Below are 57671 nucleotides of genomic sequence, written 5' to 3' on the forward strand. Positions count from 1 at the left end.
TCTTACCGATCGCGCGACAACTGCTGGGCGGTGACGTCTACATCCACCAGGCCAGGATCAACCTGATGCCCGGGTTCACCGGGACCGGGTTTTATTGGCATTCGGACTTCGAGACCTGGCATGCCGAGGACGGGATGCCAGGGATCCGCGCGGTCTCGTGCTCGATAGCGCTGACCGACAACTACCCGTACAACGGGTCGCTGATGGTGATCCCCGGATCGCACCAGACGTTCTATCCGTGCGTCGGTGCGACACCCGAGGACAACCACGGCACCTCACTGGTGGCCCAGAACATCGGCGTGCCCGATCAGACGACGTTGACCAAAGCCGTCGACGAGCACGACATCCACCAGTTCACCGGTCCGTCCGGTACCGCCCTGTGGTTCGACGCGAACCTGTTGCACGGTTCGGGGTCCAACATCACACCGCTGCCGAGGTCGAATGTCTTCCTCGTGTTCAACTCGGTGGACAACGCGCTGACGGACCCTTTCGCGGCCAAGCGGCCACGGCCCGAATACCTGGCGGCTCGGGGCGCACACGTCGTCACCTAGGCTGGCCCCATGCAACGGATCATCGGAACAGAGGTCGAATACGGCATCTCCTCGCCGTCCGATCCGACCGCCAATCCGATCCTGACGTCGACGCAGGCGGTGCTGGCGTACGCAGCAGCCGCCGGGATCCAGCGCGGCAAGCGCACCCGGTGGGACTACGAGGTCGAATCCCCGTTGCGCGACGCTCGCGGATTCGACCTGTCCCGGGCCTCCGGGCCGGCTCCGATCGTCGATGCCGACGAAGTCGGCGCCGCCAACATGATCCTCACCAACGGGGCCCGGCTGTATGTGGACCACGCCCACCCGGAGTACTCGGCGCCCGAGTGCACCGATCCGATGGATGCGGTGATCTGGGACAAGGCCGGTGAACGCGTGATGGAGGCCGCCGCCCGCCACGTCGCCAGCGTGCCCGGGGCGGTCAAGCTGCAGCTCTACAAGAACAACGTGGACGGCAAGGGCGCCTCGTACGGGTCGCACGAGAACTACCTGATGAGCCGCCAGACCCCGTTTTCCGCGGTGATCGCCGGCTTCACCCCGTTCCTGGTGTCACGGCAGGTGGTGACCGGCTCGGGCCGCGTCGGTATCGGGCCGTCCGGCGATGATCCCGGTTTCCAGCTGTCCCAGCGGGCCGATTACATCGAGGTCGAGGTCGGCCTGGAAACCACGCTCAAGCGCGGCATCATCAACACCCGCGACGAGCCGCACGCCGACGCAGACAAGTACCGCCGGCTGCACGTCATCATCGGTGACGCCAACCTCGCCGAGACGTCGACCTACCTCAAGGTCGGCACCAGCTCCCTGGTGCTGGACCTGATCGAGGAGGGTCCGCAGTTCGGGCTCGACCTGTCCGATCTCGCACTGGCCCGGCCGGTGCATGCGGTGCATGTGATCAGTCGGGATCCGTCGCTGCGGGCCACGGTCGCGCTGGCCGACGGTCGTGAGATGACGGCTCTGGCAATGCAACGGCTCTATCTGGAGCGGGTGGCCAAGCTGGTCGAGATTCGTGATCCGGATCCGCGGGCCTCCCATGTCGTCGAAACCTGGGCCCATGTCCTGGACCTGCTCGAACGTGACCCGATGGACTGCGCCGAAATCCTGGACTGGCCGGCCAAACTGCGGTTGCTGGAGGGGTTCCGTCAGCGCGAGAACCTCGGCTGGCAGGCGCCGCGGCTTCACCTGGTCGATCTGCAGTATTCCGACGTCAGGCTCGACAAGGGCCTGTACAACCGGTTGGTGGCGCGCGGTTCGATGAAGCGCCTGGTCACCGAACAGCAGGTGATCGACGCGGTCGACAACCCGCCGACCGACACTCGGGCTTACTTCCGCGGCGAATGCCTGCGCCGTTTCGGCGCCGACATCGCCGCGGCCAGCTGGGACTCGGTGATCTTCGACCTCGGCGGCGATTCGCTCGTCCGGATTCCCACGCTCGAGCCGCTGCGTGGAAGCAAGGCGCATGTCGGCGCCCTGCTGGACTCCGTGGACAGCGCCGCGGAACTCGTCGAGCAACTCACGAACTGACGATCTCGACCGGTGAGCTATCCCGGGCATTCCGGGTGCCGACCGGTAGTGTGGAAGAACCGGTTGGGCGGTTAGCCCGACCGATCACAATTGCAGGAGGCAGCGATGGCTCAAGAGCAGACCAAGCGTGGCGGTGGCAGCGGCGAGGATGACGACCTCCCGGGTGCATCGGCCGCCGGCCAGGAGCGTCGCGAAAAGCTGGCCGAAGAGACCGACGACCTGCTCGACGAGATCGACGACGTGCTTGAAGAGAACGCAGAAGACTTCGTCCGCGCGTACGTCCAAAAGGGCGGCCAGTGACCTGGCACGAAAATCTGCCTCTGTCCCAACCAACACTCTCCGGTACCCCCTCTGTAGCCATGGATCTGTCGTCTTTCTCTGAGCTGTTGCGTCGGCAGGCCCCCGAGCTGTTGCCCGTCAACCGGATCGCCGACAGCGCGATCAACGCGACCAACGCGGTGCCGCACGGAACGACCATCGTGGCGATCAAGTACCCCGGCGGGGTGCTGATCGCCGGCGATCGTCGCTCCACGCAGGGCAACATGATCGCCGGGCGCGATGTGCAGAAGGTGTACATCACCGACGAGTACACGGCGACGGGCATCGCGGGTACCGCGGCCATCGCCGTGGAGTTCGCCCGGCTCTATGCCGTGGAGCTGGAGCACTACGAGAAGGTCGAAGGGGTGCCGCTGACGTTCCGCGGCAAGGTGAACCGGCTGGCCATCATGGTGCGGGGCAATCTCGGTGCCGCACTGCAGGGTTTCGTCGCGCTGCCGCTTTTGGTGGGTTTTGATGTTGATGCCGCCGATTCGGAGAACGCCGGGCGCATCGTGTCCTTCGACGCCGCAGGCGGGTGGAACATCGAGGAAGAGGGCTACCAATCGGTGGGCTCGGGCTCGATCTTCGCCAAGTCCTCGATCAAGAAGCTGTATTCGCAAGCGGTCGACGCGGATTCGGCGCTGAAGGTGGCCATCGAGGCGCTCTATGACGCCGCCGACGACGACTCCGCCACCGGCGGACCCGATTTGGTACGCGGCATCTATCCGACCGCGGTGACTCTCGGCGCCGGTGGGGCCGAGGAGATCACCGAGGAACGCATCGCCGAGCTGGCCCGTGAGGTCATCGCGCGCCGGACCCGGACAGGCGGTGAGGGGTAAATGAGCTTCCCGTACTTCATCTCGCCTGAGCAGGCGATGCGTGAGCGCTCCGAACTGGCGCGCAAGGGCATCTCCCGCGGCCGCAGCGTTGTGGCGTTGGCGTACGACAGCGGCGTGCTCTTCGTCGCGGAGAACCCGTCGCGCTCCTTGCAGAAGGTCAGCGAGCTCTACGACCGGGTCGGCTTCGCCGCCGTCGGCCGGTTCAACGAGTTCGACAACCTGCGGCGCGGCGGCATCCAGTTCGCTGACACCCGCGGCTACGCCTACGACCGTCGGGACGTGACCGGCCGCCAGCTGGCCAACGTCTACGCGCAGACACTCGGCACGATCTTCACCGAACAGGCAAAGCCCTACGAGGTTGAGCTGTGCGTGGCCGAGGTCGCACACTTCGGCGAGACGAAGGCCCCCGAGCTGTACCGGATCACCTATGACGGGTCGATCGCCGACGAGCCGCACTTCGTCGTGATGGGCGGCACCACGGAGCCGATCATCGCTGCGCTGGGGGAGTCCTACACCGAGAACGCCGATCTGGCCGCTGCGGTCAAGATTGCGGTGGAGGCGCTGGGCGCGAGCGGTAATGGATCCGAGGCACGCACGCTGGGTCCGTCGACACTCGAAGTCGCGGTGCTCGACGCCACCCGCCCGCGGCGGTGTTTCCGCCGGATCACCGGAGCCGCACTGGAAGCGCTTCTGCCCGAGGCGGTTTCGGACAAGCCGGCCGATGAAGAGTCGTCGGCGAAGCCGAAGAAGTCAGCAAAGTAGGTTGATCACCGCCCGTCGGTGTCCTCGGGACGCCAGCCGACGTAGGTGAACCACAGTCCCATCGCGGTCAGCAGTAGGAAGAAGCAACGGGCGGCGATGAGCAGCCCGGCGCTGGTCACGGTCGCGTCGGCGCCGGACTCAATGGCCGACGGGATGGCCATCATGGCGGCCCCGCGCAATGCGACGAACCAGCCGAACAGTGAGATCAGCACCGCGGTCACGCTGTGCCAGTACTGGTGGAAGGCGATCACGACCAGCCCCATCAGCAGCATGGCGGCCCCGAGGATCCAGGGCAGGGTTCCGCTGGTGAACAGGTCACTGAGCAGGTCGCCAAGGCTGGGCAGCCGGATCGCGATGATCAACGTGGCGATGGCGACGAAGGGGCCGAGGACCCGGGCGAACGCGCGGGTGCGCTGCCGGGCCTGCGGTGTGGGTTGCGGCATGTGCGGCGCATGAGGCCGCAGGCATCATCACCGGAATGGGGCTACACCTGGCTGATGCGTTCATCGACGCGATTGAGGCCGACGGCGCCACGGGTTCCGATATCAGTGGGCCAAATGCCCAAAAGGTGGTGGGTGCCTATCTGCAGGCATTCGAACGCATCCTCGGCGTCCCCGCCGGGGCGCTGGACGACCCAACGCTGTCAGGTCAGGGGGAAACGTAGCTTCGCGACGGCGGTCTGGTTCCAGATGCCGGCGCTGATCTCGTCGGCCCGCACGGCGTAGGCCGCACCGCCGTTGTCGAGGACCGTCACCGCGACGCGGGACAGGACGTCATAGCCGGAATCGTCGTAATGCAGCGCTCCGGTGGCTGCCTCGATCCGGCCCACCACATCGACGGTGAAGTTGTACACCAGCGTGTCCACCGCCCCGGCCGTCGCGGCCCGGGTGATATCGCCGAGATCGGTGGCCACCAGACCCTTGCTGATGTCGTTGCCCAACTCGTCGACCCAGGCGCTGGCCTGCTCGGCGTTGAGGGCGGGCAGCGACTCACGGATGGCGCCGTCGATCTGATCGGGCCGCAGCTGGTCTGCCGCGCCGGGAACGGCCACGATCCGGCGTTTGTGATCGAGGCGGCGGTACATGTCGAGCAGCGGGTCCGTGGCGAACAGGTACAGCGGCCGCGTCGACGACGGATCGAGCTGTCCCAGTTCGCCGTCCACCGCATCGGCGATCCGCTTGGCGTACTGCTCGAGCAACACCTTCTTGCCCTCGTCACCGACCAGGCGCCGCACATGACCCCGGTCGCGCACAGTGGCGCGGTTGGTCGCATCGGCGACGTCGACGGCGTACTCGCCGGTGAGCTCCAACTCCTCGGCCCGTGTACTCGCGGTCGCCTGCCACAGGTTCCAGCCGTCGGCGGACAGCGTCAGCGCGTAGGCCTCCTGAGGCGTGGTGACCGCCCGCACCAACTGGCCGATGCCGAAGTAACTGCCCACCTGCAGCTGGCTGTCCAGAGCGTTGGGCAGGACGTAGGCCTCGTGGAAGTCATCGGCGATGAAGATGGCCACCGAACGGGACAGGCTCAGCCACAGTTCCGATTCGGCAATCTCATTCCAGCGTGATCGCAGCTGTTCCTCCACGGCATGCCGCGCCCCGGATTCGCGGATCGTGCGCAGGGCCCGGTCCACCGCGCTCTTCGCCGTCAGCACGCTCTTCTCCCGCTCGTCCGGTCCCGGTGCGGTTTCCGCGTAGACCGTGATGGCGTTCTCGTGGGGCTCGCCAAGGCGGATCAGGTCGGCAACATCGGGCAGTTCATAGCGGGGCATCACCACTCCTTTGTCTGGGCTCTTCTCCAACCCTATGCCTGCGAGGGGCGCTGACCAGGGTCAAAAGTCCTAGAAGGCGGCACCACGAACACGATGGACGAGCTTGCCCACCGTTACCGTCAGGCACCCCGTAAGCTCGATGGCGTGCAGCGACGAATCATGGGCATCGAGACGGAATTCGGTGTGACCTGCACGTTCCACGGCCATCGCCGGCTCAGTCCCGACGAGGTGGCCCGCTATCTGTTCCGGCGGGTCGTGTCGTGGGGCCGCAGTTCCAACGTGTTCCTTCGCAATGGCGCCCGGTTGTATCTGGATGTGGGCAGCCACCCGGAGTATGCGACCGCCGAGTGCGACAACCTGACCCAGCTGGTCACCCACGACAGGGCAGGCGAGCGCGTCCTTGAGGACCTGCTGATCGATGCTGAGCAGCGGCTCGCCGACGAGGGCATCGGCGGCGACATCTACCTGTTCAAGAACAACACCGATTCCGCGGGCAACTCCTACGGCTGCCACGAGAACTATCTGATCGTGCGGGCCGGTGAGTTCTCCCGGATCTCCGACGTGCTGCTGCCGTTCCTCGTCACCCGCCAACTCATCTGCGGTGCGGGCAAGGTGCTGCAGACGCCGAAGGCCGCCGCCTTCTGCCTGAGCCAGCGCGCCGAGCACATCTGGGAGGGTGTCTCCAGCGCCACCACCCGCTCGCGGCCGATCATCAACACCCGCGACGAGCCGCACGCCGACGCCGAGAAGTACCGCCGGCTCCACGTCATCGTCGGCGACTCCAACATGTGCGAGTCCACCACCATGCTCAAGGTGGGCACTGCCTCGCTGGTGCTGGAGATGATCGAGGCCGGTGTCCCGTTCCGCGATTTCTCGCTGGACAACCCGATCCGGGCCATCCGTGAGGTCAGCCACGACCTGACCGGTCGCCGTCCGGTGCGGCTGGCCGGCGGCCGGCAGGCCAGCGCCCTGGACATCCAGCGCGAGTACTACAGCCGGGCCGTGGAGTACCTGCAGACGCGCGAGCCGAGCACCCAGATCGAGCAGGTGGTCGATCTGTGGGGCCGCCAGCTCGACGCGGTCGAGAGCCAGGATTTCGCGAAGGTCGACACCGAGATCGACTGGGTGATCAAGCGCAAGCTGTTCCAGCGCTACCAGGATCGCTACAACATGGAGCTGTCCGATCCGAAGATCAGCCAGCTCGACCTCGCCTACCACGACATCAAGCGCGGTCGTGGGGTGTTCGACCTGTTGCAGCGCAAAGGCTTGGCCTCCCGGATCACCACCGACGAGGAGATCGATGCCGCGGTCAACACCCCGCCGCAGACCACGCGGGCCAAGCTGCGCGGCGAGTTCATCAGTGCGGCACAGGAAGCCGGGCGGGACTTCACCGTGGACTGGGTGCATCTCAAGCTCAACGACCAGGCTCAGCGCACCGTGCTGTGCAAGGATCCGTTCCGATCGGTCGACGAGCGGGTCAAGCGCCTGATCGCCAGCATGTGAGCTTTAAGCTTTCATCTCGTGGCGGTATCCAAAGTCGAGCGGTTGATAAATCTTGTCATCGCGTTGTTGTCCAGCGATCGGTTCCTGCCGGCCGACAAGATCCGCAACAACGTCCAGGGCTATGAGGACAGTCCCACCGATGAGGCGTTCTCCCGGATGTTCGAGCGCGACAAGAACGAGCTGCGCGACCTGGGAATCCCGTTGGAGACCGGGCGGGTTTCCAAGTTCGACCCGACCGAGGGCTATCGCATCAACCGCGAGGAGTACGCGCTGCCCGCTGTCCAGTTGACGGGTGATGAGGTGGCGGCGGTCGCGGTGGCCACTCAGCTGTGGCAGTCGCCCGAGTTGATCACTGCGACGCAGGGGGCCCTGCTGAAGCTGCGTGCCGCGGGCGTGGACGTCGATGCCGACGGGGCCGGTGTGGCCATCGCCTCGACTGCGACGCTGCCCGGGCTGCGCGGCTCTGAAGAGGTGTTGCGCATCCTGTTGTCGGCGATCGATTCCGGGCATGCGGTGCGGTTCCGGCACCGCGCCTCGCGCAACGCCGAGCACACCAGCCGCAACGTCGAGCCCTGGGGCGTCGTCACCCATCGTGGCCGGTGGTATCTGGTCGGACACGATCGCGATCGCGACGACACCCGTACCTTTCGTCTTTCCCGCATCGATCCCGACGTGAGCACCATCGGGCCGGCCGGCGCGGTGGCCAAGCCCGAAGAGGTCAATCTGCGTGACATCGTCGCCCGTGCGGTGTCCGAACTACCGACCGGTGAACAGGCCAGGGTATGGATCGCCGGTGGACGCGCCACCGCGCTGCGCCGTCAGGCGATCGAGACCGTGCCGCGCACACTGGGCGGGCGCGCGGGGGAGGAGATCACCGTCGACATCGGAATGTTGGACCGGCTGGCCCGTGAGATCGCCAGCTACGGCGTCGACGCCGTAGCGCTGGAACCACAGTCATTGCGCGACGACGTGGTGAGCCGGTTGCGGGCGCAGGCGGAGCGGTCATGAGTCAGGTTTCCAGCCGGCTGGTCCGGATGCTCAACATGGTGCCGTATTTCCAGGCCAACCCGAAGGTCACGCGTTCGGCGGCCGCGGCCGCCCTGGGGGTGACGGCCAAACAGCTCGACGACGATCTGCGACAGCTGTGGATGTGCGGACTTCCGGGCTACAGCCCCGGTGATCTCATCGACTTCGACTTCGAAGGGGACACAGTCGAAGTCACCTTCAGCGCCGGTGTCGATCGCCCGTTGCGCCTGACGTCGACGGAGGCCACCGGCATCCTGGTGGCCCTGCGTTCGCTCGTCGACGTGCCCGGGATGGTCGACCCCGAGGCCGCTCGCAGCGCCATCGCCAAGATCGAATCGGCGGCGGGCAGCCAACGCGCTGGTGTCGAGGAGAGCGTGCCCCAGGAAACCGGGGCGGCCGCGGCGGTACGGGCCGCCGTGCGTGACGCTCGTGCACTGACCTTGGAGTACTACTCGGCGTCACGTGATTCGCTGACCACGCGCACCGTCGACCCGATCCGCGTCGTGCTGATCGGCGACAACAGTTACCTGGAGGCGTGGTGTCGCAGCGCCGAGGCGGTCCGGATGTTCCGGTTCGACCGGATCGTCGCGGCAGAGCGTCTCGCCGATGCCGCTGTGCCGCCGTCTCCGGCGGTGCAGGCCGGTATCGATACCTCGCTGTTCGATCCCGACACCGCGGACCCGTCGTTGCCGTCGGCGACCTTGCTGATCGACCCCTCCGCGTCGTGGATGTTCGACTATTACCCGTTGCGGGTGGTCAATGAATTGCCCGACGGCGCGTGCGAAGCAGTGATGACGTACGCCTCGCTCGAGTGGATGGCGCGCTTCCTGCTCGGATTCGGTTCGGCGGTGCGGGTGTTGGCCCCACCGGAACTCGCGCAGCGGGTGCAGGAATCCGCCGGAGAGGCGCTGCGTGTCTACGACGCGGTGGCGCCGCTTGCTTACGACGCCGACGACGCACGCGGGTAGACTCGGCACCGACGTCTGGAGGTAACCAAATTGGGTGGTCTACAACCCTGGCACTGGATCATTGTTATCGCGGTGTTCGTGCTGCTTTTCGGTGCCAAGAAGCTGCCGGACGCCGCCCGGTCGCTCGGTAAGTCGATGCGGATCTTCAAGTCGGAGATCAAGGAGATGCAGTCGGATTCGTCCGGGTCTTCGGCCGACGCACCGCAGCCCGCGAAGCCGATAGCTTCCGAGCGGGTCGAGGCTCCTGCCCCGGAGCAGTCCCCGGACCGCCACACGGCCTGACCGGTCCGGCAACCGATCGCGGTCATCGTCCCGCGATGCCGTTTCGCGTCTACGACCAGGCCGCTAGAACACGCCCGTGACCTCCGGATTCATCAAGAAACTCGATCCCCGCCGCCGCCAGTCGCGGGTCAACCCCGACGGCACGATGTCGTTGGTCGACCACCTGCACGAGTTGCGCAATCGTCTGCTGGTTGCCGTGGCCGCCGTTCTGTTGACGACGATCTTCGGCTTCCTGTGGTACACCCATGGCGTCTTCGGCCTGCAGAGCCTGGGGGAATGGCTGCGCGGCCCCTACTGTGCGCTGCCGGCCTCGGCGCGCGCCACCATTGCCCCGGACGGCGAATGCCGCCTGTTGGCCACCGGCCCGTTCGACCAGTTCATGCTGCGCCTCAAAGTGGCGCTGGCAGCCGGGCTGGTGCTGGCCTGCCCGGTGTGGCTCTACCAGCTGTGGGCGTTCATCACGCCGGGCCTGTACAAGAAGGAACGCCGCTTCGCGATGGCGTTCGTCGGCGTCGGCGCCCTGCTGTTCATCAGCGGCGCGATCCTGGCCTACGTGGTGCTGGCCACCGCGCTGGGCTTCCTGCTCACCGTCGGCAGCGACGTGCAGGTCACTGCGCTGTCGGGCGACCAGTACTTCGGGTTCCTGATCAACCTGCTGCTGGTGTTCGGCATCAGCTTCGAGTTCCCACTGTTGATCATCATGCTCAACCTGGTCGGCATGCTCAGCTACGAGCGGCTCAAGGCCTGGCGCCGCGGGCTGATCTTCGGGTTGTTCGTGTTCGCGGCATTCGCCACCCCAGGTTCCGACCCGTTCACCATGCTGGCGCTGGCCTGCACGCTCAGCCTGCTGCTGGAGTTCGCCATCCAGGTGGCGCGGATCAACGACAGGCGCAAGGCAAGGCGCGAGGCACTGGAGGTGCCAGAGGATGAGGCCGCGCCGATCCCGACGGCGGAACCGATCAGAAGCCCGGAGGCTGTGACAGAGCCAGATTTGGGTCCGTCGCGGACCGACATCGACGACGATGCCACCTGATCCGGGTGACCAGATCGGCGGTGAGCTGACGAGGTTCACCGTCGAATATCCGTTCGCACTCGACGATTTCCAGCTGCGCGCCTGCCGTGCGCTGGAAGGCGGCCACGGCGTGTTGGTCTGTGCGCCCACAGGGGCGGGCAAGACCGTGGTCGGCGAATTCGCCGTGCACCTGGCGCTGGCGGCCGGCGGAAAATGTTTCTACACCACGCCGATCAAGGCGCTGAGCAACCAGAAACACAACGATCTGGTGGCCCGCTACGGTGCGGACAAGATCGGGTTGCTGACCGGCGATCAGTCCATCAACGGCGACGCCGACATCGTGGTGATGACCACCGAAGTGCTGCGCAATATGCTGTATGCGAATTCGCCTGCGCTGCACGGACTTTCCTACGTGGTGATGGACGAGGTGCACTTCCTGGCCGATCGGATGCGCGGTGCGGTGTGGGAGGAGGTGATCCTGCATCTGCCCGAAGAGGTGCTGCTGGTCAGCCTGTCCGCCACCGTCAGCAATGCCGAGGAGTTCGGTGGCTGGATCCAGACCGTCCGCGGCGACACCACCGTCGTCGTCGACGAACACCGGCCCGTCCCGCTGTCGCAGCACATGCTGGTCGGTCGGCGGCTGTTCGATCTGTTCGAGGGCACTAACAGTTCCCTCGTCGACCCGGACCTGCTGCGCCACATCAGCCATCGGCGTGAGGCCGACCGGCTGGCCGACTGGGAACCACGGGGCCGTGGACGCGGCCGGGGAGGCGGCCGTCCCCAGCTGTACCGGCCGCCCAGCCGGCCCGACGTCATCGCCACCCTGGATGGCGCCGGGCTGCTGCCTGCCATCACCTTCGTGTTCTCGCGGGCTGGATGCGACGCAGCGGTCCAACAGTGCCTGCGTGCGCCGTTGCGGCTGACCACTGAGGAGGAACGCGGCCGGATCGCGGAGATCGTCGACCGCCGCTGCGCCGACCTGGCCGAATCCGACCTGATCGTGCTGGATTACCACCAGTGGCGTGAAGGTCTGCTCCGTGGGTTGGCCGCGCACCACGCCGGCATGTTGCCGGTGTTCCGCCACACCGTGGAGGAACTGTTCACCGCGGGCCTGGTCAAAGCGGTGTTCGCCACCGAAACGCTGGCGTTGGGGATCAACATGCCCGCCCGCACCGTGGTGCTCGAGCGTCTGGTGAAGTTCAACGGTGAGCAGCACGTTCCGTTGACGCCGGGCGAGTACACCCAGCTGACCGGGCGGGCCGGGCGTCGCGGCATCGACGTCGAGGGCCATGCGGTGGTGCTGTGGCGGCCAGACGACAGCAATGCCGAACCCGCGGAGGTCGCCGGCCTGGCCTCAACCCGAACCTTCCCGTTACGCAGCTCGTTCGCGCCGAGCTACAACATGACCATCAACCTGGTGCAGCAGATGGGACCTGAACAAGCCCACAAACTGCTGGAGCGTTCCTTCGCCCAGTACCAGGCGGACCGGTCGGTGGTCGGGTTGGTCCGAGGGATCGCGCGTGGCGAGCGGATGATGGGCGAGCTGGCGACCGAACTCGGCGGTCCAGACGCGCCCATTCTCGACTACGTCCGGCTGCGGGCCACCATCGGTGGACGCGAGCGTGCGCAGTCACGGGCCTCGCGCCTGCAGCGACGCAAGGCGGCCACCGATGCCTTGTCCGCGTTGCGCCGCGGCGACATCATCACCATCACTCAGGGGCGCCGCGGCGGATTGGCGGTTGTGCTCGAGCCTGCCCAACGCGACAGCGACGACCCGAGACCGCTCGTTTTGACCGAACATCGTTGGGCCGGCCGGATCTCGTCCGCCGACTACTCGGGTGCCTCGGCCCCGCTGGGCGCGATGACGCTACCGAAACGGGTGGAGCACCGGCAGCCGCGCGTACGCCGGGACCTGGCCTCGGCATTGCGTTCGGCCGCGGCCGAACTGTCGTTGCCCTCGGTGCGGTCGGGCCGGAGCCCAGGCGCCCCCGAACGTGACGTCGATCCCGAACTCGCCGGCCTGCGTGACGAATTGCGTGATCATCCGGCACATCAACTGCCGGATCGTGAAGCGCAGGCGCGAATCGCCGAACGCTATCTGCGCATCGAACGTGACAACGCCCAGATCCAGCAGAAGGTGAACGCGGCGACGAACTCGCTGGCCCGCACTTTCGACCGGATCGTGGCCTTGCTCAGCGAACGCGGGTTCATCGAGGCCGAATCCGGAGAACCGCGCGTCACCGATGCCGGTCGGCTCCTGGCCCGCATCTACAGCGAGAGCGACCTGCTGGTCGCCGAATGCCTGCGTGCCGGTCTGTGGCAGGGCCTGCAGGCGGCGGAACTGGCCGCGGTGCTCTCGGCGGTGCTGTTCGAGTCCCGCGGGGACTCCGCGGGCGGTGTGCTGGGCGTCGACGTTCCCACCGCGGGCCTGCGCCGCGCGCTGGCCCAGACCCGACGGATGTCGGTGGACCTGCGCGGCGACGAACAGCGGCACCGGCTGGCCCCGGGGCGCGAACCCGACGAAGGATTCGTCACCGCCGTCTACCGCTGGGCCACCACCGGCGATCTGGCTGCCGCCCTGGCCGCCTCCGATGTGAACGGGTCGGGTTCGACGCTCTCGGCGGGCGATTTCGTGCGGTGGTGCCGCCAGGTGCTCGATCTGCTCGACCAAGTCCGTAATGCCGCGCCGCAATCCGCCCTGCGCAATACCGCGAAACGCGCTGTCAACGATGTTCGGCGCGGCGTTGTTGCTGTTGATGCGGGGTAGCAGCTGTTCGCGTGATAGCGCGTTCTAGTGAGTTGATTGTGGTGTGAATTTGACGGAGTGGGCGCGGTCGGAGGATGTGCATCCTCAGACGGCGTATCGCGGGTTTCGAGACGGCACGTCGCGGGTGCCGGCGGTTCGGGTGAATCAGCGCACGGTGTTTGTGAACCCGGGTGGCGGTGCCGCGCCTGCTGGTGGTGCGGGTTTGTACGCGCGGGTGTCTTCGCATGATCAGCGTGCGGATTTGGATCGGCAGGTGGCTCGGCTCAGCGAATGGGCGGTCAGGGCGGGTTTGTCGGTGCTCTGGGTCAGGATGTCGGTCATGGACAGTGAGCGTCGGACACTTCGCGGGATCACCGATCCGGTGGTCGCTGCGGCGCCACCGTGGCTGGCATACCCACCGCGAAGTTCCGCACCCGCTTGACCTCCATGGCGGCCCGCCGCGACATCGCGATCATCGGCGTCGATCCCGCTTACACCAGCAAATGGGGCGCCCAACACTGGGCTCAACCTTTACAGCAACAGACTTCCGACCCGGTCACCCGCCATCACGGCGCGGCGACCGCGATCGGCAGACGTGGCCTCGGACAGAAGATCAGGCGACGGCCGGCAGGTCCCCGCAACGGACAGAGGACCGTTGCGGGCACACCACCGGCCAGGCCCGACCCTCAACCGGACTACCTTGGTAGGCACGGCAGTTCCGGCCCACCGCCACCCACACGATGGGTCGCGGTCCGCCGGAGAACACCCGCCGCCAGCGGCCAACACCGTTCGGGCCGCAACCGAGCAGAACTCACATCTGCTCACTCATGAGGAACGGTAGGGTGTCTGAGGCGACACCGAACAGGATCAAGGAGAACCATGAGCGGACCGCAGGGATCTGACCAGGGACAACAGTGGCCCGGTCAGCAGCCCGAGCCCGGGGCGGATCAGGCGTCGGGCGCCGAGGCGTGGCAGCCGCCGACCCCCGCTTCCGAGGACGCCACGACCAATGCTCCGGCCTGGCAGCCTCCGGCGTACACGCCGCAGCAGTATCCGTCGTACCCGCCGCAGCCGCAGGGAGTTCAACAGCCGGATTATTCGCAGCCGCAACAGCCCCAGCAGCCGCAGTACCCCGGGCCTGACCAGTACGCCCAGCAGCAGGCGTACCCGCAACCCGGCCAGCAGCCCCAGTACGGCCAGGTGCCCGGTTATGGGCAGCCGCCTCAGTACGGCCAGCCGGGTCAACCCGGTCAGTTCGGTCAGCCGGGTCAACCCGGTCAGTTCGGTCAGCCGGGCCAGTACGGCGCTCCCGGCCAGTTCGGCCAGTACGGCATTCCCGGTGCCGACCAGGGCTCCAAGACTTCACTCGGAGTAATCGGCGGCGTTGTCGGCGGCGTCGTGGCGCTGCTGCTGATCATCCTGGCGGTGACCGCATTCTGGCTACCCGGCTGGGCGGTCACGACCAAGCTCGACATCAACAAGGCCCAGAGCGGCGTCGAGCAGATCCTGACCGACAAGACCAACGGCTACGGCGCCACCAAGGTCACCGGCGTCAAGTGCAACGACGGCGAAAATCCGAAGGTTGCGAAGGATTCGACCTTCGACTGCGAGGTCACCATCGACGGCACCAAGCGCAAGGTGACAGTGACTTTCAAGGATGACAAGGGCACCTACGAGGTCGGTCGGCCCAAGTAGTCCTACCTGTCGCCACCCGTCGCCGGTTTCCATATCAGGGTCGCTCCGCCGCAACGCGGACGGCCCTGATGTCGAAAGCGGCGCGACAGCGTAGCCACACCGAGGTAGCCACGCCGGGCGCGATCACCCAGGCAGTCGGTCCAGGGCCGACTGCAATCGGCTGATCGACGAGGTCACCCCGTACGCCGCGGCCAGGTCGGCGACCCGTGCCGGGTCGTCGGCGGCCAGCGGCAGTTCATCGGTTGTGTTGGACAGGCGCACCGGGGCGTCGACGGCCACCCGCACCACCGGTTCAGCTGCGGCCAGGTAGTCGACGGCGGCCAGCAGTTTGGCCCGATGTGCTTTGGACAGTGAGGATTTCGGGTCCTGGGCGGCCTCCTGGATGCCCTCCAGCGTGCCGTGTCGAGCCAGCAGCGCCGCGGCCGTCTTCTCGCCGATCCCGGCAACGCCGGGCAGACCGTCGGAGGGGTCACCCCGCAGCAGGGCCAGCTCCGCGTACGCCGGTCCAGCCCGGTCGATCGGAACTCCGTACTGCTCGGCGACTTCCTGCGGACCGAACTTCGTCGCCTTGGCCAGCCCGCGGCCGATGTAGAGCACCCGCACGGCAGGGGCCGGCTCGTCACGCACGAGTTGCAGCAGGTCACGGTCACCGCTGACCACCACCACCGGATCATGCTGCTCGCGCGTGGCCAGCGTGCCGAGCACGTCGTCGGCTTCGAAACCGGGCGCCCCGGCGGTCGCGATGCCGAACGCGTCGAGCAGCTCCATGATCATGGCGACCTGCGGGGTGAGATCGTCGGGAACCTCTTCGACATCAGGGGTCCCATCGGGCTGGGGCTCTTCAACCCGGTGCGCCTTGTACGACGGCACCAGGTTGACCCGCCACTGCGGTCGCCAGTCGTCGTCGCGGCATACCACCAGCCGGCGCGGTCGCTCCCGGGTGACCAGTGTGGCGATGGAGTCGAAGAATCCGCGTACCGCGTTCACCGGCCGGCCGTCGGGCGCCTTGATCGACGACGGCACGCCGAAGTACGACCGGAACCACATGCTGGCGCCGTCGAGCAGCAGAACAGGGTCGTTCATCGGTTTTCCTCCATCCGACCGAAGACATAGGACGCGGCGGTGACAGCCTTGCCGTCGGCACCCTCGTCGTGCAGGGTGGCCCGCACCGCGATGGTGCCGCCCGCGCCGGACAGCACCTGGGTGTCGACCCGGAACGGGCCGGCCTTGCCGCGGGCCAGGAACATCACGTGCGACGAAAGGCCTTGCAGCGCATCGGTACCGGCGGCGGCAGCGCTGGCGGCGACTTCTGAGGCGGCCGTCTCCAGGATCACGAACTGCAGACCGATGTGCAGTGCGGCGTCCGGTGAGGCCACCTCCACTGCCAGTTCTGGCAGTGCCCAGTGCCCGTCGGGACGCTTGGTTCCGCCGAACACCTGCCACAGCGGCGGCAGATCCGGACCGTCGGCGATGTCGATCGGGTCGACGGGCATCTTCTCCAGGCCGTGCGGTGGCGTGCCGATCGAGATGCCCTGCCCCTCGGTGAGCGCGATGACGCGGTCCGGGTTGTCCGCGTCGACGATCACGGACCGGCTGTAGGCCAGTTGCCTGCCCTGTTTGAGTACCTCGGTGTCCACCCGGATGCGCTTTACATCGCGCGCCGGGTCCAGCACCTGACAGGAATGGATCACCGGGTTGGGCACAGCCTCCAGATCGCTCAGCCCGCCGCTGTCGGGCGAAGAGATGCCCAGCACCGCGAGCAACAGACCGCCGGTCGAATTGCGCATGTCGCGACGCAAGGTCACCGTGTCGTCGACCGGGCCCAAATCCATCGAGGAGTACGAGCGCCCGAGATAGCGGTAACTCAGCAGGCCGCCCCAGCGGCTGCGCAGCTCGGCGGCATATGCCTCGGGATCGTCGGTGAGATCACGGATATCACGCAACATTCCAGCGACAGTAGCCGGTGCGGGGCGCCCGCCTGGACGGACACCACGACGGCGCAGCGATTAGCCTCGGTGCCATGAGTGTCAGCCGATTCAGCACCGATGTCTACGCCCACCGGCTTTCCGCGGCCAAGACCGCCGCAGCCGATGCCGGCCTGGCCGGGTTGGTCATCACCCCCGGCTATGACCTGCGATACCTGGTCGGGTCACGCGCGCAGACCTTCGAACGCCTGACGGCGCTGGTGCTGCCGGCCACCGGGAACCCGACCATCGTGGTGCCGCGTCTGGAGTTGGCCGCGCTGCGCGAATCGGCGGTCACCGAACTCGGTGCGACGGTGCGTGATTGGGTGGACGGCCAGAACCCGTACCAGATGGTGGCCGACGCGCTCGGTGGGCCGGGCAGTGCAGTGGCGGTGACCGATTCCATGCCCGCCCTGCATCTGCTGCCGCTGGCCGACCTGCTCGGTGTGGTTCCGGTACTGGCCACCGACGTGCTGCGTCGCCTGCGGATGATCAAGGACCCCGCCGAGATCGACGCGCTGCGCAAGGCCGGCGCGGCGATCGACCGGGTGCACGCCCGGGTTCCGGAGTTTCTGGTTCCCGGTCGCACCGAAGCCGACGTGGCCGCTGACATCGCTGAAGCGATTGTCGCCGAAGGACATTCAGAGGTTGCGTTCATCATTGTCGGCTCCGGTCCCAACGGTGCCGACCCGCATCATGAATGCTCGGAGCGTGAGCTGAGCGCCGGTGACATCGTCGTCGTCGACATCGGCGGGCCGTACGAGCCCGGCTACAACTCCGACTCGACCCGCACTTACAGCATCGGTGAGCCGGATCCCGAGGTGGCGCGCCGCTACGCGGTGCTGCAGCGGGCCCAGGCCGCGGCCGTCGCGGTGGTGCGCCCCGGGGTGACCGCCGAACAGATCGATGCGGCTGCCCGCGACGTTCTGGCTGCCGAGGGCCTGGCGGAGGCGTTCGTCCACCGCACCGGACACGGCATCGGGCTGTCGGTGCACGAGGAGCCTTACATCGTGGCCGGCAATGACCTGCCGCTGGAGGCCGGCATGGCGTTCAGCGTGGAGCCCGGGGTGTATTTCCCGGGGCAGTGGGGCGCGCGGATCGAGGACATCGTCGTGGTCACCGAGGACGGTGCACTGTCGGTCAACAATCAGCCGCACGATCTTGTCGTGGTGCCGGTGAGGTAAGCCGGGCTCAGGCTTCGCTGCGGTCCAGCAGCTCCGAGGAGCCCAGCACGCGCTCGATCCGTACCTCGATCACCACGCGACGGGGATTCACCCGGGGGGTGCGATAGCGCTGGGCGTAACGGAGCTCGGCGTCGCGGACCGCGTCGGGCTCGCTGCTCACGCTGGACTTGCCTTCCAACGACAGCCAGCGCGCACCGTCGACCTGGCTGAGGACCGCGATGCCACGCTCGTGTGCGTTCACCGCCTTCTGCGAGCCGCCGTTGGTGATGACCCGCGCGATGTGCGTCTTGGGATCGAAGGTGAAACCGACCGCCACCACATGCGGTGAATTGTCCGAGCGCAGCGTGGTCAGCATGGCCAGGTGACGTTCGGTGAGAAACGCCAGCGCCTCGCTGGTGAGCTTGGTGGTTGCCTTGCCACGAGATGTAGCCATCGGGGTCCACGCTAGCGCAGGACATAATCGCTGCCATGCAGGACACAGCAGACACGGCCGGGATTGCCGGCACGGATCCCCGTGTCGTGGTGATTTTCGGGGGCCGCAGCGAGATCGGGATCGAAATCGCGGTGCGGCTCGCGGCCGGTGCGGTCGTGGTGCTCGCCGCACGCCGCGCGGGCGAGCTCGATGAGCAGGTCGCGGCGGTACTGGCGGCCGGTGCCGCGGAGGTCCACACGTCAGAGTTCGATGCCGACGACGTCGCCGCCCACACCCACGTGGTCGAGGCGATCGAGACCGCGCACGGACCCATCGACACCGCGGTGCTCGCCTTCGGGGTCCTCGGCGATCAGGACCGGGCCGAGGTCGACCCCGCTCATGCCGTGGTCGTCGTGCACACCGACTACGTGGCCCAGGTCGGTCTCCTCACCCTGCTGGCCCAGCGCATGCGCGCCGCCGACCGGGGCCGGCTGGTGGTGTTCTCCTCGATCGCCGGCGCCCGGGCCCGCCGCGCCAACTACGTCTACGGCTCGGCAAAGGCCGGGCTGGACGCGTTCGCGAGCGGGCTGGCAGATGCTTTGCACGGAACCGGGGTGAGGCTGCTGATCGTGCGGCCCGGGTTCGTGATCGGCCGGATGACCGCGGGTATGGACCCGGCACCGTTTTCCAGCACTCCGGCTGAGGTGGCCGAAGCGACCGCCAAGGCCCTGGCCCGGGGCAGGAGTGCAGCGTGGGTGCCGTGGGTGATCCGCCCGATGATTTTCGTGACGCGGTTCGTGCCGCGACCGATCTGGCGCAGGATGCCCCGCTAGTGGCCGGGATGATCACCGTGGTCGGCATCGGGGCCGACGGGATGGCGGGGTTGTCGCAGACCTCGCGTGACGAGCTGGCGCGCGCCACCGTGGTGTATGGCTCGCCACGGCAACTGGAACTGCTCGACGACAGCGTGACGTCGGACCGCCGCGAGTGGCCGTCGCCGATGCTGCCCGCGCTGCCGACGCTTTTCGGCGACGCTGATGCGCATGTGGTGGCGAGCGGGGATCCGCTGCTGCACGGCATCGGCGCGACGCTGATCCGGTTGTTCGGCGCGCAGCGGGTCCGGGTGCTGCCGCATGTGTCGAGCGTGACGCTGGCCTGCGCCCGGATGGGGTGGTCGGTGCCCGACACCGAGGTGATCAGCCTGGTGACCGCCGGACCGCACACCGCGGTGCGCCGCGGCGGCCGGGCGATCGTGCTGTCCCGCGATGCACAGACGCCCGTGACGCTGGCGCGGCTGTTGAGCGAATCCGGCCGGGGCGATTCGGAATTGACCGTGCTGGAGCAGCTGGGCGGGCCGGGGGAGCGCCGCCACGACGGCACCGCTGCACAGTGGGCGACGGCCGGCCCGGTGGACGTGAACGATCTCAACGTGATCGCGGTGGCCTACCGGCCCGACGACCGCCGCGCGCACGCATTGCCTGACGAGCTGTTCGCCCATGACGGGCAGCTCACCAAGCAGTCCATCCGCGCGGTCACCCTGGCGGCGCTGGGGCCGCGGCCCGGGGAAGTGCTGTGGGATGTCGGCTCGGGGTCGGGCAGTATCGCGATCGAATGGTCGCGCAGCGCCCCGGGTTGTGCTGCGGTGGCGTTCGAACGCGACGCGCAGCGCCGCGACCGGATCCTCGGCAATGTCACGGCCTTCGGGGTCCGCGTGGACGTACGCGGTGGCGCCCCCGAGTCGTTCGACGGAGCCCCCCAACCTGCGGCGGTCTTCATCGGCGGCGGCGTCACTAAGCCGGGGTTGCTGCAGGCCTGTTTCGATCGCCTGCCCTCAGGTGGGCGGCTGGTGGTCAACGCGGTCACGCTGGAATCAGAAGCGGTTGTCGCGCAATGGTATTCGAAGGAAGGCGGCGAGGTGCGGCGTTATCAGCACTACCAGGGCGGTGCGATCGGTGGGTTCACCGGCTGGCGCCCGGCGCTGCCCGTCACCCAGTGGGCGGTGGTCAAGCCATGACGGTGTATTTCATCGGCGCCGGTCCCGGTGCGGCCGACCTCATCACCGTGCGCGGTGCGCGGTTGCTCGGCGGCTGCCCGGTGTGTCTGTACGCCGGGTCGATCATGCCCGACGATCTGCTGGCGTTGTGTCCGCCCGACGCGAAGGTCGTCGACACCGGGCCGCTGAACCTGGAGCAGATCATCGACGAGTTGGCCGCCGCCGATCGGGCTGGTCTGGATGTCGCCCGCCTGCATTCCGGTGATCCGTCGATCTACAGTGCGCTGGCCGAGCAGTGCCGCAGGCTCGATGAACTGGGAATCGGGTACGAGATCGTGCCGGGCGTACCAGCTTTCGCCGCAGTGGCCGCCGCGCTTGGCCGCGAGCTCACGGTCCCCGGCGTGGCTCAGACCGTCACCTTGAGCCGGGTGGCCACCCTGTCCACGGCGATGCCCGAGGGTGAGGATTTGCGCACCCTGTCGGCACCGGGCGCGACGCTGGTGCTGCACCTGGCGGCGGCGCAGATCGACCACATCGTCCCGCAACTCCTCGACGGCGGGTACCGCCCCGAAACTCCATGCGCCGTGGTGGCATTCGCCAGCTGGCCGCAGGAGATCGTGTTGCGCGGAACGCTGGCCGACATCGCCGAGAAGATGCACGCCGCCGAGGTGACCAAAACCGCGGTCATCGTCGTCGGCGATGTGCTTGCCGCGGAAGGGTTCTCCGACAGTTACCTGTACTCGTCGGATCGGCGCCGCGGGGCCAGCCACTGATGAAAGTCCTTCTGCTCGGCGGCACCGGGGAGGCCCGGGCCCTGGCTGCGGCGTTGCACCCGGAGGTCGAGGTGATCAGCTCGCTGGCAGGTCGGGTCCCGGACCCAGCGCTGCCGGTCGGGCCGGTGCGCATCGGTGGGTTCGGCGGGGTGGACGGGATGCGGCGATGGTTGGTCGACGAGCGCGTCGAAGCGGTGGTCGACGCTACGCATCCCTTCGCCGCCACCATCACCGCCCATGCCGCGCAGGCATGTGCCGAACTCGGGGTGGCCCATCTGGTGCTGGCCCGGCCGGCTTGGCCTCCGGGCTCGGCGATCGTGGTGGGGTCGGACCGGGAGGCAGCCGAAACCGTAGCGGAAAACGGCTATTCACGAGTCTTCCTGACCACCGGGCGGTCCGGCACCCGGGTTTTCAAGGGCGTCGACGCGTGGTTCCTGATCAGGGCTGTCACCCCGCCCGACCCTGACACGCTGCCTGCCGATCACCAACTACTGCTGTCGCGGGGCCCATACGACTACGACGGGGAGTTGGCGCTGCTGCGGGAGCACCGCATCGATGCGTTGGTGACCAAGAACAGCGGCGGCGCGATGACCGAGCCCAAACTGCGGGCGGCCGAGTCGGCGGGCGTGGCGGTGGTGATGGTGGACCGTCCGGCACTTCCACCCGGAGTGCAGACGGTCGCCACGGTCGAGGAGGCTGCGGGCTGGGTTAGGGCCAAAACCGCAGGCTGAGGCACCCCGCAGCAGTAGGCTCCGAACGTGGCGGAGACGTCATATGCACCGTGCGGCGGTCTGAGTCTCGCCTACCAGGTATTCGGAGACGGGCCCGTCGACCTTGTCTACGCCGGTTCGTTCGTCAGCCATCTGGAGCTGTTCTGGACGATGCCCGAGTTCGAGGCCTTCATGGAGCGGATCTCGACGTTCTGCCGCGTCCTGCTGTACGACAAGGCCGGCGTCGGGCTGTCGGACCCCGTCCCGCAGGTACGCACGCTCGACGAACGGGCGGCCGAGATCGAGGCCGTGATGGATGCAGCGGGGTTCGGCCGGGCCGTTCTGTTCGGGTTGAGCGAGGGCGGGCCCGCGGCGATGCTGTTCGCGGCGACGCGGCCCGAACGCACCCAGGCCCTGATCCTCGCCGGCACCTTCGCGTACTTCGGTATCACCGAGTGGGCTGACTTCGACCGTGACCCGTCCGAGCTGCACGCGCGGATCCTGACCGAGATGGGCGAGGACTACACGCCCTCGACCCGGCAGCTCGCCACCTTTCAGGAATTCGGCCGCGCCAGCACCTCGCAGTGGGGTACCGGCGCGGCACTTAAACTCCTGCTCCCGGACGCCGGTTCGGTGCGCCAGCTCGGGATGGTCGAGCGGATGAGTGCCAGCCCGGGAATGGCCCGGGCCACGCTGGGGGCACTGTTCCGGATCGATGTGCGGTCGGTCCTGCCGACGATCACGGCGCCGACTTTGGTCATCCATGCCACCGGCGATCTGGTCCCCATCCAGGGCGGGCGGTATATCGCCGCCCGCATACCGGGTGCGCGGATGCTTGAGGTGGACGGCACCGACCATGCACCCTGGATTGCCAACCCCGACGAGATCACCAGCGAGATCGAGGAATTCCTCACCGGCAGCCATGCCGCACCGGCGCAGTCCCACCGCGCGCTGCGCACGGTGCTGTTCACCGACATGGTGGCCTCCACCCAACACGCCGCGGCCACCGGTGACGAGCGGTGGCGGGCGGTGCTGCATCGGATGGGGGAGATCACCGCAGACCTGACCGGTCGATTCGGTGGTGTTGTGGTGAAGAGCACCGGTGACGGACACCTCGCCACATTCGACGGTCCGACACAGGCGATCCGCTGCGCCGAGGCGCTGCGCGATCAGACCGAAACCATGGGCATCGAGATCCGCGCCGGCATCCACACCGGCGAATGCGAGCTGATGGACGGCGATATCGGGGGAATCGCCGTCCACATCGCGGCGCGCATCCTCGGGTTGGCCGGCGCGGGGGAGATCCTGGTGTCGAGCACTGTCCGGGATCTGGTGGTGGGCTCGGGAACCGGCTTCGAAGACCGCGGCGACGTCGAGCTGCGTGGGGTGCCGGGCACCTGGCGGCTCCTGGCGGTCGATCGGCACGGTGCGCGGGCCGGAACGCCCGAAGCGGAGCTGTCCTCGGTGCCGACGCCTGGTCCGAGGCCCACGATGCGTCGATCGGATCAGGCCATGGCGGTGATGGCACGGCGGATGCCTCGGATCGTGCGGGGGATCGCCCGGGTCACCCCGGGCACCCGCGTCACGGGACCGCCGGTCAGGCGTTGATCAGCTCGAGCGTGCCGAGTTCGCGGATGGCCTGACAGCCGCGCTGGGCCATCACCACCATCATGTCGTCGCCGCGCTCGGTGGAGCTGGCGAACGCGGTGCCCAGCACGGTGATCAGCGGTGCCTGCAGCATGCCCAAACGGTAATCCTGCCAACAAGTTTCGCGATCGTAGCCAGTCACGCCGTGGATCAGCAGCCGGTCGTGGTAGGCCGTGACCAGGTCGGCTTCGGCCGCGGCCCGGACGGTCGGATCCAGGCTGGTCGCCGTGAAATACGACAGGTCGCGCGCGGGCAGGCCGGAGCCGAGAGTCTGCCAGTCCACCACGGTGATCCGGGTGCGGTCGGGGTCGAACAGCATGTTGTCCAGGCGGTAATCGCCGTGCAGAACGGCGAACCGGTCCGGTTCGGCCAGCAGCCACGGCGTGACGACCGACATGGCGGCGCGCATGGTGTCCTGATCCTCGGCGCTGAGGCGGTCGCCGATCTTGTCCAGTGTGATGTCGGCGGCCATCTTGGCGACGTCACCGAATCCCTTGGCGGAGTCGGGTTCAGGCTTGGGCATGGCGATGCCGGGGAAGTTCGCCCACTGTGGGTCGGCCCAGGTCGGCCCGTGCAGATCGGCGAGTGCCTGGACCGCCAGGGTGGCCTCGGCGGGTGTGCATCCGGCGATCTGATCACCTTGCTCAGCTGGTGCCATATCGGCCAGGAGCAGGACGAAATCGGCTCCTTCGCCGTCGATTTCACAGTAGTGACACTGCGGGACCGGGATCTGTACGTGGTCGGCCACATTGGTGTAGAAGGCGTGCTCTGAGCGGTACCCGATGGTGACGCGGTCACGCACGGCGTCGTCCTGCGACGGCAGCTTTACCGCGAAGGTACCGGGCAGGCCGGCGTCGTCGCGGTAGGTGACCGATACCCGGTAGGTGGCGCCGGTCTGGCCCGTCCCGATCGGTGCGGTCTGTACCGAATCGACCTCGGCGCCCAAGATGTGCGACAGCCATCCGGCGGTGACCTCGGCGGGTTTGCCCGGGATGGACACCGCGGCCGTCATCGGGCTTCTCCGGTTTCGCAGATCGTGCCGTAGATCGTGCCCATCCACATCGCTTCTGCACCTTCCAGTAATTGTTGACGGGTCAGCGGCCCACCCATGATGATCCGCTCGACCAGACGATCGTTGAGTTCCATCAGCAGGCTGGCCAGCACTCGGGGCTCCGGGCCGTCGGGAGCGCGGCCGGCGGACCGGTCGGTGGCGATCACGTCGGCGACGGTGGGGACGAACGACTCTCGGGCCTCGTTCCACATGTCCCGCACGGCGCTGTTGGCTGCGCGGGCCTCCCACATCGCTTGGAACAGATAGCGGTGTTCCTCGGCAGTCCGGGCCACCGCCTCAAGCGTGTCGCGGACCCGGGAACGCGGCGGCTCGGCGGTGTTGGCCAGGATGGTGTTGGCCGCCAGGAGGGCTTCGTGCATCGGTTCGAGCAGTGCGGCCACCGCGGCGGCCTTGTTCTCGAAATAGAAATAGAAGGCCGAGCGTCCTACCCCGGCCTCTCGGGCGACCTCGGCGATATTGAGGGCGTCGAACCCGGTCTGCCTCAGGTGTTCGTCGAGTGCCGTCAGGATCGCGGTGCGGCGCTGATCGCTGCGTTGCGGTTGCCGACGGTCAACCGGTGACCGCGCGGGTGCGCCCTGTGGTGCCGTCGGCATGATGGCCGGCCTCCCATTTTCAACGGGTGTGACGCCGGACACTATCGGTCCTTCTGACAGCTGTCAATGAATCTCGACGCGAGTCAGTCGATCAGGTCAGCCGGGGTATTGACGCGGGGTGAACACCCGGTCCTCGGTGGCGTCGCCGGACGACGAACCGGTGTACCACTGCGTCTGCGACGAGCCGATGATCAACATGGTGCGCATGTCCACCTGAGCCGGATCCAGATCGGCCAGTCGCACCACGGACACCCGTTCGCCAGGACCAGGCTGGGCACCGGAGACGGCACGTGCGACGACCACCGGGGTGCTCGGGTCGCGGTACTCCAGCAGCAACTCGCGCATGGCGCCCACCTGCCAGGTCCGCGTCTTCGACGCCGGGTTGTAGATCGCCAGTGCCAGATCGGCCTTGGCCGCGGCGGTGAGACGCTCGGCGATCACGTCCCACGGCTTCAGCCGGTCGGACAGGGAGATCACCGCGTAGTCGTGCCCGAGGGGGGCACCCACCCGGCTGGCGACCGCCTGAGCAGCGGTCATCGCGGGGATCACCCGGACCTCTACGCCGGGCCACTGCTTGGCTTCTTCGAGCACCGCGGTCGCCATCGCGAACACGCCAGGGTCGCCCGACGAGACCACTGCGACCGTGCGTCCCTGCTGGGCGAGCTTGCAGGCCAACTGGGCTCGGGCGGGCTCGTCGGTGTTGTCGCTGGGGTGGTGATGCTGCCCGGCACGGGCTCCCACGCGATCGAGGTACGGGCCGTAGCCGATCAGATCGGTGGCGGCGGACAGTTCGCGGCGGCTCTGCGGGGTCATCCAGTCCGAGTCACCCGGCCCGAGACCCACGACCACCACGCTGCCGTGCGGTGTCGTGGACCGTGAACGCCCCGGCACCATCGCCAGTGAGAAGTACGGCACCTTGATCTCGCCGCCGGTTTCGCCGTCGCCGCCGCCCACCTCGCGGGCCGGCGACACCCGTTGCCGGTCCGTGCTGGCCCGCTCGACGTAGTACGCCTCGTCCAGCCGTCCGGTCGACGACAGCGCCTCGCGCACGCGGGTGTACGAGCGGCCCAGTTTCAGCACGACGGCCGCGTCGGTATCGCCCAGGCGGCGCTCCAGTTCCGCGGTGGGCAAGGTGCCCGGCAGGATCGTCAACACGTCATCGCCCTGCACCAGCGGAGTCCCGGTGGCGGCCGAGGCCGCGCTCACCGACGTGACGCCGGGAACGATGACGGCGTCGAACCGCTCGGTGAGGCGGGTGTGCATGTGCATGTAGGAGCTGTAGAACAGCGGATCACCCTCGGCCAGCAGGGCCACGTCGCGGCCGGCCTCCAGATGCACGGCAATGCGGTCGGCGGCGGCGGCATAGAAATCTTCCATTGCGCCGACGTACCCGCCGGGATGCTCGGTGGTCTCGGTGGTGACGGGATAGACGAGGTGTTCTTCGAGCTGGCCTTCCCGCAGATAGGGCTCGGCGATACTTCGGGCAATGCTCTGGCCGTGCCTGGCGCTGTGGTACGCCACCACGTCGGCGGCACCGATCAGCCGGGCCGCCTTGACTGTCACGAGCTCCGGATCGCCCGGCCCCAACCCGACGCCATACAGGGTTCCGCGCTTGGTGGTATCGGTAGTCACTCGCGTTCACTCGCAATCGCATTGACGGCAGCCGCGGCCATGGCGCTGCCACCGCGCCGGCCGGTCACCACCAGGTAGGACATGCCCCGGGGGTGGTCGATCAGTTCTTCCTTGGACTGTGCCGATCCGACGAAACCGACCGGACCTCCCAGTACGGCCGCCGGGACGGGCGCGCCCTCGTCGAGCAGTTCCAACAGCCGGAACAATGCGGTTGGCGCGTTGCCGATCGCGACCACTGCGCCGCCAAGTCGGTCGGCCCACAGGTCGACGGCCGCAGCGGAGCGGGTGCTGCCCAGCTTCGCGGCCAGCTCAGGTGCCCGGGCATCGGCCACCAGTGAGACCACCTCGTTGTCGGCGGGCAGCCGGGAGCGGGTGATGCCCGCTGCGACCATCGACGAATCGCACAGAATCGTGGCACCCGCGGCGAGGGCGGCATGCGCCCTGGTCACGACATCGTCGGTGTAGGAGACATGATCGGCGACATCGACCTGACCGCAGGTGTGGATCAGCCGCACCACCACCCGCGACACATCGTCGGGGAAGCGCGACAGGTTCGCCTCGGCGCGGATCGTCGCGAATGACTGCCGGTAGATCTCGGCGGCGTCGCGGATGTAGTCGAGCACGCGAACACCCTACGGGGGCGTGATACGCAGGCGGTATCCGTCCTCGGTGGCGACCAGGACCTGTGCGGCCGGCGGGCTGCCGCACGCCCGCTCGCAACCCACGAAATGCCGGTGCGTCTCGGTGGGTGCGTTGACCGCTTCGGCTGCGTCGGCACGCACGTCGGTGGCCGACTTGGCACATCCGGGGCGGCCGGTGCAGGCGCTGACCCGCAGCCAGGGCGAGTTCTCGTCGAATACGAGCCCAAGCGGGGCCAGCACCCGTAAGGCCACGTCCGCCGTGTTTTCCGCGACGTCGCACACCAGCACCGAACGCCAGGGGGTGATGACCAGCGGGGCTTCGATCGCGGCCAGGAAGTGGGCGGTCCGGGCCTGCAACACACCCAGCGGCAGTCCGGCGCCCAGGGTGACGCCGCCGTCACGTTGCTGAATCCAGCCGACGGGTGGTTGAACGGTCGGCGGCCAGGTGGCGCCTGCCGGGGCGCTGACGGCCAGACCGTCCAACAGGGCCGAATGATCCCCGAGTTCGGTTATCCGCCAGGCCTTTCCGCGGATGCTGACGAACCGCCTGGCCACCTCGATGAGAGTGCTCACCGCGTCGCCGGTGCCCAGTCGCACTCCGGTGTCGCGCCCGGCCAGCAGCAACGCACAGGTGCCGTCGTCGCGGGCGTGGACCCCGGCGTCGGCATCGATTCCGGACACGTCACCGCGGCCGTCGTCGAGGCTGAACCAGAACCTACCTGGCAGCTCGGCCAGCGCCGGGTCGGCCTGGATGGCGTCGTCGAGTTCGGTGACCAGCGGGCGGATGTCGATGATGCCGCCCGAGCGTCCGGACAGGGGAGAGGCCACGACGTTGCGGGCCCGCTCGTGTGTCGGTGACGGCAGCAGGCCGGCGTCGGCCAGCGCGGTGGCCGCCCCGCCGGTATCGGTCAATGCCCGGATCTGGATGTTGCCGCGAGACGTGAGTTCCATTGCGGGAGAACCGAATTTGTCGGCAATGTTCGCCAGCGCGGTCATTTGGGCGGGGGTGATCATCCCACCAGGGAGTCGAATCCGTACCAAGGCACCGTCGGCGGCCTGGTGCACAGTGAGCGCACCGGGGCAGGCGTCCTGATCGCGGGTCCTGGTCATAGTGCCCGCCATCTTACTTTCGATAATTCCTGTGACATCGGTCACAGGCCCGGAAACCTGTTCGGTCGCTTACAGATCGGCGATTTTCGGCGCCGTTGGTCGTACCGTTCACGAGGATTCCCGGGACCACCGGTACTGGGAAGTTGAAAAGCTTGACCAAGGGTTCTGATGAAAGGAGCGATCGATGCTTGCATTCGGTGTATTCGCCGCATTCGTCCTGGTGCTGGTTGCGACGGCGGGCTCGCCGTACCGGCAGTCGTGGCACAACCGCTTCGGCGAAACCCAGCCCTGACCCCGCCGGTCCGTACGCACCGGCTACCCCGATCGGGTAGCCGGTGCGGTACGAATGGGGGGTGTTTGCTCCCACTGTCCTGCTGCTGTCGACCTCGGACACCGATCTGATCACTGCCCGCGCAAGCGGGGCCCGGTATCGCTGGGCCAACCCGTCGCGGCTGGTCAGCGGTGAGCTCGAGGAGCTTCTCGACGGTGCTGACATCGCGGTGATCCGCATTCTCGGCGGCTACCGGGCCTGGCAGGACGGCATCGACACCGTGGTGGCCAGCGGCCTGCCGACCGTGGTGGTCAGCGGCGAGCAGTCGCCCGACGCCGAGTTGATGGGGCATTCGACCGCCCCCCAGGGCGCCGCCCTGCAAACCCACATCTACCTGGCCCAGGGCGGCATAAACAACCTCGAAAATCTTTATCATTTCCTTTCCGACACCCTGCTGATGACCGGATTCGGCTTCGCCGCCCCGGTGGCCACGCCCAGTTGGGGTGTCCTGGAGCGCCCCGCCGTCGCCGCCGCTGCTGGACCGACGGTGGCTGTCCTCTACTACCGCGCGCAGCAACTGGCCGGGAACACCGGCTACGTCGAGGCGCTGTGCGCCGCCATCGAGCACGCCGGCGGGCGCGCGTTGCCGGTGTTCTGCGCCTCCCTGCGCACTGCTGAACCCGAACTCCTCGAGCTGCTCGGCACCACGGATGCGCTGATCACGACGGTGCTTGCGGCCGGCGGCGCCACCCCCGCGGACGTCGGGGCGGGTGGCAACGATGATTCATGGAACGTCGCTCACCTTGCCGCACTGGATATTCCGATCCTGCAGGGACTGTGCCTGACCAGTTCGCGGGACCAGTGGTCGGATAACGACGACGGAATGTCGCCACTGGACGTGGCCACCCAGGTCGCCGTGCCCGAGTTCGACGGGCGCATCATCACCGTGCCCTTCTCCTTCAAGGAGATCGACTCCGAAGGGCTGATCTCCTACGTCGCCGATCCCGAGCGTTGTGCGCGGGTAGCCGGTCTGGCCGTACGCCACGCCCGTTTGCGTGCCATCCCGGCAGCGGAAAAGCGTGTAGCCCTGATGTTTTCGGCATACCCCACCAAGCATGCCCGCATCGGCAATGCCGTCGGTCTGGATACCCCGGCCAGTGCGGTCGCACTGCTGCGCACCATGCGCGACGCCGGTTACGACATCGGCGAGGCCACAGCCCCCGGCGACCTCGCGACCATCGTCGACTCCGGCGACGGGGACGCGCTCATCCACTCCCTCATCGAGCGTGGCGGGCAGGATCCGGATTGGCTGACCGACGAGGCGTTGGCCGCCAATCCGATTCGGGTCCCCGCCAAGGACTACCGCGCCTGGTTCGCGACGCTGCCCGGCGAACTCGCCGATGCCGTCGTGAAGCATTGGGGCCCGCCACCGGGTGAGCTCTTCGTCGACCGCAGCCACGACCCCGACGGCGAGATCGTCATCGCGGCCATCCAGGCCGGCAACGTCGTGCTGATCGTGCAGCCGCCCCGCGGTTTCGGGGAGAACCCGGTGGCCATCTACCACGACCCTGACCTGCCGCCCAGCCACCATTACCTGGCCGCCTACCGCTGGCTGGACTCCTCGTTCCCGGGCTCATTCAAGGCTGACGCCGTGGTGCACCTGGGCAAGCACGGCAACCTGGAATGGCTGCCCGGCAAGACGCTCGGCATGAGCGCGGCCTGCGGCACTGACGCCGCCCTCGGCGATCTGCCGTTGATCTACCCGTTCCTGGTCAACGATCCGGGGGAGGGCACCCAGGCCAAGCGCCGGGCGCATGCAACCCTGATCGATCACCTCATCCCACCGATGGCCCGCGCCGAAACATACGGCGACATCGCCAAACTCGAGCAGCTGCTCGATGAGCACGCCAACGTCTCGGCGCTCGATCCGGGCAAGCTGCCGGCCATCCGCCAGCAGATCTGGACGTTGATGCGTGCCGCCAAGATGGACCACGACCTGGGGCTGGAAGATCGCCCCGACGAGGAGTCGTTCGACGACATGCTGCTGCACGTCGACGGCTGGCTGTGCGAGATCAAGGACGTCCAGATTCGTGACGGCCTCCATGTGCTGGGGCAGAAACCCACCGGCGCGGGCGAACTCGACCTGGTGCTGGCGATCCTGCGGGCCCGGCAGCTGTTCGGCGGTGAGCAGACGGTGCCCGGGCTACGTCAGGCGCTGGGCCTGACCGAAGATGGCAGTGACGACCGCGCAGCGGTCGACGCCGCGGAGGCCGGCGCCCGCGAACTGGTCGCCGCGCTGCAGGAATCCGGTTGGGACGCTGCTGCGGTGGACCGGATCACCGACAACCCCGAGGTGGCCCGCATCCTGCGCTTCGCCGCGAACGAGGTGGTGCCGCGGCTGGCCGGAACCGCAGGCGAGATCGACCAGGTGCTGCGCGCGCTGGCCGGCGGCTTCATCGCCTCCGGGCCGTCCGGCTCACCGTTGCGCGGCCTGGTCAACGTGCTGCCCACCGGCCGCAACTTCTACTCGGTGGACCCCAAGGCGGTGCCGTCCCGGCTGGCCTGGGAAACCGGTGTGGCGATGGCGGATTCACTGTTGGATCGCTACCGCACCGACTACGGCCGCTGGCCCCAGTCGGTCGGCCTGTCGGTGTGGGGCACATCGGCCATGCGCACCGCCGGTGACGACATCGCCGAAGTGCTCGCCCTGCTGGGAGTGCGGCCGGTGTGGGACGACGCGTCACGCCGGGTGGTCAACCTGGAGCCGATCGGCCTGGCCGAACTCGGCCGGCCGCGCATCGACGTCACGGTGCGTATCTCGGGGTTCTTCCGCGACGCATTCCCGCACGTGGTCACGATGCTCGACGATGCCGTGGCGTTGGTGGCCGGCCTCGACGAATCGCCCGAAGACAATTATGTGCGGGCCCATTCCCAAGCCGACCTGGCCGAGCATGGCGATCAAAGACGATCCACCACAAGGATTTTCGGTTCCAAGCCGGGCACCTACGGGGCCGGCCTGTTGCAGCTGATCGACAGCCGCAACTGGCGCGATGACGCCGACCTGGCCGAGGTGTACACGGCCTGGGGCGGATTCGCCTATGGTCGCGGGCTCGACGGCGCACCCGCCGCCGATGACATGAACCGGGCCTACCGGCGAATCGCGGTGGCAGCCAAGAACACCGACACCCGTGAACACGACATCGCCGATTCCGACGACTACTTCCAGTATCACGGCGGCATGGTCGCGACGGTGCGGGCGCTGACCGGGCAGGCCCCGGCGGCGTACATCGGCGACAACACGCGGCCCGACGCGGTCCGCACCCGCACCTTGTCGGAGGAGACCAATCGCGTCTTCCGGGCCCGGGTGGTCAACCCACGCTGGATCACCGCGATGCGCCGGCACGGCTACAAGGGCGCCTTCGAGATGGCCGCCACGGTCGACTATCTGTTCGGGTATGACGCCACCGCACATGTGATGGCCGACTGGATGTACGAACGGCTCTCGGCTGAATATGTGCTCGACGACGAGAACCGCAAGTTCATGTCCGAATCCAATCCGTGGGCACTGCACGGCATGGCCGAGCGCCTGCTGGAGGCTGCGGGTCGCGGCATGTGGGCCGAACCCGAGCAGGCGACTCTCGACGGGTTGCGGCAGGTGTTGCTGGAAACCGAGGGTGAGCTGGAAGGCTGAGCGCACAGTAGATTCACCGCATGGCTCTCACCTTCGCCGATGTCGCCAAGGCCAACTACGTTCTGCTGACCACCTTCACCAAGGACGGCAGGCCCAAGCCGACCGCGATCTGGGCCGCAGCGTCGGCCGAGGGACTGGTCGTGATCACCCAGGAGACGTCCTGGAAGGTCAAACGGATCCGCAACACCCCGCGGGTCACGCTGGCGGTGTGTGACGTGCGCGGCAATCCGAAGAGCGAGGCGGTCGAGGCTGTCGCCGAGATCCTGCCCAAATCCGCCAACGGCGCCACCTACGACGCGATCGGCAAGCGGTACGGACTGCTGGGCAAGACGTTCAACCTGTTCTCCAAGCTGCGTGGCGGAATGCAGAACAATGTTTCGATCCTGCTCAAACCGGTGAACTGACCGGAATGGCACCTACTTTCGACGCCCCGGCACCCGGGCAGGAACCGAATCACCCGCAAAATCGTTGACAGAACATGGCAAAGCGGCTGTTTCTGATCTATCTCCTGGTAGAGATGGCGGTGATGGTCGCCCTGGTGGCGACCATCGGGTTCGGCTACACCGTGTTGTTGCTGTTGGCGACGTTCGTGATCGGGCTGGTGCTGGCGGGTTCACAGCTCAATCGGCACATCCGCCGGCTGCGCACGGGACTGTCCGGCGGCCTGTCCGATCCGCAGAGTGCAGTGTCCGACAGCGTGCTGGTGGCGTTGGGCACCGTGTTGGTGGTGATTCCCGGACTGGCCAGCTCGGCCGTCGGCGCACTGTTGCTGCTGCCGCTCACGCGGGCGGCCGCCCGGCCGGTGCTCACGGGCCTGGTCGCCCGGCGGATGCCACTCATCGTCGCCGCGCCCGCCGGATTCGGTGCAGCGACCGGTGCCGCCGGTTATCGACACGGGACAGGCGACTACATTGACGGCGAAGTAATCGACGTCAATGACATCGACCCGTACCGCCTGCCTCCCAAGGCCTAACAGCCCCCGAAACAGCTTGACCACACTTCTGATCAACGGGCGCATCCACAGCCCCAGCTATCCCGACGCGACGGCACTCGCCGTGCGCGGCGGGGTAGTGGCGTGGCTGGGTACCGACGACGTCGGCCGGTCACAGTTTCCCGAAGCGGAGATCGTCGACCTCGACGGCGGGTTCGTCGCCCCGGCATTCGTCGACAGTCATGTGCATCTGACCGCCACCGGGCTCAATCTGCACGGCCTGGACCTGCGTGGGGCCACCTCGCTGTCACACTGCCTGCGACTGGTGGACGAATACGCCCGGCGATGTCCGGACGGGCCGGTGTGGGGGCACGGATGGGACGAGTCGGGCTGGCCCGACCAAACCCCACCGCGCACCGCCGACTTGGACGGCGTGCTGGGGAACCGGCCCGCCTATCTGGCCCGGGTCGACGTGCATTCGGCCGCCGCCACCACCGCACTGCGCCGGCTGGTGCCCGCGCTGGCCGAGGCCGCCGGGTTCGATCCGCGACGCCCGCTGAGCGCCGAGGCGCATCATCTGGTCCGTGCGGCTGCGCGTGAGCAGCTGACCCCGCAGCAACGGCACGACGCCCGTGTTGCGGCGCTCGATCACGCGGCCGCGATGGGGATTGCCGCGGTCCACGAATGTGCGGGGCCACAGATCGGCGGCCTCCTTGACTGGCAGGAGTTGCAGGCTCTCGAGCACGGTGTCGAGGTCGTGGGTTATTGGGGCGAGGCGGCCCACGACGCCGAGCACGCACGCCACCTGATCATCGAGACCGGGGCGCGTGGCCTGGCCGGAGACCTGTTCGTCGACGGCGCCCTCGGCTCACACACCGCATGGCTTCACGAGCCCTACCATGACGCTCCCGACACCTGCGGCAACCGTTACCTCGACGCCGGCGCCGTCACCACGCATGTGCAGGCCTGTACGGAGGCTGGAATCCCGGCCGGATTCCACGTGATCGGCGATGCCGCCGTCGCCGCGGTCGTCGAGGGTTTCGAAGCCGTGGTGCAGCGGCTGGGCGGCCCGGCCGTGGCCCGCTGCGGGCACCGTCTGGAGCATCTGGAGATGGTCAACGCCGAGCAGGCCGTCCGTTTGGGGGCCTGGGGTGTGATGGCGAGCATGCAACCCAACTTCGATGCGCTGTGGGGCGGCGAAGCCGGCATGTACGCCCAGCGTCTCGGGCTTGACCGAGTTCACCAGCTCAACCCGTTTGCGCTGTTAGCATCCGAAGGCGTGCCCCTCGCCTTCGGCTCAGACACCCCGGTCACCAGCATGAATCCCTGGCAGACCGTGCGTGCCGCGGTGTCACATCGCAGCGCTGGCAGCGCCATTTCGGCTCGTGCAGCGTTCGCTGCGGCCACCCGCGGAGGTTGGCGGGCCGGCGGGGTGCGCGACGGCATCACCGGAACACTCACCCCTGGTGCCCCGGCCAGTTACGCGGTCTGGGAGGCCGACGACCTGGAGGTCAGCGCGCCGGCCAACGCCGTCCAGCGGTGGTCCACCGACCCGCGTTCACGGGTGCCCGCCCTGCCGCGACTGGCCGCTGATGCGGAGCTGCCGCGCTGCCGCCAGACCGTTCACCGGGGTGTCGTCATCCATGGGCAGTGACCGTCCCACAGACCGGCCCGGCCGTCCGCGGGCCGACGGTTTGGGCCGCTCGCGACTCGACGGTTTGGGCCGCTCGCGGCCGAAGCCGAACGAGATTACCGACGTGATCCCGGCCATCGAGGACGACGAACTCGCCGAACTCGACGTGCTTGACGACGAGTCCTTCGACGAACTGGACGAGGGCGTCACCGGCGATCCGGTGGCCGACGTCGATCCCGACGACGATCCCGAGGACCGTGGGTATCGCCTGACCGCGGCGGGCACGCCGGACCGTTGGTCCGTGGTGGGCGTCTGGGCGTCCCGGTTCGGGCGGGCCGCCGCAGTACGGTGGGCACAGTTGAGCGCGGCGGTCGGCGGCGGACTCGCGTTGTGCCTGAGCTACCCACCGACCGGTTGGTGGTGGGCGGCGTTCGTCGGGCTGGCGTTGATCGGCTGGGTGCTGACCCTGCGCTCCACCACCCGCGCCGGAGGCTTCGGCTACGGGTTCCTGTTCGGCCTTGCGTTCTATATCCCGCTACTGCCATGGATCAGCGGCCTGGTCGGCGCGATGCCATGGCTGGTCCTGGCCGCCATGGAGGCGCTGTTCTGCGGGCTCTTCGGCCTGTCGGCGGTCGTGGTCAGGCGGTTGCCCGGGTGGCCGTTGTGGTTCGCCGCGCTCTGGGTCACCCAGGAGTGGCTCAAATCAACGGTCCCGTTCGGCGGATTTCCTTGGGGCGTGGTCGGGTTCGGTCAGACGAACGGACCATTGCTGGCCATCGCGCGTTGGGGTGGCGCGCCGCTGGTGTCGTTGGCGGTGGCGCTCGTCGGGTTCAGCGCGACGCTGCTGGCGTACGAGATCGTTCAGTGGTGGCGTCACGGACACAAGCCGGGCTTTCCGGCGCCCGCGGTCATGCTGCCCGGTCTGAGCATCACGGTGGTGCTGATGGCCACCGCGCTGCTGTGGCCGCAGGTCCGTCATTCCGGGACCGGTGCGGGCGATGAGCAGACCGTCACCGTGGCCGCTGTGCAGGGCAATGTGCCCCGGCTCGGCCTGGAGTTCAACGCCCAGCGCCGTGCGGTGCTCGACAACCACGTGAAAGAGACGCAGCGACTGGCCGACGACGTGCGCGCGGGGAAAGCGCCTCAGCCGATGTTCGTGGTCTGGCCCGAGAACGCCTCCGACATCGATCCTTTGGCCAACGCCGACGCCGCGGCACAGATCACCGCGGCGGCCGACGCCATCGGCGCGCCGATCCTCGTCGGGGCCGTCACCAAGGCTGACGGCTACACCGCGGACAACCCGGTGGCCTCCAACACCGTGATCGTCTGGGATCCCGAACACGGGCCGGGTGAGCGTCACGACAAGAAGATCGTGCAGCCCTTCGGCGAGTACCTGCCGTGGCGCAGTTTCTTCCGGCACCTGTCGTCGTATGCGGACCGGGCCGGCTACTTCGTGCCGGGTGAGGGCAACGGTGTCGTGCACGCGGCCGGCGTACCGATCGGGGTGACCACCTGCTGGGAGGTGATCTTCGACCGGGCGGCGCGGGAATCGGTACTCAGCGGCGCCCAGGTGCTGACGGTGCCCACCAACAACGCGACGTTCGACGAGAACATGAGCGCTCAACAGTTGGCGTTCGGCAAACTGCGGGCCGTCGAGCACGATCGCTACGTCGTGGTCGCCGGTACCACCGGGATCAGTGCGGTGATCGCGCCGGACGGACGTGAGCTGGCTCGCACCGAGTTCTTCCAGCCCGCCTATCTGGACAGTCAGATCAGGCTGAAATCAGAGCTGACACCCGCCACCGAGTGGGGACCCACTTTGCAGGTGGTGCTGGTCACGATTGGAATTGGGGCGTTGCTCGCCGCAATACTGCACAATGGAGGGTTCGTGCAAAGAATGTTGAGGCGTCGCACCGGCGAAGGCCCGCGACGAGAAGGAGCCACATGACAGTCCCTGGTGACGGAGCGCAGCGGCCGGGGGAATCCAGCCCTCGCCGGGACGGTGAACGCCCGAGTCAGCGCACCCTGGTGATCATTCCCACCTACAACGAGCGGGAGAATCTGCCGCTGATCGTCGGGCGTGTGCACCACGCCAGCCCCGAGGTGCACATCCTGGTGGTCGACGACGGCAGCCCCGACGGCACCGGCAAGCTGGCGGATGAGCTGGCCCTGGCCGACCCCGATCGGGTGCACGTGATGCACCGGACCAGCAAAGCGGGTCTGGGTGCGGCCTACCTGGCCGGTTTTGCCTGGGGGCTGGGCCGCGGGTACTCGGTCCTGGTCGAGATGGATGCCGACGGCAGTCACGCGCCGGAGGAATTGCAGCGGCTGCTGGATGCGGTTGACGCCGGTGCGGACCTGGCCATCGGTTCGCGCTATGTCTCCGGCGGCACGGTGCGCAACTGGCCGGTCCGACGGCTGGTGCTGTCGAAGACCGCCAACACCTACTCGCGGCTCCTGCTGGGTGTCGGAATCCATGACATCACCGCCGGGTACCGCGCGTACCGGCGCGAGGTGCTGGAGAAGATCGACCTGTCTGCGGTGGATTCCAAGGGCTACTGCTTCCAGATCGATCTGACCTGGCGTGCGATCAACAACGGGTTCAAGGTCGTCGAGGTGCCCATCACGTTCACCGAACGTGAGCTCGGGGTCTCCAAGATGAGTGGTTCCAACATCCGCGAGGCGATGTTCAAGGTCGCGGAGTGGGGGATCCGTGGGCGCTTGGACCGCGCCAGGGGCGTGGTGCGCAACTAGTCGGCGACGCAAAAAAACCGCGGCCATGCCCACAGGGCATGGCCGCGGTTTTTATTCGCTTCAGCTGCCGCGACGCTTGGTCTTGATCAGGTCGAGGCGCTCCTTGAGCAGCTCTTCGAGCTCCTCGACGGAGCGACGCTCCAGCAGCATGTCCCAGTGGGTACGCGGTGGCTTGACCTTCTTCGGCTCCGGCACGTCACCGTCGATCAGGGTGCCTTCCATGCCGTTCTTGCACGGCCAGGTGCCGGGAATCTCGGCGTCGTCGGCGAACGGTACGTCGAACTCTTCGCCGTTGTCGGTGCGGTAGCGCGCGACCTGACGCGGCGCAAGGTCGTGGTTGCGGTCGGTCTCGTAGCTCACGGCTCCGAGGCGACTGCCTCTCAGGACGCGATCAGCCATCGTCAACACTCCTTGTTCGGCGTTTTGTCCGGATATATCAACGCTGCACGGCGTTGCCAAGTTCCCGACTCGACCATTGATGATACGCGGGTCACGGCGCAGGGCCGTCTACAGTCGTGACCCATGGCGATCGGGAACCGCAGACGCGACCGTCCACAGCCGTGTCGGTGGTGCGGGCGCCAGGTCGCCGATGCACAGATGGGCCGCCGCCGCCAGTACTGCAGGCAATCCTGCCGGCAGCGGGCCTACGAACAACGCGCCATGGTGAAGGGCACCTCGCTGGCGCCGGATTCGGTGGTGCTCACCGCCGACGAGGCCGCCCAACTGTCCGACCGGGTGTATCAGGTCAGGTGTGCGGCCGAGGATGTCGCGATCGCGGTCGACGAGGGCGCCGGGGCCGACGAGTTGCGCAAATTGTGTGACGCGCTCTTGCAGGCCGCCAAGGCCGCCGACGGCTGGCGTTAGTCGGGCGGGCAGCCGAGCTGGCGCCCGACGCCCACCGGCGGGGGGACCGGCTTGAGACAGCCCAGTGGTTCGACGCCCGACGAGTTCAGCAGCACCGCGGACTGGTGCGCGTAGTTGACGCACACCAACGTGGTGTCATCGGCCCGGCACCGGTAGTCACCGAAGGCCAGCGACTTGCCCGCGGCCAGTTGCGCGCCATCGCCGTAGTTGAACCGGCCCGGGTCTCCGTGCAGTGAGCCGATATCCACCGTCTCCCCGGCGAAATCCACCCAGCCGGGAATCCACTGGCCCTCGACGTCCGACGGCTTCGAGGGGAGACCGTCGGCCTTGATCAGGCACGCCAGTTGGCCTTCGACGTTCTTGTCGGTGGCACAGCGCGCGGTGCCCGAGGGCACCACGAATGCGACATCCTCGCCGAGATTGGTGGACTGGCCCTCGCGGGTCGCGGTGTGGAAACCCGATGGATCGGCCGGGGTGCCGGCCTCGACCCACTTGATCACCCGGTTCATCGGGGTGCCGGGGGCCGGTGCCGTGGTGGGCAGTGGCGAGGTCGTCGTCGGGGTGGACGTGGTGGTCTTGGTGTGCGGGGCCCCTGCCGGCATCGACATCCGGGGCTGCGAGTTCGGCTGCGTCTCGTGCCCCCCTCCCGGTGAGCAGGCCGCCAGGAGCGCCGCCAGAAGCGCAGCAGCCCCAACAGTCACAGCGATTCGCATACCCGCAAGGCTAGCGGTCGCGTGCCACGCCTACCGCCTGTCCGCCCCCAGTCGTGTTGTTCGATACGGTCGTTCTATGCACGAGCGGACTGTCCGGGCAAAGATCAGTACCGGCATCGTCGAGGGGTTCACGCGCGACGGCGTACACCGTTGGCGTTCCATCCCTTACGCCAAACCCCCGGTCGGACCGCTGCGTCTGCGGGCACCCGAACCCGCCGAGCCATGGCCGGGCGTGCGCTACTGCCACGGGTTCGGTTACTGCGCGCCCCAGCAACGCCGCTACACGCTCGTCGGTGTGGGCAAGCACCAGCCGATGAGCGAGGACTGCCTGACGCTCAATGTGGTGGCGCCGGAAAAGCCGGGCTCCGATGGGCCACTGCCGGTGATGTTCTTCGTGCACGGCGGTGGCTACATCATGGGCAGCTCGGCCACGCCGGTCTATGACGGTGCCGCGCTGGCTCGTCGCGGTTGTGTGTTCGTCTCGGTCAACTACCGGCTCGGCATGCTCGGATGTGTCGAGCTGTCGTCGCTGTCGACGCCGGAACATCCGATCGAGGACAATCTGTTCCTGCGTGATCTGGTGCTCGCTTTGCGCTGGGTACGGGACAACGCGGCAGTGTTCGGCGGGGATCCGGACAACGTCACGATCTTCGGGGAGAGTGCGGGCGCCCACGCAGTCGCGACACTGCTCGCGGTGCCGGAGGCCGAAGGACTGTTCGCTCAGGTGATCTCGGAGAGCCCGGCCAGCGGGATGGTCAGCTCCATGGATGCCGCGGCCCGGCTCGCGGATCAGCTCGCCGAATTGGTCAGTCCCGATGGGGGATCGGCGGTCGGCGCGCTCATGTCCGCCCGGCCCGCGGACCTGGGCCGGGCCCTGGAATCACTGATCATGCGTGGACAGACGGACATGCCGGGGGCGTTTCCGGTCGGCCCGACGTTCGGCACCGAGTACCTGCCGGTCGATCCGGTGACGGCGATGGCCGAGGGCAGCGCACACCGGGTGCCGTTGATCGTCGGCAACAACGCCGACGAGGGCCGGCTGTTCACCCGGTTCCTCCCGCTGCTGCCGACCAATGAGCCGATGATCGAAAAGTTGTTCGCCCGTACCGATCCCGAGGACCGCCGCCGGATCGTCGCGGCCTATCCGGACTATCCGAGCAGCGCGGCCTGTGTGCGGCTCGGTGGTGATTTCGCGTTCGCCTCGGCCACCTGGCAGATCGCCGAGGCGCACAGCAGGCATGCGCCCACCTACGTGTACCGCTACGACTACGCGCCCCGCACGCTGCACTGGGCGGGGCTCGGAGCGACGCACGCGATGGAACTGCTGGCCGTGTTCGACACGTACCACACGACATACGGCGCACTGCTGACCGCCGTGGGTGACCGCACGTCAGCCCGGCGGGTCAGCCGAGACGTGCAGCGTCGGTGGCGGGAGTTCAGCCGGTCCGGGGAGCCGGGCGCGGGCTGGCCGGCCTATGACAGCGATGACCGCGCGGTGTTCGTGTTCGACCGTAAGCCCCGCGTCGAATACGACCCCCGATCGGTGCGACGCCAGGCATGGGAAGGGTTCACCCTCGCCGAGCGCTGAGTTCGTGACTTCACTCTGAGCGATTTGCTGCAGGGAATCCCCCGGTGTGGTTGCGTAACCGGTGTGCACCATCCTCTGGATCCGCTGTCCGCCGACGAGTTTCGCGCGGTGGCAGCGATATTGCGGCGTGAGCACGGGGTCGGGGAGGGCTGGCGGGTTGCCTCGGTGGAGCTCGTCGAACCGTCCAAGACCGAATTGGCCGCGTTCGACGGCGGTGGCGCCGCACCGGCCCGGCGGGCGGCCGTGATCTGCCTGGAGAGGGCAGCGAACGCCACCTACAAGGGCGTGGTGTCGCTGACCGAGGACCGCGTCGAGAACTTCGACCATGTTCCGGGCGTGCAGGCCAACTTCACCGTCGACGAGTTCGTCGAATGCGACGAGGTGCTGCGCCGGCACCCCGAGGTGATCGCCGCGCTGGCGAAACGCGGTATCACCGACCTGGACAACGTGTTCATGGACACCTGGACCTACGGGGACGCGGTCGCCCCTCCCGAATACCGTGACCGGCGGATCGGCTGGTCGGACACCTGGTACAAGCAGGCTGCGGGCGCCAATCCTTACGCCCATCCGGTCAGCGGTCTGCATTGCGTGATCGACATCAACAGCATGGAGGTGCTGCGGGTCGAAGATGACGGCAGTTCTGAAAATCCGGATGTGATGGGCGAATACGTGCCGCACCACATCCCGGAGCGGGTCCGTGCGGCCTGGCGCCGGGAACCGCTCAAGGCGCTGGACATCACCCAGCCCGAAGGTCCGTCGTTCACGTTGGACGGCAACCTGCTGCAGTGGCAGAACTGGTCGTTGCGGGTCGGCTTCAACCACCGCGAGGGGATGACGCTGCACACGGTGCGGTACCGCGACGGTGAGATCAATCGCTCAGTGGCCCACCGGATGTCATTCGCCGAGATGGTGGTACCGTATCGGGACTCCTCGGTCGATCACTACCGGCGCACCGCGTTCGACATCGGCGAGTGGGGCCTGGGGTTCATGACCACCTCGTTGGAGCTCGGCTGCGACTGCCTCGGTGAGATCCGTTATCTGGACGCGGTTCTGCACAACAGCACCGGCGAGCCGTACACGATCACCAACGCGATCTGTATCCACGAGGAAGACAACGCCGTGCTGTGGAAGCACGTCGACCACGACGCGGGTGCTGAGGTGCGCCGGATGCGCAGGCTCACACTGTCATTCCACGTCACCGTCGCCAACTACGAGTATCTGGTGTACTGGCGCCTCTACCAGGACGGCAACATCGAGTGCGAGGTGCGCGCCACCGGGATCATGGTCACCACACCGTTCCCGGCCGGGGCGACCCCGAAGAACGGTACGCTCGTCGACGAGCGCACGTACGCACCGTTCCATCAGCACTTCCTGATCGCCCGGTTGGACCTGGATGTCGACGGCACCGACAACACGGTCTACATGACCGAGTCGTACGCGGAACCGATCAGTCCGGACAATCCGTACGGCCTGTCGCTGGTGGTGCGCAATCAGGCGCTGCGCACCGAACAGGAGGGCAAGCAGGACGTCAACTTCGCCACCCAGCGGGCCTGGAAGGTGGTCAACACCAACGTCGTCAATGGCCTGGGGACGCACCCGTCGTACAAGCTGGTGCCCACCGGGGCGATCCCGGCGATGTTCGACCCGTCCTCGCCGGTGCTGCAACGCGCCAATGTCATCGCCCACACGCTGTGGGTGACCCCGAACCGACCGGAGGAACGCTGGCCGGCGGGGGAGTTCGTCAACCAGTCGGTGGCCGACACCGGGTTGGGCGAGTGGACGAAGGCTGACCGGACGATCGACAACACCGACGTGGTGCTGTGGTACGTGTTCGGTATCCACCACATCACCCGTCCGGAGGACTGGCCGGTGATGCCGGTGGACGTGGTGTCGTTCTGGCTCAAGCCTTTCGGGTTCTTCGACCGCAACCCGGCGCTGGACGTGGCGGCCGTACCGCCGGCCTCCTGTGCCCACGGTCATGCCAAAGCGGCACACCACTAGTTATTAGTTGACACCTGTCATATGTGACGCGGAACACTGCTAGGTTGCCTGTGTGCAACCGACTCAGACCGCTGTCCTGGACCGTCCCGAAGACCTGACCTGCGACTGGCTGACCACCGCCCTGGGCACCGGCCAGATCAGCGGATTCAGTTTCGAGCGGATCGGAACCGGCCAGATGAGCGAGTGCTACCGGGTCTCGCTGAGCTACGCCGAGGCGGCGGACGGGCCGGCGTCGGTCGTGCTGAAGGTGGCCGCCACCGATCCCAACAGCCGCCAGACCGGGCTGGCGATGGGACTCTACGAACGTGAGGTCCGGTTCTACGCCGACATCGCACCCGCCCTGGCCCCCGGGCCGGTGGCGCCGTGCTATCACGCCGCATTCGACCCGCAGACCGGTGCCTTCGACCTGTTGCTCGGCGACGCGATACCGGCTGTCGTCGGTGACGAGATCCGCGGCGCGACAGCCGAACAGGCTTCGGTGGCGCTCACCGAGCTGGGTCGTGTGCACGGATCGGTGGCCGGCGCCGAGGCCTTGAACCAGGCCGAGTGGCTCAACCGTGAGGCACCGATCAACCAGGCCCTGATAGCCGGCTTGTATGCGGCATTCGCCGACCGCTACGCGGGCCTGATCACGCCGGAACAGCGCCACGTGTGTGACCGGCTCGTCGAGAGTTTCGACGCATACCTGGCCGACGAGGGCGCGTCCGAGCGGCCGCAGGGTCTGGTGCACGGTGACTATCGGCTCGACAACATGCTGTTCGGCGACGCGGGCGCCGACCGGACCCTGACCGTGGTCGACTGGCAGACGGTCACCAAGGGGCCGGCGTTCACCGACGTCGCCTACTTCATCGGCTGCGCCCTACCCGTCGAGCAGCGCCGCGCACGCTACGACGCGTTGTTGGCGGCGTATCACCAGGCCCTCGGCACGAACTCGGCACTGACGCTCGATCAGGTGCGCGACGGGGTGCGTCGGCAGAGCTTCTTCGGGGTGATGATGGCGATCATCTCCTCGATGTTGGTGGAACGTACCGAACGCGGCGACCAGATGTTCATGACGATGCTCGACCGGCACTGCAGTCACGTTCTGGACACCGGAGCACTGGATATCCTTGCGCCACCGTCGGTTCCGGAGCCGCTGGTGCCCGCCGCCGAGGACGACTATCCGCACATCCCTACCGGTGAAGAACTCTGGAACGAGAGCTGGTACTTCGACTTCACCGATACCGCTGCGGGTCTCGGCGGTTGGGTCCGGCTGGGCCTGATCCCGAACCAGGACACAGCCTGGGTCAATGTGCTGTTCTGCGGTCCGGGGATGCCGACCGTGGCACTCAACGACTTTCATGCGGCCCCGGCCGAACCGGCAGCGATCACGGGTGAGGGCGTCGAGCTGAGCCTGCAACCGCTCGAACCACTCAAGACCTACCGCGTCACCGCATCGGGTACCGGGCAGGCCCACGACGATCCGGCGGCGCTGCTGCGCGGCGAGACGGGCCGGCCGGTTGCGGTGACCATGGACCTGACCTGGACCACGGTGGGAACCCCGTACCTGTACCGGATCACGCCCCGCTATGAGATTCCGTGCACGGTCTCGGGCACGGTGAGCATCGGCGAGCAGACCTTCGACATCAACGGTGTGGCAGGCCAGCGCGACCACTCGTGGGGCGTGCGGGACTGGTGGTCGATGAACTGGGTGTGGAGTGCCCTCCATCTCGACGACGGCACCCATCTGCACGGCGTCGACATCCGGATACCGGGGATACCGCCGGTCGGTATCGGCTATTCGCAGCGAGCGGGTGAACCGCTTGTCGAATTGCAGGCGGTGACTGCGGATTACACGCTCGGTGCCGACGATCTGCCGGTATCGACGACGCTGACCCTGCAACCCGGCGACCTCGAGGTGACCGTCGACATCCAGGGCCACGCGCCTGTGCTGCTGGTGGCCGCGGACGGGCGGGTCAGTCAGTTCCCGCGGGCCTGGGCGACGGTCCGCACCGCGGACGGGCGCAGCGGCGTCGGCTGGTTGGAGTGGAACCGCAATCTGGGCTAGCGGCCCCTCGGCACCGCGAGCGTGCGTGTCTGCTGCCGACACCCCATCGTCAGGCGACGTTCTGCGCACGTTCGCCGGCCGTCAGCGTCGGGGCCAGGCTGCTCATGCTCCGGCGATCGATGGCGGACCGGGGTTCTGCTGGCGCGTGCGGATGGCGACCGGCAGGCAGCTGTCGTCGGTGACCAGGTTGCGGGTCGGGTGGGTCGCCGTCTTCCTGGACATCGCGGGCAACCGGTGGGATCTGCTCGGGCCGGCCCCGGGCCGCCGTCAGGTGATGCGAAACCGCTTGAGCCGCGCAGTCGCTCCGGAGACCAACTCCACGCGGCTGCGCGGCACACCCAGATGCTGGGCAAGCAGTTTGGTGACGGCGTCGTTGGCCTTGCCGTCGACGGCGCGTTCCTGAACGTAGATGGTGAGCGCGCCGTCGTCAGCGACCTCGACCAGCGGGCCTTTGCGGCTGCCGGGTTTGACGCGGACGACGACGCTTTCGCTCATACCTTCATCGTTGCGCGAACGTGCGAAAATGCTGGCGCGGGGCGGCGTGTCGGAGAGCAGACACGCGCGCTCGCGGAGCAAAGGCGCCTAGCGCGCGACGATCACCGACGAGCCGTGGCCGAACAGGCCCTGGTTTGCCGTGACGCCAACCTTCGCACCCTCGACCTGGCGGCCGGTGGCCTGGCCCTTGAGCTGCCAGGTGAGCTCGCACACCTGCGCGATGGCCTGTGCCGGGATGGCCTCGCCGAAGCACGCCAGACCGCCCGAGGCGTTGACCGGGACACGCCCGCCGATGGTGGTGGCGCCAGAACGCAGCAGCTGCTCGCCCTCACCCTTGGCGCACAGGCCCAGGTGCTCGTACCAGTCCAGCTCGAGTGCGGTGGACAGGTCGTACACCTCGGCCAGGCTGACGTCCTCGGGGCCGATTCCGGCCTCGGCGTAGGCGGCGTCGAGGATCTGGTCCTTGAACACCCGCTCGGGCGCGGCCACCACGGCGGTGGAATCCGTTGCGATGTCCGGCAATTCGGGCAGGTGCTGTGGGTAGCGCGGGGTCACCGTCGAGATCGCGCGCACCGACGGGACGCCCTCCAGGGAGCCCAGGTGCTTCTCGGCAAACGACTTGCTGGCCACGATCAGCGCGGCGGCACCGTCGGAGGTCGCGCAGATGTCGAGCTGGCGCAGCGGATCGGACACCACCGGGCTGGCCAGCACGTCCTCGACCGAGGATTCCTTGTGGTAGCGGGCATTCGGGTTCTGCAGGCCGTGCCGGGAATTCTTCACCTTCACCTGGGCGAAGTCCTCGGAGGTGGCCCCGTAGAGGTCCATCCGGCGCCGGGCCAGCAGGGCGAAGTACACCGGGTTCATCGCGCCGAGCAGGTGGAAGCGTTGCCAGTCGGGATCGTTCTTGCGCTCGCCGCCGACGGGTGCGAAGGCGCCCTTGGGCGTCGTGTCGGCGCCGATGACCAGGGCCACGTCGCAGAAACCGGCCAGGATCTGGGCGCGAGCGCTCTGGAGCGCCTGCGAACCGCTGGCACACGCCGCGTACGAGGACGACACCGGAACGCCGTTCCAGCCCAGTTTCTGGGCGAACGTCGACCCGGCGATGAAGCCGGGGTAGCCGTTGCGGATCGTGTCGGCTCCGGCGACCAGCTGGATCTGGCGCCAGTCCAGGCCGGCCTCGGCCAGGGCCGCGCGGGCGGCGACGACGCCGTACTCGGTGAAGTCGCGTCCCCACTTGCCCCACGGGTGCATGCCCGCCCCGAGGATGTACAGCGGTTCGGGAGTGCTCACGGGATCCTCCAGGCGTGGGTGGTGCGCTCGACGCCCTCGTCGTCGGTGTAGAGCGTCATGGTGGTCAGCTCCATCTCCATGCCGACCTCGAGGTCGGCGGCGAGGGTGCCGGTGACGACCTTGCCGAGCACGATCAGGCCCTCGTCGGCCAGCTCCACCGCGGCGATCGCGAACGGCTCGAACGGGTCGGTCTTGGGATACGGCGTGGGCGGGAGGTACCGGTTCTCGGTGTAGCTCCACACCTTGCCGCGGCGGGATAGCGGCACCAGATCAAGGGTGTCGCTGTCGCAGGCCGGGTTGGGGCAGTTGTTCTCTCGCGGCGGGAAAACGAAGGTGGCGCACTGGGTGCACTTGCCGCCGATCAGGTGGGTGGCACCGGCGTCGTCGGTGGCGAACCACCCGTCGATCGCGGGTTGCGAAGATGCTGCTGGCACGCGGCCAGCCTAAACGATCAAGACCGCAGAACTGAAACGTGTTGCAGTTTTGTCCCGAGGGGCAAGATATTGGGTTGAAGTGTACGAAACTGTCTCGTACACTTCAATCATGGTGCGAGGTGTGGAGCGTGAACAGGCGGTGTTGGCTGCCACGGCCGAACTACTGGCGGAACGGGGATATCAGGCGTTGACGATCGATGCGGTCGCCGCGAGGGCGGGAGCCAGCAAGGCCACGATCTACCGCCGGTGGCCGAACAAGGCGCAGCTTGTCCGCGCCACCTTGGACGCTGCCGACGCTGCCCGGAACGCCTCCGTGCCCGATACCGGGCAGCTGCGCAGCGACCTGTTCGCCGTGATGGAGATGATCTCCGCGCAGGTGGCCGATCCGCTCACTCGCGTGACCGCCGAACTCGCGACGCTGATGCGGCACGATGTCCAGCTTGCCGAGGCGATCCGCGAGCATCTCGACAAGGCGGAGCTCTCGCCCTTCCACGATGCGCTGCAACGCGCCATCGTTCGGGGCGACATCGCCGCGAACGCCGACGTCGAGCTGATCCACGATGTGGCGGAGGCGATGATCCTGCGGCAGCTACACCTCGACCTGCCGGTCGACACCGTGTTCAGTACGCGGCTGATCGATGACATCCTTCTGATCCTGCTCGGAGGCATCGACCGATGACCGTCGTGATCACCGGCGCCGGGCCGACCGGACTGACCCTGGCCATCGAGCTGGCTCGCCGAGGCGTGCCCTGCCGGGTGTTGGACCAGGCAGCGACGTTGTTCCCCGGCTCGCGCGGCAAAGGGCTGCAGCCGCGCACGCTCGAGGTGTTCGACGACCTCGGTGTCATCGGTGCCGTGCTGGCCGTCGGGGAGTCGTTTCCGCCCATGCGGCTGTACCGCGGGGCCGAGGTGGTCTGGGAGAAACCGATCTACCAACTGCTGGGGCTGCCCGAGCTGGAACCCACGCCGGCGGTGCCGTACCCCTACACCTGGCTGATTCCGCAATGGCGCACCGACCAGATCCTGGCGGCGCGATTCGCCGAACTTGGTGGGGCGGTCGAATTCAACACCGGGGTAACGGGTTTCACGCAAGACGATGCTGGCGTCATGGTGCACACGAACCGGCCGCGCACGTGCATTCGCCCGCCGGGGGACAGGGCGTCAACACCGGAGTGCAGGACGCCTACAACCTTGGCTGGAAACTTGCCGCGGTGTTGGACGGAGCGCCAGACGACCTGCTTGACAGCTATGAAGCCGAACGTCTGCCCGTCGCCGCCGAGGTGCTGCAACTCAGTGGCCTGTTGCACCGTCAGGGTTTCGGCGCAGCCGGGCCGGCGCCGGCCGCGATCCACCAGTTGGACATCAACTACCGCGGCGGCCCGCTCGCGGCCGACACAGATCCCATCGGATCGCTACGAGCCGGCGACCGGGCGCCGGACGGTCTGCTGACCGATGGCCGCCGGCTGTTCGACGTGTTCCGTGGCCCGCACTGGACGGTACTGCAATTCGGGGGCGAGGCAGTCGATTTCGGGGTGCCGCTGGTGCGCCTCGCGCCCGGTGCTGATTACGACGTACCGGTCGGCACTTGCGTTCTGGTCCGGCCCGACGGATACATCGGTGCGATCAGCGCCCGGCTCGAAGTCATCCGCGACCAACTGCGCCGGGCGGGAGGCTGAAGCGGTCATCGGGAGCTCCTGTCGGCCAGGGTGTTTCGTCGGTATGCGGCGGTGACGCGGTCCAGATCGTGCGGGTCGCCGGCATGCATCTCGCGGTTGGCGTGCACCACCGCCGTCGTCTCGGGCACCCGGCGGGCTTCGTAACCGGCGACGCCGCGGCCGGTGGCCAGCTCATCGGCCAGAGCTCGCGCATCGAGAATGGCCTGGGAGCCGCCGTTGGCGCCGACGGGGTACATCGGATGCGCGGCGTCACCGAGTAGTGTGACACGCTGAGTTCCCCAGCGCGGCAGCGGTTCCCGATCGACCATCGGGTACTCGAACACGGCCTCGGATCGGGCCACCAGCTCGGCGGTGTCCAGCCAGTCCAGGTGCCAGCCGGACATGTGGGCGGCCACCGCCGTGGGATCGGTCGGGGTGTTCCAGTTCGCGTCACCGGGAAGCGGGCCGGGGCCGGCCTCTGGGACCTGCAGTACCCAGTTCACCAGATCGCCGCCGATCGGGTAGGTGACCAGCTCGACGCCACACGGGCCCTTGACGATGGCCATCGTGCGGCCGTTGAGAAATGGCGGAATCCGGCTGGCGCCGCGGAACATCCGTACTCCCGACCAGGCGAGTGGATCGGGGCCCGGATGCAGCCTGCGCCGAACCGTCGAGTGCACCCCGTCGGCGCCGACGAACACCTCGGCGGTGAATTCCCCGGCGCGGGTCTGCACGTGCACCGCGCCGTCGGTTTCGGTGAAGTCCACCACGCCGGCGCCGGTCCGCACCGCGGCGGATCCTAGCCGGGCCCAGACCGCGTCGAGCAACAGCATCTGCAACCGTCCGCGGTGCACCGAGCATTGCGGGTAGCGGTAGCCGCCTTCGATTCCGCGGGGCTCGCGGAACAGTAGTGTCTGGCTGCGATGGCGCGGACGGCGTCGCCCAGGCCGAGCTCGGTCAAGCAGCTCGAGTACTTCGTCGCGGTCACCGAGGAGGCCAACTTCACCCGCGCCGCACAGCGTGTGCACGTGGCGCAGCCCGCGGTCAGTGCCCAGATCGCCCGGCTGGAGCGGGAATTGGGCCAGCCGCTGCTGGACCGGTCCCGGCGCGAGGTCCGGCTCACCGCAGCGGGGGCGGCGGTGTTGCCCTATGCGCGGGCCGCCCTCGATGCGGTGCGGTATGCCAAGACCGCAGTCGACGAGCTCACCCAGCTGGTCCGCGGTTCGGTGACGGTGGGCACCGTGACGGCCCACAACGTCGACCTGCCGCAGCTGCTGGCCGATTACCACCGGGCCCATCCCGCGGTGGAGGTCACGCTGTCCACCGACACCTCCGATGCGCTGATCGACGGCGTCCGCAGTGGCCGGTTCGATGTCGCGATCACGTCAATCGGCTCCGACGAGGTGCCCGACGGCTTGGCGGTCGCCACCACGACCGACGAACCGATCGAGGCCGTCGTGAGTCGCAGCGACGCGTGGGCGGCGCGCCGGACGGTCACTCTCGCCGCGCTCGCGCAGCGGCCGCTCATCTCCTTGCCCGCCGGTGGCGGCATCCGTCGGCAGTTCGACCGGGCCTGCGTGGCGGCCGGCGTGGTGCCGCACGTGGTGTTCGAGGCCGCCACGCCCGACGCGCTCGCCGATCTCGCCGCCCGCGGCCTGGGCGTGGCCATCGTGCCCGGTTCGGTGGGGCGGCAGCGCGCCGATGTCCACGCCATCTCGATCCGGCCGGAACTGCGCGGTCGGTTGGTGCTGGCCTGGCGTGCGAGCGGGCCGATCAGCCCGGCCGCGCGGGCGCTCATCGAGATGGCCGCCGAACTCGTCGGCGGCGGTGCATAGAGTTAGGGCCGTGACGGACGCGAAGCCCACACTGATGCTGCTCGACGGTAATTCCCTGGCGTTCCGCGCGTTTTACGCGCTGCCTGCGGAGAACTTCAAGACGCAGGGCGGGCTGACCACCAACGCGGTGTACGGCTTCACCGCAATGCTCATCAACCTGTTGCGTGACGAGCAGCCCAGCCACGTCGCCGCGGCCTTCGATGTGTCGCGGCAGACGTTCCGCAAGGAGAAGTACCCCGAGTACAAGGAAGGCCGGTCGGCGACGCCCGACGAGTTCCGAGGCCAGATCGACATCACCAAGGAGGTGCTCGGCGCGCTGGGCATCACGGTGCTGGCCGAGCCCGGATTCGAGGCCGACGACATCATCGCCACCCTGGCCACCCAGGGCGAGGACGCCGGCTACCGCGTGCTGGTGGTCACCGGCGACCGTGATGCGTTGCAGCTGGTCAGCGACGACGTGACCGTGCTCTACCCGCGCAAGGGGGTCAGCGAGCTGACCCGGTTCACGCCGGACGCGGTGGTGGAGAAGTACGGCCTGACGCCGACGCAGTACCCGGACTTCGCCGCGTTGCGCGGCGACCCGAGCGACAACCTGCCCGGTATCCCGGGCGTGGGGGAGAAGACCGCCACCAAGTGGATCGTCGAATACGGCTCGTTGCAATCCCTGGTCGACAACGTCGACAAGGTCAAGGGCAAGGTCGGGGAGTCGCTGCGGTCCAATCTGTCCAGCGTGGTGCTCAACCGTGAGCTGACCGAACTGGTCAAGGATGTGCCGCTGCCCCAGACGCCGGACACGTTGCGTGTGCTGCCGTGGGACCGCGACCAGATCCACCGGCTGTTCGACGACCTCGAGTTCCGGGTGCTGCGGGATCGGCTGTTCGACACACTGGTAGCCGCCGAGCCGGAGGCGGAGCACGGGTTCGACGTGCGCGGGCGCGCACTGGAACCCGGCGAGCTGGCCGCGTGGCTGTCCGAACACAGCCTGGGCAACCGGTTCGGGATGGCGGTGGTCGGCACCCACCTGGCCTATGACGCCGACGCCACTGCCCTGGCCATCGTCTCGGCCGACGGCGACGGCCGCTACATCGACACCGCCACGCTGACCGCGCAGGACGAGGAAGCGCTGTCGTCCTGGCTGGCCGACCCCGGCCCACCCAAGGCCCTGCACGAGGCCAAGCTGGCGATGCACGATCTGGCCGGCCGGGGTTGGACGCTGCGTGGCGTCACCTCCGACACTGCCCTGGCGGCCTACCTGGTTCGGCCGGGCCAGCGCAGCTTCGCCCTCGACGACTTGTCGGTGCGGTACCTGAAGCGGGAACTTCGTGCTGAAAGTCCAGAGCAGCAACAGCTTTCACTTCTGGATGATTCGGACGGGGTGGACGAGCAGGCGGTGCAGACCGTGATCCTGCGGGCCTGCGCGGTGCTTGACCTCGCCGATGCGCTCGACGAGGAGCTGGCCAAGATCGACTCGTCGTCACTGCTGGGCCGGATGGAACTGCCGGTGCAGCGGGTGCTCGCCCAGATGGAGCACACCGGCATCGCGGTCGACAGCGACTACCTCAAGGAGTTGCAGAGCGAGTTCGCCGATCAGATCCGCGACGCCGCCGAGGCCGCATACGCGGTGATCGGCAAGCAGATCAATCTCGGCTCACCCAAGCAGCTGCAGGTCGTGCTGTTCGACGAGCTGGAGATGCCCAAGACCAAACGCACCAAGACCGGTTACACCACGGATGCGGACGCGCTGCAGTCGCTGTTCGACAAGACCGGGCACCCGTTCCTGCAGCACCTGCTCACACACCGGGACGCCACCCGGCTGAAAGTGACCGTCGACGGGCTGCTGGCGGCGGTTGCCACCGATGGCCGGATCCACACCACGTTCAACCAGACCATCGCGGCCACCGGCCGGCTTTCGTCCACCGAGCCCAACCTGCAGAACATCCCGATCCGCACCGAGGCAGGCCGGCGTATCCGGAACGCCTTCGTTGTCGGCGACGGGTACACCGAGCTGGTGACGGCGGACTACAGCCAGATCGAGATGCGGATCATGGCGCACCTGTCCCGCGACGAAGGCCTCATCGAAGCGTTCAACACCGGCGAGGACCTGCACTCGTTCGTCGCGTCGCGGGCGTTCGACGTGCCGATCGACGAGGTCACCCCGGAGTTACGCCGACGGGTCAAGGCGATGTCCTACGGCCTGGCCTACGGCTTGAGCGCCTACGGCCTGGCGAGCCAGCTCAAGATCTCCACCGAGGAAGCCAAGATCCAGATGGAGCAGTACTTCGCGCGGTTCGGCGGGATCCGCGACTATCTGCGCGACGTCGTGGACCAGGCCCGCAAGGACGGCTACACGTCGACGGTGTTCGGGCGCAGGCGCTACCTGCCCGAGTTGGACAGCAGCAACCGCAACGTCCGCGAGGCCGCCGAGCGGGCCGCTCTCAACGCGCCCATCCAGGGCAGTGCCGCCGACATCATCAAGGTGGCGATGATCAACGTCGACGAGGCGATCAAGGCGGCCGGGCTCAAGTCACGCATGCTGCTGCAGGTTCACGACGAACTGCTCTTCGAGGTCGTCGAGGGGGAGCGGGACACGCTGGAAGCCTTGGTGCGTGAGCACATGGGCAATGCGTATCCGTTGGATGTCCCGTTGGAGGTGTCGGTGGGGTACGGCCGCAGCTGGGACGCCGCGGCTCATTGACCCTGCAACGACACCGCGGCGACATGGTCGTGCGTCGGGACAATCCGGACCCGATCTCTGACCGCGTGTAACCGGTGCAGGGTGCGGAAGCATTCGTCGCGATCCTCGTCGACGAATGCTCCTGGGTAACTGGGCTTTTGGCGGATGTGCTGCACGCCGAGGTCATGCCAGGCGGCGTCGCCGGCCAGCAACACCCATCCGCCGGCCGTGTTGAGCAGGAGCCCGATGCTGCCGGGAGTGTGGCCGGCCAGGTCGACGAGTTGCACCGCGCCGTCGCCGAAGAGGTCGTGGCTGCGTTCGAAGGTCAGGACCGGCGGGCCCTCGAGCGTGAACGTGGTGATGGGTCTGTCCTGGAGCGAATCCCGCACGCCGCCGACCGGTGCGACCGGACCGCTGGTGGCCCACTCAAGCTCGGGGTGATGGACGTGCACGGGCATGGCGGGCAGGTCGAGAAGTCCACAGATGTGATCCCAGTGCAGATGGGTCGGCAGTGCGAAGTCGACGCGATTCTCGCCGAGTACTTCGGCCAGCGCGGCTGCGGTGGTAACCACGTCGGCCGGAGGTGTAACGGCTGGACGCAGCACGGCGGGTAACTGGCTGAGCACCCGGACACCTACATCGGCGCACATGCTTGGATCCACCACGAAGCGGGCCCGCGGATGCTCCACGATGAATGCGGTCATGGCGATGGGAATGCGCCATGGGGCGCGGGTTCCTTCGACGATGCCCGCGGTGGGCACCCATTTCGGTACTTGGCGCAGCGTGCGGACGGTGACGGTCTGGCTTGTGGACGGCAGGCCCGCATCGTTCAACTGGTTGAGCAGGTTCCGGTCCGGGCGTCGGGGCCGGATGAGCCCGGCCGGCACATGGGCGAACGCCGAGCAGCAGGCCCACAGGCTCGGCTGTCGAACCGGAGTTTGGGAGGCAGTGGTGGTCATGTGTGCGAAGGTAGAACTTCAGGTCGACCTGAAGTCAAGGGGTGCGCGCCGGCATGGGTGAGCTATATACGGTCGGGGCGGCTGCCGCGGCAGCCGGTGTCCAGCCCCACGTGCTGCGGCACTGGGAAGACGTCGGAGTGCTGGTCCCGTTGCGGAGCGCCTCGGGGCACCGGCGCTATGACGACGAACTGATCACTAGGGCCCGGCTGGTGCGGTTGTGCCAGCATGCCGGCCTTGCGCTCGCGGAGATCCGCGATCTGCGGGCCGCTGATCGCAACGTCCGAATCGACATGATCACCAGCACGGTGCAGCGGATCGCGGATGACATCTCCCGGCTGCAGCGAGCCGAGCGGTTCCTCTCCCACGTCGTCACCTGCGTGCATCCAATGGTGTCGGAGTGCCCCGACTGTGCGGCATTCGCGCAATCTGCGCATTAGCTGACCATCGCATCGGCTGGAGCTCGGAATGAGATCCAGCGTCGCCTAGATTCGGATGGTGCTCGATGACGCTGTTACTTCACCGCAGATCTGGCAGCCTTTCCTGAACACCCTGACGTCGTTGGCTACTTCCAGCGACTGCGACACCACCGACCGCGGGGAGTTCTCTCATGGCGGGTACGGCGGGTCGCTGCTCCTGGACCGCGAGGTCGTCACGACGGTGCAGGCCAAGGCCGCCGAATGCGCCTTCATCTACTGCGGTATCGCGCGACCGGATGGCTCCGCAGAGGTCCTGCTGGTCGACACCGATTCGCCACACCTGACCGGGATGACTGACTCCGGCTCGATCAGCGGGGTGGTGCTGACTCCTGGAGCTATACCGGAACCTTACCAACGGAAGCCGGAATCTGTTGCCGGACAAGGATTTTCGCCCGGTTGTGATCCGGAGGCGGTGACTCGCATCATCCGTCGCGAGCCGACCGACGTTCCCGCCACGGACCCCGGGCACTTGGCGGCCGCGGAACAGGCGTTCGGCTACTCGCTGCCACCCGATGTCCGGGCGCTGTATGCCGCGACGGCCGACGGCGACTTCTATTCGATCGACGAGTCCAGCGATCCTGACCTGCCTTGGATCACCCGCGGGATGTACGTCATGCCGGTCGACGAACCGGAAGGACGTGCCTACTGCCAGCCGCAACGGCGGTATCTCTCGTGGATATCCGGCGCCGATACCGCAGTGGCCCCGGACCGATTCGGTCAGGTTCAGCCGCTCGCACACTCTGAGGCCTGGTTCGTGGTGGGCACCGATCCCGATTCCGGATTCTTCGTGGTGGACATGGCGCCAGGACCCAATGGCACTGTCGGTCAGCTGTTGCACGTCCACCGCGATGCCCCCGTCGGTGCACAGTGGCTGGCACCCTCGCTGACCGAATACCTGCGGAGCGGGGCCGTCATCAACCCCCGGAGCCCGTTCGATATCAAGGACGAAGCATCCGAACTGGGCCTGACCGTCGCCGCCATCGCCGACGTCGAGCCTCAGGCCGAGGTTCTGCATCTGGGTGACCGCGACGCGCCCGTCGACTTGAACCCGCTGGCCGGCCACTCCCGGCTGCGCAGCGTGTTCATCTCATCGCCGACGGTCGGCGGACTGGATGCACTGAGCCGCCTGCCGGCGCTCGAGTTCGTCTCGATGCCGGTGGCGACGTGGCGCACCGTCATCGATGACGGACTAATCCCGGACAGCCTGCATGCGGTCGGATTCGAAGACGCCCGACAAGGTTGGCTGTGCCCACCGGTCACCGACACGATCGAGGTCGCGAACGCGTTGCTGCACCACCGCGGACTGCCGCTGCTCGACATGGTCCGGGTGCGCGGGACCGGATAGACCGCCGGCCGCTCAGTACCGGACGGGTGCCTGGTAGTTGGACAACCAGTGCAGGATCGGCGCGGCCGAGCGGGCTACGGTCACCGAGTACACCTCTTCCTGCTGCAGCGCGTACACCTGCGCATCGCCGAAGCCGCGGTCGATGCGGTCGCGCACGAAGGCCAGCTCGACGACGGCTGCTGCGAACGCGGCGACGGCTTTGCCCGCGGGGCGGCCGCCGGCCATCGTTGCCTGCTGAATCGCGCCGTGGCGGGTCTTCAGCGATCCGAGCCAGGTGGCCTCGTTGGGGGTGATGAGCCCGGCGGCGACCATGCCGGGCAGCTTGGCCGCCACCACGCGCTGTTCGCGGCGACGGCTGGTGACGGCGACAACGATCATGATGATGAAGATCGGCACCATCCACACGATGTAGACGATGAAGTAGGTTCCGGCGCCGAGCAGCGACGAGCCGTTCCACAACCCGTGCATGAGCACCGCGCCTAGGTAGCCGGCCAGGATGCACAGCACCTTGGTGATGCCACTGCGCCGCTGCAGCGCGAAGTACACCCCGATCGCGGTCATCGTGGTGAACAGCGAGTGGGCGAACGGCGCCATGATCAGTCGCATCGCCGCGGTGAGCAGGGATCCCCCCAACGAGTCCGCGCTGGAGATGTACATGATGTCTTCCAGCCAGGCGAACCCGAGACCGACGAGGCCGGCGTAGACCAGGCAGTCGGTCAGCGAGTTGAGCTCGTTGCGGCGCCTACCGGTCATCATGACCAGCAAGAACAGGCCCTTGGCGGCCTCTTCGATGAACGGTGCCCGGATCGCCACGGAGGCGAAACTGTGGGATGAGTCGACACCGGGTGTCGCCAGCAGCGCATCGGCGAACAGGCCGAGTATCAGGGAGAGCACCACGGCGACCGCGGCGCCCCAACCGAAGGCCAACAGCAACAATCGGGGCGGTTCGGGTTCCCAGCGGTCCAGCCACAGATAGGCGAACACCGCCCCGGTCATCACGATGCTCGACAGCGTGAACCCGATGATCGCGCCGACGGGGTTGAGCGCGGTGAACAGCAGTACCAGCGCACCGATGACGACGCCGCAGGCGATGATCGCGGCCAGTGGGGCCCCGACCTTCCGGACCGGCCTGGGCAGTGGTGCGGTGATCGGAAACCACGGCCGATGGACGGGGCCGGGGGTCGGGGAGTACGCCACGTGCGAAGCGTAGCGGTGGGTAGGCTGCATTCCCGGCACCAATTCGGCGGGCGCTCCGGCGAGCCCTTGACGCCTCGTCAGGGGAGGCGGTTTGTCCTG

The 57671-nt window shown here is 67.7% G+C and carries 53 protein-coding genes and 1 pseudogene (1 of these 54 running past the window's edge); 36 read left to right on the forward strand and 18 right to left on the reverse strand.

What is annotated here, in order from left to right; all coding sequences use genetic code 11:
• The 5 genes from thpD to prcA all read left to right on the forward strand — a co-directional run.
• On the forward strand, positions 1 to 551 hold the 3' portion of the coding sequence (thpD, locus tag HBE63_RS11510) for an ectoine hydroxylase (RefSeq protein ID WP_166909674.1). The gene continues 343 nt to the left of window position 1, outside the view; the window shows 551 of its 894 coding nt (coding positions 344-894); the start codon falls outside the window, past its left edge; it ends in the stop codon at positions 549 to 551.
• Positions 552 to 560: 9 nt separating this feature from the next.
• A complete protein-coding gene (dop, locus tag HBE63_RS11515; protein ID WP_166904861.1) occupies positions 561 to 2069 on the forward strand; it encodes a depupylase/deamidase Dop in 1509 nt (502 codons plus the stop codon).
• Between the two features lie 105 nt (positions 2070 to 2174).
• Positions 2175 to 2369: a ubiquitin-like protein Pup gene (locus tag HBE63_RS11520; RefSeq protein ID WP_166904862.1), complete on the forward strand. Its 195-nt coding sequence runs from the start codon at positions 2175 to 2177 to the stop codon at positions 2367 to 2369.
• 59 nt (positions 2370 to 2428) lie between these two features.
• Positions 2429 to 3226 (forward strand): proteasome subunit beta, encoded by a 798-nt coding sequence (gene prcB / locus HBE63_RS11525; protein WP_371814967.1) that lies wholly within the window; start codon positions 2429 to 2431, stop codon positions 3224 to 3226.
• A complete protein-coding gene (gene prcA, locus HBE63_RS11530) occupies positions 3227 to 3988 on the forward strand; it encodes a proteasome subunit alpha (protein WP_166904864.1) in 762 nt (253 codons plus the stop codon).
• 5 nt (positions 3989 to 3993) lie between these two features.
• On the opposite strand, the gene HBE63_RS11535 is transcribed toward prcA, so the two are convergent.
• A complete protein-coding gene (locus tag HBE63_RS11535; RefSeq protein ID WP_166904865.1) occupies positions 3994 to 4431 on the reverse strand; it encodes a hypothetical protein in 438 nt (145 codons plus the stop codon).
• A gap of 35 nt (positions 4432 to 4466) precedes the next feature.
• On the opposite strand from HBE63_RS11535, the gene HBE63_RS11540 reads away from it, so the two are divergent.
• Positions 4467 to 4652 (forward strand): hypothetical protein, encoded by a 186-nt coding sequence (locus HBE63_RS11540; protein ID WP_166904866.1) that lies wholly within the window; start codon positions 4467 to 4469, stop codon positions 4650 to 4652.
• On the opposite strand, the gene HBE63_RS11545 is transcribed toward HBE63_RS11540, so the two are convergent.
• The gene (locus tag HBE63_RS11545; RefSeq protein ID WP_166904867.1) at positions 4632 to 5756 is read right to left on the reverse strand and encodes a hypothetical protein; all 1125 of its coding nucleotides are present in this window, start codon (positions 5754 to 5756) and stop codon (positions 4632 to 4634) included. The genes HBE63_RS11540 and HBE63_RS11545 overlap by 21 nt on opposite strands.
• Before the next feature lie 144 nt (positions 5757 to 5900).
• On the opposite strand from HBE63_RS11545, the gene pafA reads away from it, so the two are divergent.
• From pafA to HBE63_RS11580, 8 genes are all read left to right on the forward strand, one after another.
• Positions 5901 to 7259, forward strand: coding sequence for a Pup--protein ligase (pafA, locus tag HBE63_RS11550; protein ID WP_208301349.1), 1359 nt, complete (start codon positions 5901 to 5903; stop codon positions 7257 to 7259).
• Between the two features lie 18 nt (positions 7260 to 7277).
• Positions 7278 to 8267 (forward strand): YafY family protein, encoded by a 990-nt coding sequence (locus HBE63_RS11555; protein WP_166904868.1) that lies wholly within the window; start codon positions 7278 to 7280, stop codon positions 8265 to 8267.
• A complete protein-coding gene (locus HBE63_RS11560; RefSeq protein ID WP_166904869.1) occupies positions 8264 to 9253 on the forward strand; it encodes a YafY family protein in 990 nt (329 codons plus the stop codon). Before HBE63_RS11555 ends, HBE63_RS11560 begins: the two co-directional genes overlap by 4 nt.
• A gap of 30 nt (positions 9254 to 9283) precedes the next feature.
• Positions 9284 to 9535 carry a Sec-independent protein translocase subunit TatA gene (tatA, locus tag HBE63_RS11565; protein WP_166904870.1) on the forward strand — a complete coding sequence of 84 codons (252 nt, stop codon included), beginning with the start codon at positions 9284 to 9286 and terminating at the stop codon, positions 9533 to 9535.
• 76 nt (positions 9536 to 9611) lie between these two features.
• Positions 9612 to 10568 carry a twin-arginine translocase subunit TatC gene (gene tatC / locus HBE63_RS11570; RefSeq protein WP_166904871.1) on the forward strand — a complete coding sequence of 319 codons (957 nt, stop codon included), beginning with the start codon at positions 9612 to 9614 and terminating at the stop codon, positions 10566 to 10568.
• Positions 10558 to 13314 carry an RNA helicase gene (locus HBE63_RS11575; protein ID WP_166904872.1) on the forward strand — a complete coding sequence of 919 codons (2757 nt, stop codon included), beginning with the start codon at positions 10558 to 10560 and terminating at the stop codon, positions 13312 to 13314. The genes tatC and HBE63_RS11575 overlap by 11 nt, the downstream gene beginning before the upstream one ends.
• A gap of 214 nt (positions 13315 to 13528) precedes the next feature.
• Entirely contained in the window at positions 13529 to 13735 is a 207-nt protein-coding gene (locus HBE63_RS31900; RefSeq protein ID WP_371815021.1) for a hypothetical protein, read from the forward strand.
• A 437-nt stretch (positions 13736 to 14172) separates the two neighbouring features.
• Positions 14173 to 14988 (forward strand): DUF4333 domain-containing protein, encoded by an 816-nt coding sequence (locus HBE63_RS11580; RefSeq protein ID WP_166904873.1) that lies wholly within the window; start codon positions 14173 to 14175, stop codon positions 14986 to 14988.
• A gap of 123 nt (positions 14989 to 15111) precedes the next feature.
• Here the strand turns inward: HBE63_RS11580 and HBE63_RS11585 are convergent, their stop codons facing one another.
• Both HBE63_RS11585 and HBE63_RS11590 read right to left on the reverse strand, forming a co-directional pair.
• Positions 15112 to 16071 (reverse strand): 5'-3' exonuclease, encoded by a 960-nt coding sequence (locus HBE63_RS11585; protein WP_166904874.1) that lies wholly within the window; start codon positions 16069 to 16071, stop codon positions 15112 to 15114.
• Positions 16068 to 16934 carry a hypothetical protein gene (locus HBE63_RS11590; RefSeq protein WP_166904875.1) on the reverse strand — a complete coding sequence of 289 codons (867 nt, stop codon included), beginning with the start codon at positions 16932 to 16934 and terminating at the stop codon, positions 16068 to 16070. The genes HBE63_RS11585 and HBE63_RS11590 overlap by 4 nt, the downstream gene beginning before the upstream one ends.
• 74 nt (positions 16935 to 17008) lie before the next feature.
• Between HBE63_RS11590 and HBE63_RS11595 the strand changes: the two genes are divergently transcribed.
• Positions 17009 to 18136, forward strand: a complete 1128-nt coding sequence (locus HBE63_RS11595) for a Xaa-Pro peptidase family protein (RefSeq protein ID WP_166904876.1) — start codon at positions 17009 to 17011, stop codon at positions 18134 to 18136.
• Positions 18137 to 18143: 7 nt separating this feature from the next.
• Here HBE63_RS11595 and HBE63_RS11600 read toward each other — a convergent pair whose 3' ends face one another.
• Entirely contained in the window at positions 18144 to 18569 is a 426-nt protein-coding gene (locus HBE63_RS11600; RefSeq protein WP_166904877.1) for a F420-dependent biliverdin reductase, read from the reverse strand.
• A gap of 35 nt (positions 18570 to 18604) precedes the next feature.
• Here HBE63_RS11600 and HBE63_RS11605 point away from each other — a divergent pair, with 35 nt between their 5' ends.
• The 5 genes from HBE63_RS11605 to HBE63_RS11625 are packed head-to-tail and all read left to right on the forward strand — an operon-like array spanning position 18605 to position 23632.
• The gene (locus HBE63_RS11605) at positions 18605 to 19381 is read left to right on the forward strand and encodes an SDR family NAD(P)-dependent oxidoreductase (protein ID WP_166904878.1); all 777 of its coding nucleotides are present in this window, start codon (positions 18605 to 18607) and stop codon (positions 19379 to 19381) included.
• A gap of 8 nt (positions 19382 to 19389) precedes the next feature.
• Positions 19390 to 20562, forward strand: coding sequence for a precorrin-6y C5,15-methyltransferase (decarboxylating) subunit CbiE (gene cbiE / locus HBE63_RS11610; protein ID WP_166909677.1), 1173 nt, complete (start codon positions 19390 to 19392; stop codon positions 20560 to 20562).
• On the forward strand, positions 20559 to 21314 hold the full coding sequence (gene cobM / locus HBE63_RS11615; RefSeq protein ID WP_166904879.1) for a precorrin-4 C(11)-methyltransferase: 756 nt from the start codon (positions 20559 to 20561) through the stop codon (positions 21312 to 21314). The genes cbiE and cobM overlap by 4 nt, the downstream gene beginning before the upstream one ends.
• Entirely contained in the window at positions 21314 to 22045 is a 732-nt protein-coding gene (locus HBE63_RS11620) for a cobalt-precorrin-6A reductase (RefSeq protein ID WP_166904880.1), read from the forward strand. Before cobM ends, HBE63_RS11620 begins: the two co-directional genes overlap by 1 nt.
• 27 nt (positions 22046 to 22072) lie before the next feature.
• A complete protein-coding gene (locus tag HBE63_RS11625) occupies positions 22073 to 23632 on the forward strand; it encodes an adenylate/guanylate cyclase domain-containing protein (RefSeq protein ID WP_166904881.1) in 1560 nt (519 codons plus the stop codon).
• On the opposite strand, the gene HBE63_RS11630 is transcribed toward HBE63_RS11625, so the two are convergent.
• The 5 genes from HBE63_RS11630 to cobG all read right to left on the reverse strand — a co-directional run bounded on the left by HBE63_RS11630 (position 23622) and on the right by cobG (position 28719).
• Positions 23622 to 24683 carry a phosphotransferase family protein gene (locus HBE63_RS11630; RefSeq protein WP_166904882.1) on the reverse strand — a complete coding sequence of 354 codons (1062 nt, stop codon included), beginning with the start codon at positions 24681 to 24683 and terminating at the stop codon, positions 23622 to 23624. The genes HBE63_RS11625 and HBE63_RS11630 overlap by 11 nt on opposite strands.
• On the reverse strand, positions 24680 to 25336 hold the full coding sequence (locus tag HBE63_RS11635) for a TetR/AcrR family transcriptional regulator (RefSeq protein ID WP_166904883.1): 657 nt from the start codon (positions 25334 to 25336) through the stop codon (positions 24680 to 24682). Before HBE63_RS11635 ends, HBE63_RS11630 begins: the two co-directional genes overlap by 4 nt.
• A gap of 96 nt (positions 25337 to 25432) precedes the next feature.
• On the reverse strand, positions 25433 to 26968 hold the full coding sequence (locus tag HBE63_RS11640; RefSeq protein WP_166904884.1) for a precorrin-2 C(20)-methyltransferase: 1536 nt from the start codon (positions 26966 to 26968) through the stop codon (positions 25433 to 25435).
• Positions 26965 to 27591, reverse strand: a complete 627-nt coding sequence (locus tag HBE63_RS11645) for a precorrin-8X methylmutase (protein WP_166904885.1) — start codon at positions 27589 to 27591, stop codon at positions 26965 to 26967. Before HBE63_RS11645 ends, HBE63_RS11640 begins: the two co-directional genes overlap by 4 nt.
• Before the next feature lie 9 nt (positions 27592 to 27600).
• On the reverse strand, positions 27601 to 28719 hold the full coding sequence (cobG, locus tag HBE63_RS11650; RefSeq protein ID WP_166904886.1) for a precorrin-3B synthase: 1119 nt from the start codon (positions 28717 to 28719) through the stop codon (positions 27601 to 27603).
• Between the two features lie 353 nt (positions 28720 to 29072).
• Here cobG and cobN point away from each other — a divergent pair, with 353 nt between their 5' ends.
• The 6 genes from cobN (at position 29073) to HBE63_RS31905 (ending at position 37999) form a co-directional block, all read left to right on the forward strand.
• On the forward strand, positions 29073 to 32681 hold the full coding sequence (gene cobN / locus HBE63_RS11655; RefSeq protein WP_166904887.1) for a cobaltochelatase subunit CobN: 3609 nt from the start codon (positions 29073 to 29075) through the stop codon (positions 32679 to 32681).
• Between the two features lie 20 nt (positions 32682 to 32701).
• Positions 32702 to 33085, forward strand: a complete 384-nt coding sequence (locus HBE63_RS11660; protein WP_166904888.1) for a PPOX class F420-dependent oxidoreductase — start codon at positions 32702 to 32704, stop codon at positions 33083 to 33085.
• Positions 33086 to 33159: 74 nt separating this feature from the next.
• The gene (locus HBE63_RS11665; RefSeq protein WP_166904889.1) at positions 33160 to 33654 is read left to right on the forward strand and encodes an FxsA family protein; all 495 of its coding nucleotides are present in this window, start codon (positions 33160 to 33162) and stop codon (positions 33652 to 33654) included.
• Positions 33655 to 33670: 16 nt separating this feature from the next.
• A complete protein-coding gene (locus tag HBE63_RS11670; protein WP_166904890.1) occupies positions 33671 to 35266 on the forward strand; it encodes an amidohydrolase in 1596 nt (531 codons plus the stop codon).
• On the forward strand, positions 35256 to 37193 hold the full coding sequence (gene lnt / locus HBE63_RS11675) for an apolipoprotein N-acyltransferase (protein ID WP_166904891.1): 1938 nt from the start codon (positions 35256 to 35258) through the stop codon (positions 37191 to 37193). The genes HBE63_RS11670 and lnt overlap by 11 nt, the downstream gene beginning before the upstream one ends.
• Positions 37190 to 37999, forward strand: coding sequence for a polyprenol monophosphomannose synthase (locus tag HBE63_RS31905; protein ID WP_166904892.1), 810 nt, complete (start codon positions 37190 to 37192; stop codon positions 37997 to 37999). The genes lnt and HBE63_RS31905 overlap by 4 nt, the downstream gene beginning before the upstream one ends.
• Before the next feature lie 60 nt (positions 38000 to 38059).
• On the opposite strand, the gene rbpA is transcribed toward HBE63_RS31905, so the two are convergent.
• The gene (rbpA, locus tag HBE63_RS11685) at positions 38060 to 38398 is read right to left on the reverse strand and encodes an RNA polymerase-binding protein RbpA (protein WP_166904893.1); all 339 of its coding nucleotides are present in this window, start codon (positions 38396 to 38398) and stop codon (positions 38060 to 38062) included.
• Positions 38399 to 38521: 123 nt separating this feature from the next.
• Between rbpA and HBE63_RS11690 the strand changes: the two genes are divergently transcribed.
• Positions 38522 to 38863, forward strand: coding sequence for a hypothetical protein (locus HBE63_RS11690; protein ID WP_166904894.1), 342 nt, complete (start codon positions 38522 to 38524; stop codon positions 38861 to 38863).
• Here the strand turns inward: HBE63_RS11690 and HBE63_RS11695 are convergent.
• Positions 38860 to 39576, reverse strand: coding sequence for a hypothetical protein (locus tag HBE63_RS11695; RefSeq protein ID WP_166904895.1), 717 nt, complete (start codon positions 39574 to 39576; stop codon positions 38860 to 38862). The genes HBE63_RS11690 and HBE63_RS11695 overlap by 4 nt on opposite strands.
• A gap of 76 nt (positions 39577 to 39652) precedes the next feature.
• Between HBE63_RS11695 and HBE63_RS11700 the strand changes: the two genes are divergently transcribed.
• From HBE63_RS11700 to HBE63_RS11710, 3 genes are all read left to right on the forward strand, one after another.
• A complete protein-coding gene (locus HBE63_RS11700) occupies positions 39653 to 41164 on the forward strand; it encodes a carboxylesterase/lipase family protein (RefSeq protein WP_166904896.1) in 1512 nt (503 codons plus the stop codon).
• A gap of 63 nt (positions 41165 to 41227) precedes the next feature.
• Positions 41228 to 43165 (forward strand): primary-amine oxidase, encoded by a 1938-nt coding sequence (locus HBE63_RS11705; protein ID WP_208301350.1) that lies wholly within the window; start codon positions 41228 to 41230, stop codon positions 43163 to 43165.
• 52 nt (positions 43166 to 43217) lie between these two features.
• Entirely contained in the window at positions 43218 to 45212 is a 1995-nt protein-coding gene (locus HBE63_RS11710; protein WP_166904897.1) for a phosphotransferase, read from the forward strand.
• 267 nt (positions 45213 to 45479) lie between these two features.
• Here HBE63_RS11710 and HBE63_RS11720 read toward each other — a convergent pair whose 3' ends face one another.
• The 3 genes from HBE63_RS11720 to HBE63_RS11730 all read right to left on the reverse strand — a co-directional run bounded on the left by HBE63_RS11720 (position 45480) and on the right by HBE63_RS11730 (position 47431).
• On the reverse strand, positions 45480 to 45707 hold the full coding sequence (locus tag HBE63_RS11720) for a DUF167 domain-containing protein (protein ID WP_166904898.1): 228 nt from the start codon (positions 45705 to 45707) through the stop codon (positions 45480 to 45482).
• Between the two features lie 87 nt (positions 45708 to 45794).
• On the reverse strand, positions 45795 to 46958 hold the full coding sequence (locus tag HBE63_RS11725; protein ID WP_166909681.1) for a lipid-transfer protein: 1164 nt from the start codon (positions 46956 to 46958) through the stop codon (positions 45795 to 45797).
• Between the two features lie 35 nt (positions 46959 to 46993).
• A complete protein-coding gene (locus HBE63_RS11730; RefSeq protein ID WP_166904899.1) occupies positions 46994 to 47431 on the reverse strand; it encodes a Zn-ribbon domain-containing OB-fold protein in 438 nt (145 codons plus the stop codon).
• A 109-nt stretch (positions 47432 to 47540) separates the two neighbouring features.
• Between HBE63_RS11730 and HBE63_RS11735 the strand changes: the two genes are divergently transcribed.
• Together HBE63_RS11735 and HBE63_RS11740 are read left to right on the forward strand one after the other, a co-directional pair.
• Positions 47541 to 48110 carry a TetR/AcrR family transcriptional regulator gene (locus HBE63_RS11735; protein WP_166904900.1) on the forward strand — a complete coding sequence of 190 codons (570 nt, stop codon included), beginning with the start codon at positions 47541 to 47543 and terminating at the stop codon, positions 48108 to 48110.
• Positions 48107 to 49107, forward strand: a pseudogene (locus HBE63_RS11740) (FAD-dependent monooxygenase). Before HBE63_RS11735 ends, HBE63_RS11740 begins: the two are co-directional and overlap by 4 nt.
• A 5-nt stretch (positions 49108 to 49112) precedes the next feature.
• On the opposite strand, the gene HBE63_RS11745 reads toward HBE63_RS11740, so the two are convergent.
• Positions 49113 to 49919 carry an FAD-dependent monooxygenase gene (locus HBE63_RS11745; RefSeq protein WP_243858612.1) on the reverse strand — a complete coding sequence of 269 codons (807 nt, stop codon included), beginning with the start codon at positions 49917 to 49919 and terminating at the stop codon, positions 49113 to 49115.
• Positions 49920 to 50009: 90 nt separating this feature from the next.
• Here HBE63_RS11745 and HBE63_RS11750 point away from each other — a divergent pair, with 90 nt between their 5' ends.
• Complete coding sequence (locus HBE63_RS11750) at positions 50010 to 50921, forward strand: LysR family transcriptional regulator (protein ID WP_166904901.1); 912 nt, start codon at positions 50010 to 50012, stop codon at positions 50919 to 50921.
• Positions 50922 to 50955: 34 nt separating this feature from the next.
• Positions 50956 to 53616, forward strand: coding sequence for a DNA polymerase I (gene polA, locus HBE63_RS11755; RefSeq protein ID WP_208301437.1), 2661 nt, complete (start codon positions 50956 to 50958; stop codon positions 53614 to 53616).
• Here polA and HBE63_RS11760 read toward each other — a convergent pair.
• Positions 53610 to 54554 carry an MBL fold metallo-hydrolase gene (locus HBE63_RS11760; protein ID WP_166904903.1) on the reverse strand — a complete coding sequence of 315 codons (945 nt, stop codon included), beginning with the start codon at positions 54552 to 54554 and terminating at the stop codon, positions 53610 to 53612. The genes polA and HBE63_RS11760 overlap by 7 nt on opposite strands.
• 53 nt (positions 54555 to 54607) lie before the next feature.
• On the opposite strand from HBE63_RS11760, the gene HBE63_RS11765 reads away from it, so the two are divergent.
• Together HBE63_RS11765 and HBE63_RS11770 are read left to right on the forward strand one after the other, a co-directional pair.
• Positions 54608 to 54991, forward strand: a complete 384-nt coding sequence (locus HBE63_RS11765) for a MerR family transcriptional regulator (protein WP_166904904.1) — start codon at positions 54608 to 54610, stop codon at positions 54989 to 54991.
• A gap of 121 nt (positions 54992 to 55112) precedes the next feature.
• Positions 55113 to 56375, forward strand: coding sequence for an SMI1/KNR4 family protein (locus tag HBE63_RS11770; protein WP_166904905.1), 1263 nt, complete (start codon positions 55113 to 55115; stop codon positions 56373 to 56375).
• A 12-nt stretch (positions 56376 to 56387) separates the two neighbouring features.
• On the opposite strand, the gene HBE63_RS11775 is transcribed toward HBE63_RS11770, so the two are convergent.
• The gene (locus HBE63_RS11775; RefSeq protein ID WP_166904906.1) at positions 56388 to 57572 is read right to left on the reverse strand and encodes a PrsW family intramembrane metalloprotease; all 1185 of its coding nucleotides are present in this window, start codon (positions 57570 to 57572) and stop codon (positions 56388 to 56390) included.
• Positions 57573 to 57671 lie beyond the last annotated feature (99 nt).

Origin of the sequence: Mycobacterium sp. DL440 (genome assembly GCF_011745145.1) — a bacterium.
Lineage (GTDB): Bacteria > Actinomycetota > Actinomycetes > Mycobacteriales > Mycobacteriaceae > Mycobacterium.

Coding starts and splice junctions, on each gene's coding strand:
- dop (WP_166904861.1), top strand. CDS start 561: ATGCAACGGATCATCGGAACAGAGGTCGAATACGGCATCTCCTCGCCG.
- HBE63_RS11520 (WP_166904862.1), top strand. CDS start 2,175: ATGGCTCAAGAGCAGACCAAGCGTGGCGGTGGCAGCGGCGAGGATGAC.
- prcB (WP_371814967.1), top strand. CDS start 2,429: ATGGATCTGTCGTCTTTCTCTGAGCTGTTGCGTCGGCAGGCCCCCGAG.
- prcA (WP_166904864.1), top strand. CDS start 3,227: ATGAGCTTCCCGTACTTCATCTCGCCTGAGCAGGCGATGCGTGAGCGC.
- HBE63_RS11535 (WP_166904865.1), bottom strand. CDS start 4,431: ATGCCGCAACCCACACCGCAGGCCCGGCAGCGCACCCGCGCGTTCGCC.
- HBE63_RS11540 (WP_166904866.1), top strand. CDS start 4,467: ATGGGGCTACACCTGGCTGATGCGTTCATCGACGCGATTGAGGCCGAC.
- HBE63_RS11545 (WP_166904867.1), bottom strand. CDS start 5,756: ATGCCCCGCTATGAACTGCCCGATGTTGCCGACCTGATCCGCCTTGGC.
- HBE63_RS11560 (WP_166904869.1), top strand. CDS start 8,264: ATGAGTCAGGTTTCCAGCCGGCTGGTCCGGATGCTCAACATGGTGCCG.
- HBE63_RS11575 (WP_166904872.1), top strand. CDS start 10,558: ATGCCACCTGATCCGGGTGACCAGATCGGCGGTGAGCTGACGAGGTTC.
- HBE63_RS11580 (WP_166904873.1), top strand. CDS start 14,173: ATGAGCGGACCGCAGGGATCTGACCAGGGACAACAGTGGCCCGGTCAG.
- HBE63_RS11585 (WP_166904874.1), bottom strand. CDS start 16,071: ATGAACGACCCTGTTCTGCTGCTCGACGGCGCCAGCATGTGGTTCCGG.
- HBE63_RS11590 (WP_166904875.1), bottom strand. CDS start 16,934: ATGTTGCGTGATATCCGTGATCTCACCGACGATCCCGAGGCATATGCC.
- HBE63_RS11595 (WP_166904876.1), top strand. CDS start 17,009: ATGAGTGTCAGCCGATTCAGCACCGATGTCTACGCCCACCGGCTTTCC.
- HBE63_RS11600 (WP_166904877.1), bottom strand. CDS start 18,569: ATGGCTACATCTCGTGGCAAGGCAACCACCAAGCTCACCAGCGAGGCG.
- HBE63_RS11605 (WP_166904878.1), top strand. CDS start 18,605: ATGCAGGACACAGCAGACACGGCCGGGATTGCCGGCACGGATCCCCGT.
- cbiE (WP_166909677.1), top strand. CDS start 19,390: ATGATCACCGTGGTCGGCATCGGGGCCGACGGGATGGCGGGGTTGTCG.
- cobM (WP_166904879.1), top strand. CDS start 20,559: ATGACGGTGTATTTCATCGGCGCCGGTCCCGGTGCGGCCGACCTCATC.
- HBE63_RS11620 (WP_166904880.1), top strand. CDS start 21,314: ATGAAAGTCCTTCTGCTCGGCGGCACCGGGGAGGCCCGGGCCCTGGCT.
- HBE63_RS11630 (WP_166904882.1), bottom strand. CDS start 24,683: ATGACGGCCGCGGTGTCCATCCCGGGCAAACCCGCCGAGGTCACCGCC.
- HBE63_RS11635 (WP_166904883.1), bottom strand. CDS start 25,336: ATGCCGACGGCACCACAGGGCGCACCCGCGCGGTCACCGGTTGACCGT.
- cobG (WP_166904886.1), bottom strand. CDS start 28,719: ATGACCAGGACCCGCGATCAGGACGCCTGCCCCGGTGCGCTCACTGTG.
- HBE63_RS11660 (WP_166904888.1), top strand. CDS start 32,702: ATGGCTCTCACCTTCGCCGATGTCGCCAAGGCCAACTACGTTCTGCTG.
- HBE63_RS11665 (WP_166904889.1), top strand. CDS start 33,160: ATGGCAAAGCGGCTGTTTCTGATCTATCTCCTGGTAGAGATGGCGGTG.
- lnt (WP_166904891.1), top strand. CDS start 35,256: ATGGGCAGTGACCGTCCCACAGACCGGCCCGGCCGTCCGCGGGCCGAC.
- HBE63_RS31905 (WP_166904892.1), top strand. CDS start 37,190: ATGACAGTCCCTGGTGACGGAGCGCAGCGGCCGGGGGAATCCAGCCCT.
- rbpA (WP_166904893.1), bottom strand. CDS start 38,398: ATGGCTGATCGCGTCCTGAGAGGCAGTCGCCTCGGAGCCGTGAGCTAC.
- HBE63_RS11690 (WP_166904894.1), top strand. CDS start 38,522: ATGGCGATCGGGAACCGCAGACGCGACCGTCCACAGCCGTGTCGGTGG.
- HBE63_RS11695 (WP_166904895.1), bottom strand. CDS start 39,576: ATGCGAATCGCTGTGACTGTTGGGGCTGCTGCGCTTCTGGCGGCGCTC.
- HBE63_RS11700 (WP_166904896.1), top strand. CDS start 39,653: ATGCACGAGCGGACTGTCCGGGCAAAGATCAGTACCGGCATCGTCGAG.
- HBE63_RS11720 (WP_166904898.1), bottom strand. CDS start 45,707: ATGAGCGAAAGCGTCGTCGTCCGCGTCAAACCCGGCAGCCGCAAAGGC.
- HBE63_RS11725 (WP_166909681.1), bottom strand. CDS start 46,958: ATGCACCCGTGGGGCAAGTGGGGACGCGACTTCACCGAGTACGGCGTC.
- HBE63_RS11735 (WP_166904900.1), top strand. CDS start 47,541: ATGGTGCGAGGTGTGGAGCGTGAACAGGCGGTGTTGGCTGCCACGGCC.
- HBE63_RS11745 (WP_243858612.1), bottom strand. CDS start 49,919: ATGCTGTTGCTCGACGCGGTCTGGGCCCGGCTAGGATCCGCCGCGGTG.
- HBE63_RS11750 (WP_166904901.1), top strand. CDS start 50,010: ATGGCGCGGACGGCGTCGCCCAGGCCGAGCTCGGTCAAGCAGCTCGAG.
- polA (WP_208301437.1), top strand. CDS start 50,956: ATGCTGCTCGACGGTAATTCCCTGGCGTTCCGCGCGTTTTACGCGCTG.
- HBE63_RS11760 (WP_166904903.1), bottom strand. CDS start 54,554: ATGACCACCACTGCCTCCCAAACTCCGGTTCGACAGCCGAGCCTGTGG.
- HBE63_RS11765 (WP_166904904.1), top strand. CDS start 54,608: ATGGGTGAGCTATATACGGTCGGGGCGGCTGCCGCGGCAGCCGGTGTC.